The organism is Paraburkholderia domus (assembly GCF_905220705.1).
In the GTDB taxonomy this organism is placed as follows: domain Bacteria; phylum Pseudomonadota; class Gammaproteobacteria; order Burkholderiales; family Burkholderiaceae; genus Paraburkholderia; species Paraburkholderia domus.
The window spans coordinates 1-55,987 of record NZ_CAJNAT010000015.1 but is presented as its reverse complement, the minus strand read 5'-3'; the positions used below and the strand labels follow the sequence as shown (position 1 = coordinate 55,987).

At 59.8% G+C, this 55,987-nt stretch carries 62 protein-coding genes and 4 tRNA genes (1 of these 66 cut by a window edge); 6 read left to right on the top strand and 60 right to left on the bottom strand.

Annotated elements, in window-relative coordinates; genetic code table 11:
* The 5 genes from KHO31_RS23435 to pilM form a co-directional block, all read right to left on the bottom strand.
* On the bottom strand, positions 1-96 hold the 5' end (the start) of the coding sequence (locus tag KHO31_RS23435) for a shikimate kinase (RefSeq protein ID WP_201079622.1). Its footprint begins 456 nt before the window's first position; the window shows 96 of its 552 coding nt (coding positions 1-96); the start codon lies at positions 94-96; the stop codon falls past the left edge of the window.
* Positions 97-202: 106 nt separating this feature from the next.
* Complete coding sequence (locus KHO31_RS23430) at positions 203-1,789, bottom strand: type IV pilus secretin PilQ (protein WP_236071405.1); 1,587 nt, start codon at positions 1,787-1,789, stop codon at positions 203-205.
* A gap of 167 nt (positions 1,790-1,956) precedes the next feature.
* Complete coding sequence (locus KHO31_RS23425; RefSeq protein ID WP_201079626.1) at positions 1,957-2,880, bottom strand: hypothetical protein; 924 nt, start codon at positions 2,878-2,880, stop codon at positions 1,957-1,959.
* A complete protein-coding gene (locus KHO31_RS23420; RefSeq protein ID WP_211624258.1) occupies positions 2,877-3,602 on the bottom strand; it encodes a fimbrial assembly protein in 726 nt (241 codons plus the stop codon). The genes KHO31_RS23425 and KHO31_RS23420 overlap by 4 nt, the downstream gene beginning before the upstream one ends.
* Positions 3,602-4,594, bottom strand: coding sequence for a type IV pilus biogenesis protein PilM (gene pilM / locus KHO31_RS23415; RefSeq protein ID WP_211624219.1), 993 nt, complete (start codon positions 4,592-4,594; stop codon positions 3,602-3,604). Before pilM ends, KHO31_RS23420 begins: the two co-directional genes overlap by 1 nt.
* A 253-nt stretch (positions 4,595-4,847) precedes the next feature.
* On the opposite strand from pilM, the gene KHO31_RS23410 reads away from it, so the two are divergent.
* Positions 4,848-7,253 (top strand): penicillin-binding protein 1A, encoded by a 2,406-nt coding sequence (locus tag KHO31_RS23410; protein ID WP_211624217.1) that lies wholly within the window; start codon positions 4,848-4,850, stop codon positions 7,251-7,253.
* Positions 7,254-7,328: 75 nt separating this feature from the next.
* Here KHO31_RS23410 and cyaY read toward each other — a convergent pair whose 3' ends face one another.
* A complete protein-coding gene (cyaY, locus tag KHO31_RS23405; RefSeq protein ID WP_201079632.1) occupies positions 7,329-7,646 on the bottom strand; it encodes an iron donor protein CyaY in 318 nt (105 codons plus the stop codon).
* 35 nt (positions 7,647-7,681) lie between these two features.
* On the opposite strand from cyaY, the gene lptM reads away from it, so the two are divergent.
* The gene (lptM, locus tag KHO31_RS23400) at positions 7,682-8,026 is read left to right on the top strand and encodes an LPS translocon maturation chaperone LptM (RefSeq protein ID WP_201079634.1); all 345 of its coding nucleotides are present in this window, start codon (positions 7,682-7,684) and stop codon (positions 8,024-8,026) included.
* A 9-nt stretch (positions 8,027-8,035) separates the two neighbouring features.
* Positions 8,036-9,298, top strand: a complete 1,263-nt coding sequence (lysA, locus tag KHO31_RS23395) for a diaminopimelate decarboxylase (RefSeq protein ID WP_201079636.1) — start codon at positions 8,036-8,038, stop codon at positions 9,296-9,298.
* A gap of 83 nt (positions 9,299-9,381) precedes the next feature.
* Here the strand turns inward: lysA and msrQ are convergent, their stop codons facing one another.
* From msrQ to KHO31_RS23370, 5 genes are all read right to left on the bottom strand, one after another.
* Complete coding sequence (gene msrQ, locus KHO31_RS23390; protein WP_201079666.1) at positions 9,382-10,089, bottom strand: protein-methionine-sulfoxide reductase heme-binding subunit MsrQ; 708 nt, start codon at positions 10,087-10,089, stop codon at positions 9,382-9,384.
* A gap of 14 nt (positions 10,090-10,103) precedes the next feature.
* Positions 10,104-11,099 (bottom strand): protein-methionine-sulfoxide reductase catalytic subunit MsrP, encoded by a 996-nt coding sequence (gene msrP, locus KHO31_RS23385; protein ID WP_201086143.1) that lies wholly within the window; start codon positions 11,097-11,099, stop codon positions 10,104-10,106.
* Positions 11,100-11,297: 198 nt separating this feature from the next.
* Entirely contained in the window at positions 11,298-12,512 is a 1,215-nt protein-coding gene (ccsB, locus tag KHO31_RS23380; protein WP_201079640.1) for a c-type cytochrome biogenesis protein CcsB, read from the bottom strand.
* A gap of 4 nt (positions 12,513-12,516) precedes the next feature.
* Positions 12,517-14,739: a cytochrome c biogenesis protein ResB gene (locus tag KHO31_RS23375; RefSeq protein WP_211624216.1), complete on the bottom strand. Its 2,223-nt coding sequence runs from the start codon at positions 14,737-14,739 to the stop codon at positions 12,517-12,519.
* A gap of 116 nt (positions 14,740-14,855) precedes the next feature.
* Positions 14,856-15,509, bottom strand: a complete 654-nt coding sequence (locus tag KHO31_RS23370) for a c-type cytochrome (RefSeq protein ID WP_211624256.1) — start codon at positions 15,507-15,509, stop codon at positions 14,856-14,858.
* A gap of 216 nt (positions 15,510-15,725) precedes the next feature.
* Here KHO31_RS23370 and yihA point away from each other — a divergent pair, with 216 nt between their 5' ends.
* Complete coding sequence (gene yihA / locus KHO31_RS23365) at positions 15,726-16,382, top strand: ribosome biogenesis GTP-binding protein YihA/YsxC (protein ID WP_074281995.1); 657 nt, start codon at positions 15,726-15,728, stop codon at positions 16,380-16,382.
* Between the two features lie 251 nt (positions 16,383-16,633).
* A complete protein-coding gene (gene hemB / locus KHO31_RS23360) occupies positions 16,634-17,632 on the top strand; it encodes a porphobilinogen synthase (protein ID WP_063497533.1) in 999 nt (332 codons plus the stop codon).
* Between the two features lie 169 nt (positions 17,633-17,801).
* Here the strand turns inward: hemB and dsbD are convergent, their stop codons facing one another.
* The 38 genes from dsbD to rpoB form a co-directional block, all read right to left on the bottom strand.
* Positions 17,802-19,676: a protein-disulfide reductase DsbD gene (dsbD, locus tag KHO31_RS23355; protein WP_211624214.1), complete on the bottom strand. Its 1,875-nt coding sequence runs from the start codon at positions 19,674-19,676 to the stop codon at positions 17,802-17,804.
* Positions 19,669-20,001, bottom strand: coding sequence for a divalent-cation tolerance protein CutA (gene cutA, locus KHO31_RS23350; protein WP_407945959.1), 333 nt, complete (start codon positions 19,999-20,001; stop codon positions 19,669-19,671). Before cutA ends, dsbD begins: the two co-directional genes overlap by 8 nt.
* A 185-nt stretch (positions 20,002-20,186) precedes the next feature.
* Positions 20,187-20,579, bottom strand: coding sequence for a 50S ribosomal protein L17 (rplQ, locus tag KHO31_RS23345; protein WP_006052227.1), 393 nt, complete (start codon positions 20,577-20,579; stop codon positions 20,187-20,189).
* A gap of 181 nt (positions 20,580-20,760) precedes the next feature.
* A complete protein-coding gene (locus KHO31_RS23340; protein ID WP_006052226.1) occupies positions 20,761-21,738 on the bottom strand; it encodes a DNA-directed RNA polymerase subunit alpha in 978 nt (325 codons plus the stop codon).
* A 124-nt stretch (positions 21,739-21,862) separates the two neighbouring features.
* Entirely contained in the window at positions 21,863-22,486 is a 624-nt protein-coding gene (rpsD, locus tag KHO31_RS23335) for a 30S ribosomal protein S4 (protein WP_027800372.1), read from the bottom strand.
* Between the two features lie 156 nt (positions 22,487-22,642).
* Positions 22,643-23,047, bottom strand: a complete 405-nt coding sequence (gene rpsK / locus KHO31_RS23330) for a 30S ribosomal protein S11 (protein ID WP_006052224.1) — start codon at positions 23,045-23,047, stop codon at positions 22,643-22,645.
* 28 nt (positions 23,048-23,075) lie between these two features.
* Positions 23,076-23,441: a 30S ribosomal protein S13 gene (gene rpsM / locus KHO31_RS23325; RefSeq protein ID WP_012434566.1), complete on the bottom strand. Its 366-nt coding sequence runs from the start codon at positions 23,439-23,441 to the stop codon at positions 23,076-23,078.
* A gap of 41 nt (positions 23,442-23,482) precedes the next feature.
* Complete coding sequence (gene rpmJ, locus KHO31_RS23320; protein ID WP_004199844.1) at positions 23,483-23,599, bottom strand: 50S ribosomal protein L36; 117 nt, start codon at positions 23,597-23,599, stop codon at positions 23,483-23,485.
* 20 nt (positions 23,600-23,619) lie between these two features.
* A complete protein-coding gene (infA, locus tag KHO31_RS23315) occupies positions 23,620-23,838 on the bottom strand; it encodes a translation initiation factor IF-1 (RefSeq protein ID WP_004521905.1) in 219 nt (72 codons plus the stop codon).
* A gap of 8 nt (positions 23,839-23,846) precedes the next feature.
* The gene (secY, locus tag KHO31_RS23310; RefSeq protein WP_063497536.1) at positions 23,847-25,193 is read right to left on the bottom strand and encodes a preprotein translocase subunit SecY; all 1,347 of its coding nucleotides are present in this window, start codon (positions 25,191-25,193) and stop codon (positions 23,847-23,849) included.
* 46 nt (positions 25,194-25,239) lie between these two features.
* A complete protein-coding gene (rplO, locus tag KHO31_RS23305) occupies positions 25,240-25,674 on the bottom strand; it encodes a 50S ribosomal protein L15 (RefSeq protein ID WP_074281990.1) in 435 nt (144 codons plus the stop codon).
* A 29-nt stretch (positions 25,675-25,703) separates the two neighbouring features.
* Positions 25,704-25,886 (bottom strand): 50S ribosomal protein L30, encoded by a 183-nt coding sequence (gene rpmD / locus KHO31_RS23300; RefSeq protein ID WP_028199571.1) that lies wholly within the window; start codon positions 25,884-25,886, stop codon positions 25,704-25,706.
* A gap of 10 nt (positions 25,887-25,896) precedes the next feature.
* Positions 25,897-26,415, bottom strand: coding sequence for a 30S ribosomal protein S5 (rpsE, locus tag KHO31_RS23295; protein WP_006052219.1), 519 nt, complete (start codon positions 26,413-26,415; stop codon positions 25,897-25,899).
* A gap of 14 nt (positions 26,416-26,429) precedes the next feature.
* Positions 26,430-26,795 carry a 50S ribosomal protein L18 gene (rplR, locus tag KHO31_RS23290; RefSeq protein WP_012434568.1) on the bottom strand — a complete coding sequence of 122 codons (366 nt, stop codon included), beginning with the start codon at positions 26,793-26,795 and terminating at the stop codon, positions 26,430-26,432.
* A 12-nt stretch (positions 26,796-26,807) separates the two neighbouring features.
* Positions 26,808-27,338, bottom strand: coding sequence for a 50S ribosomal protein L6 (rplF, locus tag KHO31_RS23285; RefSeq protein WP_028199570.1), 531 nt, complete (start codon positions 27,336-27,338; stop codon positions 26,808-26,810).
* 18 nt (positions 27,339-27,356) lie between these two features.
* The gene (gene rpsH, locus KHO31_RS23280) at positions 27,357-27,752 is read right to left on the bottom strand and encodes a 30S ribosomal protein S8 (protein ID WP_006052216.1); all 396 of its coding nucleotides are present in this window, start codon (positions 27,750-27,752) and stop codon (positions 27,357-27,359) included.
* A 14-nt stretch (positions 27,753-27,766) separates the two neighbouring features.
* Positions 27,767-28,072: a 30S ribosomal protein S14 gene (gene rpsN, locus KHO31_RS23275; RefSeq protein WP_006052215.1), complete on the bottom strand. Its 306-nt coding sequence runs from the start codon at positions 28,070-28,072 to the stop codon at positions 27,767-27,769.
* A gap of 7 nt (positions 28,073-28,079) precedes the next feature.
* A complete protein-coding gene (rplE, locus tag KHO31_RS23270) occupies positions 28,080-28,619 on the bottom strand; it encodes a 50S ribosomal protein L5 (RefSeq protein ID WP_006052214.1) in 540 nt (179 codons plus the stop codon).
* 17 nt (positions 28,620-28,636) lie between these two features.
* A complete protein-coding gene (gene rplX / locus KHO31_RS23265; RefSeq protein ID WP_028199569.1) occupies positions 28,637-28,945 on the bottom strand; it encodes a 50S ribosomal protein L24 in 309 nt (102 codons plus the stop codon).
* Between the two features lie 9 nt (positions 28,946-28,954).
* Positions 28,955-29,323 (bottom strand): 50S ribosomal protein L14, encoded by a 369-nt coding sequence (gene rplN / locus KHO31_RS23260; protein WP_006052212.1) that lies wholly within the window; start codon positions 29,321-29,323, stop codon positions 28,955-28,957.
* A gap of 290 nt (positions 29,324-29,613) precedes the next feature.
* Positions 29,614-29,886: a 30S ribosomal protein S17 gene (gene rpsQ, locus KHO31_RS23255; RefSeq protein ID WP_007180129.1), complete on the bottom strand. Its 273-nt coding sequence runs from the start codon at positions 29,884-29,886 to the stop codon at positions 29,614-29,616.
* Positions 29,883-30,077: a 50S ribosomal protein L29 gene (gene rpmC / locus KHO31_RS23250; protein ID WP_007180130.1), complete on the bottom strand. Its 195-nt coding sequence runs from the start codon at positions 30,075-30,077 to the stop codon at positions 29,883-29,885. The genes rpsQ and rpmC overlap by 4 nt, the downstream gene beginning before the upstream one ends.
* Before the next feature lie 10 nt (positions 30,078-30,087).
* Positions 30,088-30,504, bottom strand: coding sequence for a 50S ribosomal protein L16 (gene rplP, locus KHO31_RS23245; RefSeq protein ID WP_007180131.1), 417 nt, complete (start codon positions 30,502-30,504; stop codon positions 30,088-30,090).
* A gap of 2 nt (positions 30,505-30,506) precedes the next feature.
* Positions 30,507-31,313 carry a 30S ribosomal protein S3 gene (rpsC, locus tag KHO31_RS23240; RefSeq protein WP_201079646.1) on the bottom strand — a complete coding sequence of 269 codons (807 nt, stop codon included), beginning with the start codon at positions 31,311-31,313 and terminating at the stop codon, positions 30,507-30,509.
* An 11-nt stretch (positions 31,314-31,324) separates the two neighbouring features.
* Entirely contained in the window at positions 31,325-31,657 is a 333-nt protein-coding gene (rplV, locus tag KHO31_RS23235; RefSeq protein ID WP_197070230.1) for a 50S ribosomal protein L22, read from the bottom strand.
* A gap of 7 nt (positions 31,658-31,664) precedes the next feature.
* Positions 31,665-31,940 (bottom strand): 30S ribosomal protein S19, encoded by a 276-nt coding sequence (rpsS, locus tag KHO31_RS23230; RefSeq protein ID WP_054036552.1) that lies wholly within the window; start codon positions 31,938-31,940, stop codon positions 31,665-31,667.
* Between the two features lie 10 nt (positions 31,941-31,950).
* Positions 31,951-32,778 (bottom strand): 50S ribosomal protein L2, encoded by an 828-nt coding sequence (gene rplB, locus KHO31_RS23225; protein WP_201079648.1) that lies wholly within the window; start codon positions 32,776-32,778, stop codon positions 31,951-31,953.
* Positions 32,779-32,780: 2 nt separating this feature from the next.
* Complete coding sequence (gene rplW / locus KHO31_RS23220) at positions 32,781-33,095, bottom strand: 50S ribosomal protein L23 (RefSeq protein ID WP_007180135.1); 315 nt, start codon at positions 33,093-33,095, stop codon at positions 32,781-32,783.
* Entirely contained in the window at positions 33,092-33,712 is a 621-nt protein-coding gene (rplD, locus tag KHO31_RS23215; RefSeq protein WP_007180136.1) for a 50S ribosomal protein L4, read from the bottom strand. Before rplD ends, rplW begins: the two co-directional genes overlap by 4 nt.
* On the bottom strand, positions 33,712-34,371 hold the full coding sequence (gene rplC / locus KHO31_RS23210) for a 50S ribosomal protein L3 (RefSeq protein WP_007180137.1): 660 nt from the start codon (positions 34,369-34,371) through the stop codon (positions 33,712-33,714). Before rplC ends, rplD begins: the two co-directional genes overlap by 1 nt.
* A gap of 201 nt (positions 34,372-34,572) precedes the next feature.
* Positions 34,573-34,884, bottom strand: a complete 312-nt coding sequence (gene rpsJ / locus KHO31_RS23205; protein ID WP_006998489.1) for a 30S ribosomal protein S10 — start codon at positions 34,882-34,884, stop codon at positions 34,573-34,575.
* A 126-nt stretch (positions 34,885-35,010) separates the two neighbouring features.
* Positions 35,011-36,201, bottom strand: a complete 1,191-nt coding sequence (gene tuf / locus KHO31_RS23200) for an elongation factor Tu (protein ID WP_063497539.1) — start codon at positions 36,199-36,201, stop codon at positions 35,011-35,013.
* A gap of 46 nt (positions 36,202-36,247) precedes the next feature.
* Entirely contained in the window at positions 36,248-38,350 is a 2,103-nt protein-coding gene (gene fusA, locus KHO31_RS23195) for an elongation factor G (protein ID WP_120289165.1), read from the bottom strand.
* 135 nt (positions 38,351-38,485) lie between these two features.
* Positions 38,486-38,956 (bottom strand): 30S ribosomal protein S7, encoded by a 471-nt coding sequence (gene rpsG, locus KHO31_RS23190; RefSeq protein WP_006053291.1) that lies wholly within the window; start codon positions 38,954-38,956, stop codon positions 38,486-38,488.
* 179 nt (positions 38,957-39,135) lie between these two features.
* On the bottom strand, positions 39,136-39,516 hold the full coding sequence (rpsL, locus tag KHO31_RS23185) for a 30S ribosomal protein S12 (protein ID WP_006998493.1): 381 nt from the start codon (positions 39,514-39,516) through the stop codon (positions 39,136-39,138).
* 221 nt (positions 39,517-39,737) lie between these two features.
* Positions 39,738-41,585, bottom strand: coding sequence for a DNA helicase RecQ (gene recQ / locus KHO31_RS23180; RefSeq protein ID WP_211624212.1), 1,848 nt, complete (start codon positions 41,583-41,585; stop codon positions 39,738-39,740).
* Positions 41,586-41,836: 251 nt separating this feature from the next.
* Complete coding sequence (gene rpoC, locus KHO31_RS23175) at positions 41,837-46,075, bottom strand: DNA-directed RNA polymerase subunit beta' (protein ID WP_201084398.1); 4,239 nt, start codon at positions 46,073-46,075, stop codon at positions 41,837-41,839.
* Between the two features lie 21 nt (positions 46,076-46,096).
* Positions 46,097-50,203: a DNA-directed RNA polymerase subunit beta gene (gene rpoB, locus KHO31_RS23170; protein ID WP_201084397.1), complete on the bottom strand. Its 4,107-nt coding sequence runs from the start codon at positions 50,201-50,203 to the stop codon at positions 46,097-46,099.
* A gap of 124 nt (positions 50,204-50,327) precedes the next feature.
* Here rpoB and KHO31_RS23165 point away from each other — a divergent pair, with 124 nt between their 5' ends.
* A complete protein-coding gene (locus KHO31_RS23165) occupies positions 50,328-50,570 on the top strand; it encodes a hypothetical protein (RefSeq protein ID WP_201084396.1) in 243 nt (80 codons plus the stop codon).
* A gap of 3 nt (positions 50,571-50,573) precedes the next feature.
* Here the strand turns inward: KHO31_RS23165 and rplL are convergent, their stop codons facing one another.
* The 11 genes from rplL to KHO31_RS23110 all read right to left on the bottom strand — a co-directional run bounded on the left by rplL (position 50,574) and on the right by KHO31_RS23110 (position 55,777).
* Positions 50,574-50,948, bottom strand: a complete 375-nt coding sequence (gene rplL / locus KHO31_RS23160; protein ID WP_054043372.1) for a 50S ribosomal protein L7/L12 — start codon at positions 50,946-50,948, stop codon at positions 50,574-50,576.
* Between the two features lie 63 nt (positions 50,949-51,011).
* Positions 51,012-51,515 (bottom strand): 50S ribosomal protein L10, encoded by a 504-nt coding sequence (gene rplJ, locus KHO31_RS23155; protein WP_120289157.1) that lies wholly within the window; start codon positions 51,513-51,515, stop codon positions 51,012-51,014.
* Between the two features lie 302 nt (positions 51,516-51,817).
* Positions 51,818-52,516: a 50S ribosomal protein L1 gene (gene rplA, locus KHO31_RS23150; protein ID WP_007180145.1), complete on the bottom strand. Its 699-nt coding sequence runs from the start codon at positions 52,514-52,516 to the stop codon at positions 51,818-51,820.
* Positions 52,517-52,948: a 50S ribosomal protein L11 gene (gene rplK / locus KHO31_RS23145; protein ID WP_115781229.1), complete on the bottom strand. Its 432-nt coding sequence runs from the start codon at positions 52,946-52,948 to the stop codon at positions 52,517-52,519.
* Positions 52,949-53,114: 166 nt separating this feature from the next.
* Complete coding sequence (gene nusG, locus KHO31_RS23140) at positions 53,115-53,672, bottom strand: transcription termination/antitermination protein NusG (protein ID WP_007180147.1); 558 nt, start codon at positions 53,670-53,672, stop codon at positions 53,115-53,117.
* A 1-nt stretch (position 53,673) separates the two neighbouring features.
* Entirely contained in the window at positions 53,674-54,054 is a 381-nt protein-coding gene (secE, locus tag KHO31_RS23135) for a preprotein translocase subunit SecE (RefSeq protein WP_046567533.1), read from the bottom strand.
* A 36-nt stretch (positions 54,055-54,090) separates the two neighbouring features.
* Positions 54,091-54,166, bottom strand: a tRNA-Trp gene (locus tag KHO31_RS23130).
* 65 nt (positions 54,167-54,231) lie between these two features.
* The gene (gene tuf, locus KHO31_RS23125) at positions 54,232-55,422 is read right to left on the bottom strand and encodes an elongation factor Tu (RefSeq protein ID WP_063497539.1); all 1,191 of its coding nucleotides are present in this window, start codon (positions 55,420-55,422) and stop codon (positions 54,232-54,234) included.
* A 63-nt stretch (positions 55,423-55,485) separates the two neighbouring features.
* A tRNA-Thr gene (locus KHO31_RS23120) sits at positions 55,486-55,560 on the bottom strand.
* A gap of 16 nt (positions 55,561-55,576) precedes the next feature.
* Positions 55,577-55,650: transfer RNA gene (locus KHO31_RS23115), tRNA-Gly, on the bottom strand.
* Positions 55,651-55,691: 41 nt separating this feature from the next.
* A tRNA-Tyr gene (locus KHO31_RS23110) sits at positions 55,692-55,777 on the bottom strand.
* Positions 55,778-55,987 lie beyond the last annotated feature (210 nt).

The window sequence follows — 55,987 nt, the reverse complement described above, 5'->3', positions numbered from 1 at the left end:
ATCGAGACGGCGCGCAATGGCCCGGCCCACGGTGGTTTTGCCCGCCCCCATGAGCCCTACAAAAAATACATTGGCGTGTGCGTCCCGCGCTTGCAACGGTGTCCTCTGGCTAATCCGGTATGGTTCGTGCCGCAGCTTACTGGCAAAGCGGCTGCCTTGTCGAGCCTGCGCCCCGCCGCTCGCGAGCGGCGAAAGCGTGCCCCTAATTTGTCTGAACGACGCGCGGTGTGATGAAAACTGCCAGTTCACTGCGCTGGTCCCGATGGGCCCGATGGCGAAAAAGCGCGCCCAAAACCGGTATTTTGCCCAGGAGCGGCACCCGCGTCACATCGTCCCGGTCGTCGGTCGCGTAAATTCCGCCGATCGACACCGTACCACCATCCTCGACTTCGACGCGCGTTTGCACGTGTTTGGTGTTGATCGCGGGTCCGGCATCGGTCTGCTCGCCGACGCTATCTTTGGCAACATCGAGGTCCAGCACCACTCTGCCGTCCGGCATGATTTGCGGCTCGACCTCCAGTTTGAGCGTGGCGCGGCGAAACTGCACGCCCGACACGCCCTGCCCCACTTTCGCCTGATAGGGCAGTTCGGTGCCCTGTTCGACGACCGCTTTCATCCGGTCCGCCGTCACGACCCGGGGGCTCGAGACGATTTCACCGCGCCCTTCGGCCTCCAGCGCGCTCAGCTCGATGTTCAGGAGCCGCGTCGCCCCGGCCGCGAACAAGGTCAGCCCGGCGGTCGCGGCATCGAAACCGGAAATCGGCCGCGCCGACAGATCGTACACGGTGCCGTCCTTGCCTCCCGTCAAACCTCGGGCGGTGCCGTCGGCGTTGGCGGCCGCCATGGAAAGCCGCACGCCGAGATTGCGCGAAAAACCATGCTCACCCTCGACGATGCGCGCCTCGATCAATACCTGACGGGTCGGCCGGTCGACGGAGGCAAGCAACGCCGTGATCTGCGCGAGGCGTCCCTCAAGATCGGTGACGAACAGCAGATTGGTGCGCGGATCGGCCGTCGCGGCGCCGCGCTTGGACAACACGCGCTGGTTTCCGGCGCCGGTCAGCAGGCGCCGCACATCCTCGGCTCGGGCGTAGTGCAGTTCGAACGTGCGGCTTGCGAGCGGCTCAAGATCGGCGGCTCTCGCGTGCGCTTCGAAACGCTGCCGCTCACGCGCGGCCAGATCCGCGATCGGTGCGACCCAGATCACGTTACCGTGGCGCTCCATCGCCAGCCCGTTGACGTCGAGCAAGGTATCGAATGCCGTGCGCCACGGCACCTTGTCGAGCCGCAGCGAAACGGCGCCGCGCACTCTCTCGCTCGCGACAATGTTCAGTCCGGTGAACTGGGCGAAGGCATTGAGCACTGCGCCGAGTTCGGCACGCTGGAAATTGAGCGAGATCGGCTTGTCGTCGGCGGCGAGTTCGGCGTCTGCAGGCGTTTTCGGTGCGTCGCTGAGGCGCGTGAGCGGAGGCAGCGGGACCGGTGGGCCTTCGAGCGTCGAGGTGCCGGTGGGGTCGTCTCGCGCAGAGGCTGCGGATTGTCTCCGTAACGGCACCGAACCGTCTGCGTCACCGTCTAGATCGTCGCCGCGTCCGATGCCCGCTGCTGCCGCCGCTTGCGGTACGCGGGGTTCGTCGGCGGAATCGTCGCGAAACGGGTTAGGCACGTCGGCAGTGCTGCCGCGCGGCAGCGGCGGAACGTCATATCGAGCATCGGGCGGCGTGATGGCGTCGTCGCGCGGCATGTACGCGGGCAGCGGCGGCAGCGGTGGGGTCGAAGCGTACGCCATGCCGACGCTCAGCGTTACGCTGACACATAGCCCGACAGACACGCGAGTACCAAGATACGCGCGAAGGGCCGCTCGCCATCGCATAGTCGAGCCCGAGTCAGGCCAGCCATGACACGCAAGAGCGCCTACATATGAGGGGGCCACGCAGACTGGCTTCATCAGCCTCATCAGGACACCTCCGTCAGTGCCAGTGTGCGTGTCGCACCGCCATTCACGAGCGTGATGCTGAGCGCGTCGAGTCGCGTGACGCGCTCAGTACCAAGTTGCTGCCCCGACACGACCGTGGTCGCGCCATCCGGCGTATCGAGCAAAGCCAGGCCGCGTGTGCGATCGTGCAGCAAGCCAACCAGGCGCAGCTGCGAAGCGTCAGGCTGCTGCTCGCCGGATGCGAGCATCTGCGGAAGCGAAAACGGGTCGAAGAACACGATGTCTTCTTCGTCGTCCAAATCGAGGCTCTCGTCCGCAAACGCGTCGGCAGTAAAAGTTGAAGGCACCGGCCGCAGCGCGCTGAATACGTGCAGCGTCGCCCTCACCGCCAACGAAGCAGCATCGCGCTTGACCGTTACGTCAACAGGAACGATCAGCACGGGCAGATCCGACAGGCCGCGCAGAAATGCCATCAGATGGACAAAATCAGTGTGCGCGCTGAGCTGTATAGGGCGCATGCTTTCGGCACCCGAGCCGCTGGCGGCGCCTGGTTCCACCGAGAGCAACGAGACGCTATTCTGCGCCGCGAGTTCGGATACGATGCGCACATCGTCTGCGGAAGTCCATGACACAGGCAACTGTGCGCCCGGTGTTGGGGCAGCTTCCCGGCGCAGCGCGGGCAATTGCGCCAGCGCGTAGCGCGCATCCGCAAGATGCCGCGTGGCCACCTCCAATGCCGTCCGGCTCGCCTCGACCCCACCGAGATCGGCCACAACCCAGCCGTGCGCGCCGAGTCCGAACACCACCGCAGCGATCAGCAAGGCAACGACCCACCGGCGCCGATGACTCCAGGCAGCGAGCGGCAAGCGCACATGCTTCAGCCACTGTGAAAGAAAGGGGCGCGCGCTTGCCGCGCCGCCGAACCCGGCAAAAGTCGTACTCATTCCGCACCTCCTGATTGTTCAGACTTCATGGGACGTTGCGGCGCAAAGCCGGACGTATGGGCCGTTTTCTGCGGCAGGTAGTCCCAGCGCAGATGCGCTCCGAATTCGATCGGGCCGGTGACGCTGGCCGCCGCAACCGCGCTGCTGCGAGGCGTCGAGCGGTGCAGGTCGCTCACCTCCGCACCCTTCACGCCGCGGATCGCGCTCAAGCGTTTGAGCCACTCGGCCGACGCGATGTGTCCGCGCGAGGTCGCGAGCAACTCTGTCTCGTGCTCGCGCTGGCGCAACTGCTGCAGCACCACGCCGTCACCGGGTTCGAAACTCAATGCATCCAGCAGATCGCGCAAATGCATAAGCGGCTCGGACAAGTTCAGCGCACGCGCCGCGCCTTTGCGTTGCTCGTCTTGCGCCCGCTGTAACCTGGCGTGCTCCGCGAGGGGCACGGCCAGTTGCGTGAGCGATTGTTCGGTCGACGCGCGGCGCGCATCGAGCCTCGCCCTTTCGAATGCTTGCCACCCGACTAACGCGAGCACGGCCGCCAAACCGGCGAGGGCTGCGGCAACCCATTCGAGCAGACGCCGCCGACGCGCAAGCCGCGCATTGCGTTGCCGATACGGCAGCAGATTGAAGCCACCGAGCCACAGCCGTGAGGAGCGCGCGCCGCGCGCAGACTGCTGCGTGTCCGGGCCTGCAGGATTCAAACCGGAGCGCGGACCGCGCATCATTCGAGCACCCCACGCAACGCAAGTCCGAAGGCGACCGCTGCGGCAGGCTCGTGCAACAACGGATCGCGCAGTTGACAGTCGAAACCGCCCAGCGCCGCGCATTCGAACGGCAGCACAGTGCAGCCCAGCACATCGGCTATATCCGCAATCGAGAAACCCACGCCGTCGAGCAATTCGACCTCACCGCTCAACAACGCGCAGTCGAGTACCGGGCCGTGGACGAGATCGCGCAAGGCGTCGGCGAGATCGGTGTGTTCGGGCGCCGGATAGCGCATTTCGCCGACCAGGCAGTCGTCGACGATGCGCCAGCCGTACACGCCGTCCATGCCGATCCAGAGCGCGACATAGGGCTCGTGCGGATCGAGTTCGTGGCTCGCCGCGTAGCGCATTGCGCGCAACGCCGCATGCGGCTCGCCATCGATCGCGGTGAGCGAGATGCCCGCGGTCGCCGCGCATTCGATACGCGCTTCGAGATGCTGGCGTGCGGTGGCGGCGATCGTCACCGCACGAATCGGCGAACGCGTTTCGTCGACGAACCAGTCGACCGCCAACGCATGCCGCTCGAGGCCTGCGATGCGCTCGACTTCACTCATCACCGCCGGCTCGAGTTCGGCGAGTTCATGCCCGCCGTCTTCCGCGCAGCCAGCGAGTGCGGCAAGCCGTGTGAGCGGCACAGTGGCTGTCAGCGTGGCCGAAGCGGGCAGCGCCATCGCGCATCGCAACGCATGCGTCGTACACGCGCGCGGCAGACCGGCGAATGCGTCGCGCAACGCACGCGCCACCGCATGCCGGTCGGCGATCTCTGCGCCGGCCATCGCGCCGGCGCCGAGCGGCACCGTGCTCACGTACTCGATATGCAACGCAGCACGTGTGCGCGAATGCTGACTCACTACAACCAGACGCACCGCCTGCGAACCGACATCGATTCCCGCAGCAAAACGCTGCGCACCGAGTTGCACACCTTGAAGCCACGAACTTTTGAACGTCATCACGCCCTCCCTCAGACTCACGCGGCGAACCATTCGAACGCGAGTAACGAGGAAGAATTGTGCGTAGTCGCGCCGCCGCGCGACATTCAGCCAAATGGCTAACGTTGCGAGACGCACGCCCTGCACGCCTTCAAAGCGTCTACAGTGAAGTCATTCCTGCGCGGCGCGCCGACTTGTCAAGAACTGTCAGTAAGCATGCCGAAAGCTGAAAAGCGAGGCGGCTATAATCGCGGGACTGTTTTTTGGTGCCCATATGCAATCCACGTCTCCTACGTCCCCGCCGCCCGCGCCGCAGAAGCGCAAACGCCCCCTGTGGCTCAAGCTCGTCATGGGCTTTGTGGGTCTGATCGTCGCAGGCTTCCTGTGCGGGCTGCTGGTGCTCGGCTATGCGCTGGTGGTAGCGACGCCGAACCTGCCGTCGCTCGATGCGCTGACCGACTACCGGCCGAAGGTGCCATTGCGCATCTATACGGCCGACCACGTGCTGATCGGCGAATTCGGTGAAGAGCGGCGCGACATCGTCCATATCCAGGACGTGCCCGACAGCCTGAAGAAAGCCGTGCTGGCCATCGAAGACGCACGCTTCTACGATCACGGCGGCGTCGACCTCACAGGCATCGCGCGAGCCGGCTTCGTCGCACTGACCAATGGTCACGCCACGCAAGGCGCCAGCACGATCACCATGCAGGTGGCGCGCAACTTCTTCCTTTCGAGTGAGAAGACCTACACGCGCAAGATCTACGAGATGCTGCTCGCGTACAAAATTGAATCGAAGCTGTCGAAAGACCAGATTCTCGAGGTGTACATGAATCAGATCTATCTCGGTCAGCGCGCGTATGGCTTCGCAAGCGCGGCGCGGGTGTACTTCGGGAAAGATCTGAAGGATCTGACGCTGGCGGAATCGGCCATGCTGGCTGGCCTGCCGAAGGCGCCGTCCGCGTACAACCCGGTTGTCAATCCGAAGCGGGCGAAGATCCGTCAGGAGTACATCCTGCAGCGCATGTACGAATTGCACTACATCAGCCAGGAACAATACGACGAGGCAAGCAAGCAGCCGCTGGTTGTCAAGGGTGCCGGCAAGGAGTTCAGCGTGCACGCAGAGTACGTCGCGGAAATGGTGCGGCAGATGATGTACGCGCAGTATCGCGAAGAGGCGTACACGCTCGGCCTGAACGTCGTGACCACCATCGACTCAGCCGATCAGGACGTCGCTTACCGGGCGCTGCGCAAAGGTCTGATGGACTACGAACGGCGCCACGGCTATCGCGGCCCGGAAGCGTTCATCGATTTGCCGTCCGATGCGGACGACCGCGAACAGGCTATCGACGACGCGTTGCTCGAGCATCCGGACAACGGCGAAATCATCGCCGCGGTGGTGACGGCGGCGAGCCCGAAGCAGGTGCAGGCCACCTTCATCGACGGCAACGTCGCGACCATTCAGGGCGACGGCCTGCGCTTCGCGCAGTTTGCGCTCGGCCCGCGTGCGCAGCCGAATCAACGCGTGCGGCCGGGCGCGATCATTCGCCTCGTGAAGGATGACGACGGCAACTGGTCGATCACGCAGTTGCCGCAAGTGGAGGGCGCGTTCGTTTCGGTGGTGCCGCAAGATGGTGCGATTCGCGCACTGGTCGGCGGTTTCGACTTCAACAAGAACAAGTTCAACCACGTGACCCAGGCGTGGCGTCAGCCGGGTTCGAGCTTCAAGCCGTTCATCTATTCGGCGTCGCTTGAAAAGGGGCTCGGACCGGCCACGGTGATCAATGACGCACCGCTCTTTTTCAGCGCTGCGGAGACAGGTGGTCAGGCTTGGGAACCGAAGAACTATGGCGGCGGTTTCGACGGTCCGATGACCATGCGCACTGCGCTGCAGAAGTCGAAGAATCTCGTGTCGATTCGTATCCTGAACCAGATCGGCACCAAGTACGCACAGCAATACATCACGCGTTTTGGTTTCGATGCGGAGCGTCACCCGGCTTACCTGCCGATGGCGCTCGGCGCGGGTCAGGTCACGCCCTTGCAGATGGCTGGCGCCTTCTCGGTGTTTGCTAACGGCGGCTATCGCGTCAACCCGTATCTGATCGCTGAAGTCACCGATCAGCGCGGTATCGTCGTCGCACATGCGCAACCGCTTGTCGCCGCGCAGAGTGCGCCGCACGCGATCGAGCCGCGCAATGCGTATGTGATGAACAGCCTGCTGCAAAGCGTCGCGCAACGTGGCACGGGCGCGAAGTCCAACGTGCTGAAGCGCACCGACCTCGGCGGCAAGACCGGCACGACCAACGATTCGCGCGATGCATGGTTCGCCGGCTATCAGCACACGCTCACCGCCATCGCGTGGATCGGCTATGACAACCCGCGCAGTCTCGGCGATAAAGAAACCGGCGGCGGCCTCGCATTGCCGGTGTGGATCGAGTACATGGCGCGCGCGCTCAAAGGCGTACCGGATTACAAGATGCCGATGCCCGACGGCCTGACCGAGCTTGGCTCAGAACTGTATTTCGACGACTTCACGCCAGGGCACGGTTTCGTCGCGACTGTCGGTATCAGTCAGGCTGCGCTGGATGCCGATGCGAGCGGCGCGTCCGCGACGGCCGCGGCGCCCGAGCAAGTCGGTGAACAGGAAAAGCAGGACATCATGAATCTGTTCAAGGGGCACTAAAGAAATACCAAGGTCCCTCGGAAAAAAGAAAACCGCCGCGCTCGATGCGCGGCGGTTTTCTTTCAGCTGGTCGCTTTATGCCTTGAAGTGAACCGGCTCGCCGGCCTGCTGCGTCGCGTACTCCGACAGCGCGGCGAAAAACTCCGTGCCGCTGCGCGTATCGCGCCACTCACCGTCGATGAAACGGAAGTGGAATCCGCCCGCTTTCGCGGCAATCCAGATCTCGCTCATCGGCGGCTGCAGGTTGACGATGATCTTCGTGCGGTTCTCGAATTCGAGGGTCAGGACATTGCCGCTGCGCTCGAGTTCGATGTCGGCTTCCGTGTCGTCGAGCGCGCGTTCGATGGCGGCTAGCGCGGCTTCCGCGCGGGTCAGGTATTCACTATCGGACATGCTAAACTCCATCGATTATTTATTCAGGGACAGTCATGCGAGTCGTATCTCGGATGCGCGCGGCGGCGCCCGGCCGCGCGATTGTAGCGGGTTTAGCCATTCTCGCAGGTTGTGCACTGGCCGGCTGCGGACAACGCGGTTCGCTTTATTTGCCAGTCGTGCCACCGCTACCGGCCAAGCCGGTCGATCGCACGCAGACGCCGTCGCCGGGTGAAGTGAAACCGGGCGCGCAAACCGCCGCCCCGATGGGTGAGGTACCGGATACTTCTGGCGCACCGCTCTCGTTGTCGCCGGAAAGCGAACTCGCCACACCGCCCGCTTCTGCCGCATCCGCCGCTATGCCCGCGCAACCTGCCTCGGCCGTCACTCCCGCTCAATAAGACTTTCGCATGACTCGATCCGCATTTGACTATGTCGACGGCGTGTTGCACGCCGAAGGCGTGTCCGCCGTCTCACTCGCCGAGCAGTTCGGCACGCCGCTGTACGTCTATTCACGCGCCGCGCTCACCGAAGCGTGGAATGCCTACGCAGGCGCTTGCGCCGGCCGCCGCGCGACCGTGCACGTCGCCGTCAAGGCCAATAGCAATCTCGCCGTGCTGAATGTGTTCGCACGGCTCGGCGCCGGCTTCGACATCGTGTCGGGCGGCGAACTGGCGCGCGTGCTGGCCGCGGGCGGCAAAGCGGAAAACACCGTGTTTTCCGGCGTCGGCAAGCATGCGGACGAGATGCGTCAGGCACTCGCGGCTGGCGTCAAATGCTTCAACGTCGAATCGATTCCCGAACTCGACCGTTTGAACGCGGTTGCGGCGGAAATGGGCAAAAAAGCGCCCGTCTCGCTGCGCGTGAATCCGGACGTCGACGCGAAAACGCATCCGTATATTTCCACCGGTCTGAAGTCGAACAAGTTCGGCGTCGCGTTCGAAGATGCGCGCGCAACGTATCAAGCCGCCGCGGCGATGACGCATCTCGACGTGGTCGGCATCGACTGCCATATCGGTTCGCAGATCACTGAAGTCGCACCGTATCTTGACGCCGTCGACAAGGTTCTCGAACTGGTCGAACAGATCGAACAGGACGGTGTGAAGATTCGCCACATCGACGTAGGTGGCGGCCTCGGCATCACGTACGACGACGAAACCCCGCCGGAAATCGGCGACTTCGTACGCACAGTGCTGGATCGCATCGAAGCGCGCGGTCACGGGCATCGCGAGGTCTATTTCGAGCCGGGCCGTTCGCTGGTCGGCAATGCCGGTGTGCTGCTGACGCGCGTCGAGTTTCTGAAGCCAGGCGCGGAAAAGAATTTCGCCATCGTCGATGCGGCGATGACGGATCTCGCGCGCCCTGCCATGTACGAGGCCTATCACGCGATCGACGCGGTCGTTAAGCGCAACGTGCCCGCTCACGTGTACGACGTGGTCGGCCCGGTTTGTGAAAGCGGCGACTGGCTGGGTCGCGAGCGCCTGCTGGCGGTCGAACCGGGCGACCTGCTGGCGATTCGCTCGGCTGGCGCGTATGGATTTGTGATGAGCTCGAACTACAACACCCGTCCGCGTGCGGCCGAGGTGATGGTTGATGGTACACAAGTGCATCTGGTTCGCGCTCGTGAAGAGGTCAAGCAGCTGTTTGCGGGCGAAACGATCTTGCCGGCGTAAACGTCTGAGCTTGGACTGCTCCATAAAAAAAGGCGATGCTACTGCGGCATCGCCTTTTTCTATTTGCGCGCGGTACCTCATGGTCAGCGCGCCCTTAACTTTCGCTCGCGCAGCCATACGAGCAAACGCCACCCCAACAACGCGACCATGATCGCGCCGTAGATCTTCGGCAAGACGAGGTCGTGCTTGCCCGCCTTCATCCACCAGAAGTGCAGGATCGCAAGCCCGCCGATCGCATAGATCGCGCGATGCAAGGTCTGCCAGCGGCGTCCAAGTTTGCGTACCATCGCGCGCGGCGACGTAACGGCCAACGCGATCAGCAGCACGAACGCAGCGAAGCCCACGGTAATGAAAGGCCGCTTGCCAATGTCCTTGAGGATCGCGGCAACATCGAACCACTTGTCGAACCACAGGTAAGTGGTGAAATGCAGCGTGGCGTAGAAAAATGCGTAAAGACCCAGCATCCGGCGAAACCGGGCCAATGCAGTGATGCCGGTCAGCCGGCGCAACGGCGTCACAGCCAGCGTGATGCAAAGAAAGACAAGCGTCCACAGACCCGTCGAGCGCGTGATGAACTCGATCGGATTCGCACCCAGCCGATCGGTCATGCCGAACAGCACGATGCGCGCGAGCGGATACCACGCCGCGATAAACACCGCGATTTTCGCCGGCACGATCCAGCGCGCGCTGGTGGCAGGCCGCTTTGCCCTAGCCCGGGCGACGACCGACGCCTGCGCTGCTAGTGGCGCTTTGCGTTCGGATTGAGTAACGGATTGCGTATCGGCAGCCATAGTTGCGTCGTCGCTCAAAAGTTCTTCTTCAGGTCCATGCCCTGATACAGCGACGCGACCTGATCGCCGTAGCCGTTGAACATCAACGTCTTGCGCTTGGGCGTGAAGAAACCGTCCTCGCCGATACGCCGTTCGGTTGCCTGGCTCCAGCGCGGGTGATCGACGTTCGGATTCACGTTCGAATAAAAACCGTATTCGTTTGACGCGTAGGTGTTCCAGCTGGTCGGCGGCTGCTTGTCGAGGAAGCGGATCTTCACCAGCGACTTCGCGCTCTTGAAGCCGTACTTCCACGGCACCACCACACGGATCGGCGCGCCATTCTGATTCGGCAACACCTGGCCGTAGAGACCCATCGTCAGCAGCGTCAGCGGATTCATTGCTTCGTCCATCCGCAGACCTTCGGTGTACGGCCAGTCTAGTACAGGCGTCGACAGGCCAGGCATTTGCGACGGATCGGCGAGCGTGATGAATTGCACGTATCTGGCGTTGCCGGTCGGCTGCACACGCTTGATCAACTCCGAGAGCGGCACACCGATCCACGGAATCACCATCGACCAGCCTTCGACACAACGCAACCGGTACACGCGCTCCTCGAGCGGCGCGAGCTTCAGCAATTCGTCGATGTCGTACACCTTCGGATTCTTGATTTCGCCCTCGACGCTCACCTTCCACGGATGCGGCCGCAACGTACCCGCGTTGTGCGCGGGATCCGCTTTGTCGGTGCCGAACTCGTAGTAGTTGTTGTACGTGGTGATGTCCTTGTACGGCGTGATCTTGTCGAGCGCGACGAACTTCGCGTTGGTCTTCGCGGCGAGCTTCTGCGCCTTCGGATCCGGCGATGAATACGCTGCCAGCGCTTCGCCATTCACGCCGATCAGACTACCGAGCGCTAGCGCGCCGGCCGCCTGTAACACGCGCCGCCGGTTTTCGAAGACGCGCTGCGGCGTGATTTCGCTACGTGCAATGTCATCGCCGATGAGTTGAACTCGGTCGCTTCGCTTGATCCACATCGTGCTGCTCCTTGCCGGCCCATCGGGTTGTCTATCTTACGGGGCCATATTAATGATCGGCTCGTCTGGCCACTCGCCCAGCCATCCTTAGGTACTGCGTTAACGAACACACTGAATGCAGCGAATATTCCACCAGGCGTAAAAAAACCGCCGGTGCGAAACACGCGGCGGTTCTTAGTCGGCTCAGAACGGCAGATCTTACAGCTTGCCGTAGCTATGCAGCCCCGACAGGAACATATTGACGCCGAGGAACGCAAAGGTCGTCACCAGCAGGCCCGTCAGGGCCCACCACGCCGCCATTGCACCGCGCAGCCCCTTCATCAAGCGCATGTGAAGCCAGGCCGCGTAGTTCAGCCAGACGATCAGCGCCCACGTTTCCTTCGGGTCCCAACTCCAGTAGCCGCCCCATGCTTCCGCAGCCCACAGCGCGCCGAGGATCGTAGCGATCGTGAAGAACGCGAAGCCGACGGCGATCGACTTGTACATCAAGTCGTCGAGCACATCGAGCGGCGGCAGACGGTCTGCGAGCACGCCGCGCTCTTTCGCCAGATACGCGACGCCGACCATCGCCGACAGCGCGAAGCTGCCATAGCCGATGAAGTTAGCCGGCACGTGGATCTTCATCCACCAGCTTTGCAGTGCCGGCACGAGCGGCTGGATCTGCTGTGCGTCGCGAGCGACCGAGTACCACATCAGGAAACCGACAGCCGCACCGATCACCAGCAGCACGAATGCGCCGAGCGCACGCGTGTTGTAGTGCTGCTCGTAGTACAGATAGAACAGCGCGGTAATCAGGCTGAACAGTACGAACACTTCGTACAGGTTCGAGATTGGAATATGCCCGACGTCCGCGCCGATCAGGTACGACTCGTACCAGCGCACCATCAAACCGACGAAGCCCATCAGCACAGCGGCCCACGTCATTTTCGAACCGATCGCAGCGCCGGTCGGCGAACGCGACAACAGCCCGATCCAGTAGAAGACCGTGGCGAACACGAAGAGCGCGCTCATCCACAGAATCGCGGACTGGCTCGACAGGAAATACTTGAGAAAGAACGCGGTATCAGCGCGGCTGAGATCGCCGTGATAGATCTGGATCGCCAGCAGCGACAGCGCCGCAATACCGGCCATTAGCGGACGCACGGGCTTCCAGCGCCAGCCGAGCACGACGAACACCGGTACCGCCAGGCACAGCACCAGTTTGTCGTAGTAATTCATGAACGGGTGATAGCGCGACAGCGCGAACCCCGCGCCCGCAACCATCACGACGGCGAACAGCCAGTCGACGATACCGAGCCGTTTCAGAAACGGCCGGTCGTCAAACTGCGCGACGTTGAGTGTCTCGCTCGCGAACGCCCTATTGGGCCGCGAGGGTGACGAAGAAGAGGATGAAGAAACCTGAGTCAAGTCCATGATCTTACCGGGTCGAATCTTGTGAGCGTGCGGACGGCGCGCCGGCATTGCCGGGTTTGTCGGAGGCGCCGGCAGCGTCGGATGCTTCAGTGAGCTTGGCGCCCAGCGCGGCGCCTACCGCGTCGCGCGTCTGGACGAACTCCTTCTCGAAATCAAGCGTTTTGCGTGCGCTCGACATCGCCATCACGACATTCGTGCCGTGATCGGTATCTTTAAGCCAGAACCAGAGGCGCCGTTCGCGGACGTAGAACATCGAGAAGATGCCCAACACGAGGAGCAGGCTGCCAAGATACACGACTTTTTTGCCCGGCGCGCGCGTCAACTGAAATACCGAAGCTTGCACCTGCTTGAATGAGTCAAGCTGCAAGTAGACCGGCGATCCATACAAAAAGCTGTCGGATATCGCGTTGATCGAGCTTTGGATGAAGCGGCTGGCGTCCGCATTGGCCTGCGCATCCGGCTCGCCCAACTGCTCACGCGACAGCTGCCACAGGTCCCAAGTCGCGCCTTCCAGCATACGCAGCAGCAGGCCCGCGGCCTTTTCCTGTTCGCCCTTCGGCACCGAATGGTCGATGAAACCGGCAATCGCCTGGAAACCGCCGACCGTCTGCCCGTTCGGCATCTTGATACTGTCGTCTGCGCCGGCAAACAGGGTCAGGACACGCAATGCGCTTTCTTCAAGGTGCTTTTGCAGTTCGGTATTCGAACCAGGCACAGAGCGCAACGCGAAACGATGGGCCGCTGCTACGCGCATGGCGGGGTTTTCGAGCGTAGCGCGCAGGTTCATCCATTCCTTGACGGTACCGCCGGTGTCGGCGGGAATACGCAGGTAGCGGAATGGGTCGTCCGGATTCAGGCGCATGCCGGCGAGGAACATCTTTTCGCCGCCTACGTCCACCGGCAGCATGTAGTTGTTGTACTCGCGCGCCTGACCGTCGTTGTCGCGCACCTTGTACTGCACCGACGGGCCGACGTTATGCAGATCGAGCGGCTTTGAGGTCTTGGCACCGGAGCCGAGGCGCTCGTCGAATGCTTCTCTCAGCGTCCGATGCGCGGCGACGCCGCGAGCATCGTTCTGGCCGCTGCCGTTGGAGATGTTTTCGACGTTGATCGCGCGGAAATCCGTGAATTCGACGGTCTGGCCGTCGGCCAGGGGCGTGGCCGTGCTCAGTGGCGCATTACTGCCAATCGTGCCGCCGAACGGCGCGGTCTTCGCGCTCGCGCCGGACATCGGGTACGCGGTCATCTGCATCTGCGAGCCGCCGTCCTGGAAGCTCGATTGGAAGATCGACACGCCGTCGTAGGTGAACGGCTTGTTCACTTCGACGCGCGCCGGCACGCGTGCGCCCGTCTTATGGTCGACGACGACGATGTCGCTCGCGAACAGCTTCGGCATGCCCGTGGAGTAATAGTCGACGATGAACTTGTTCAGCTCGATCGAGAACGGCAGGTCCTGGATCAGCGAACCGTCCGGCTGGTTAAGGATCGCCGTCGAGACGTGCTGCCCTTCCGGCACCCATGCATAACCGCGGAAAGTCGGATTCGATTGCGACAGGCGATGTTCCGGCGGAATGTCGTTGATCACCGTGTTGGCGCGGATCGGCGACTTGTCGAACAGCCACATTTGCAGTTTGATCGGCAGATTGCTGTCGAGCAAACCGCCCAGACAGATCACCACAATCGCAATGTGCGCGGAGATATAGCCGAACTTGGTCAGCGCGCCGCGCTTGGCGGCGATCAGCGTTGCACCTTCGGACTCACGTGTGACGAACTTGTAGCCAAGCTTGGCCGAGAGTTTGGCGAGCACCGCCGAGGTCTGCGCGCGCGTGCCGTGCACCGCGAACTCGCCCTTGTGATGGAACGCGCGCAAACTGCCTTCGCGAACCTTGACCTTCCAGCTCTTGGCGTCCGCGATCATCTTCGGGGCATTGCGGATCACGCACAGCGACACCGACGCCATCAGGAAGCCGAGGATCAGCATGAACCACCACGAGCTGTACACCGTGTACAGGCTCAACGAGCGGAAGATGTCCGCCCAGAACGGACCGAACTGATTGACATAGTTGGGATAGGGGTCGTCCTGCGTGAGGACGGTGCCGATGATGCTGGCGATCGACAGAATCACGAGCAGCGCAATGGCGAAACGCATCGAACTCAATACTTCGATGACGCTGCGCGTAATGCGATTGCCCGACTTCGACTGCAAACCCGACGTGGTGACGCTCATTCATACTCCGACTGAACAGCAAAAAAGGGTGAAGGGCTGTCGTAGGCACGACGCCCTCACCCTTTTCTTGTTTTGTACCGGCCTCGGCGGGCCGGTTGCACTTGCGTGCGGGCTTCTTAGTGCAAGCCCGCGATGTAATCGGCTACAGCCCTGATCTCGCTGTCCGACAGGCGCGATGCAATGGCGTGCATCGCCTCATTGTTGTTACGTGCGCCCGGACCTTGCGTGAACGCGGTCAACTCCGCCACCGTGTATTCGGCCCACTGCCCCGACAGACGCGGGTACTGCGACGGAATCCCCTGCCCGGTCGGCCCGTGGCAGCTTGCGCACGCCGGTACGCCCTTGTCCGCAATGCCACCGCGATAAATCTTCTGACCGAGCGGGACGGTGTCTTTGTTATGCGCATAGCCTGGCTTCGGGGTCTGCGCCGCAAAATAGGCCGCGACGTTGACCATGTCCTGATCGGACAGCGCGGCAGCCATGCCCGCCATGATCGCATTGTTGCGCGCAGGCTGCTTGGCGCCCGGCTGCGTCTTGAAATCCATGAGCTGCTTGACAAGATACTCAGGATGCTGACCCGCCAGCTTCGGATACGCGCCGCCAGCACTGTTGCCGTCTGCACCGTGACATGCCGCGCAAACCTGCACCGCGATTGCCTGCCCCCGATTGACGTCCGGCTTTGCCGGATCTGCTGCTCGTGCCTGAATTGCCAAACCTGAAAGACCTGCCGCTACTTGAAGCACCATCAGAGTCTTGCACAGTCGATTCATTCGCACACCCTGTCTCGTCTTGTGGGATTTTAGAGGTTTTGCAAGATACGACAGCGACTGAGTGACCGCGAAGAGCCGCCAAGGCACGCGGGCTGGCCCCCTCAGGTTTTCAGTAAACCATCGTATTGTACAATAACTCGCTAATCGCTAAGACGCCAGTCGGGCTTGACCCGTCCCCACTCCGGGTTCCCCGGCGTCTCGAATCCTGGCCTGATCATGTCTTCCTTCCTGCTCCACCAATCCCGCTTTTTCACGACCGTCAATCACCTGCGTGATCTGCCGGCCACCGCGCAACCCGAGATCTGCTTTGCGGGACGCTCGAATGCGGGCAAGTCCACGGCCATCAATATTCTGTGCAATCAGAAGCGTCTGGCATTCGCCAGCAAGACCCCTGGCCGCACGCAGCACATCAATTATTTCTCGGTGGGAAAGGCGGATGAGCCGACTGCGCACCTGGTCGACCTGCCGGGCTACGGTTATGCGGAAGTGCCGGGCGCAGCCAAGGCTCACTGGGAAGCCCTGCTCTCCACCTACCTGCAGTCGCGCTCGCAACTTCGCGGCATGATCCTGATGATGGACTCGCGCCGTCCGTTGACGGATCTGGACCGGCGGATGATCGAGTGGTTCGCGCCGACCGGCAAGCCGATCCACACGCTGCTGACGAAGTGCGACAAATTGACGCGCCAGGAAAGTGTGAATGCGCTGCGCGCGACGCAGAAGGGTCTGGCCGAATATCGCGCCAACGGCTATCAAGGCGAATTGACCGCGCAGCTGTTTTCGGCGCTCAAGCGTGTCGGCATCGACGAGGCGCACGAGCTGATCGAAAGCTGGCTGATCCCCGAGGCGAAGGGCGAAACAGACGCGCCGCAGTAACCGCGCGGCGTGTACGCGTCGAGGTAAAAAACGCCATTCCGGCCGCCCATAAAAAAACCCGCCGCTTTAACGGCGGGTCAAACAGCCTAATCGAAAAAACGACAGGCACCCGCTCAGGGAGGAGAAGCGGGGAGGTCAGCGCAGGGCGCCTTGCTCGATCGGTATGATATACCATTGTCTCGAAAAGTTTCCGGGAGCGGAGGCAGGCGTTACTTGTCCACTCCACACATCCACGTTTCTTCGATTCGTTTATGAGCTTCTTTCCGCACTACCGTCCGCGCCGCATGCGCCGTGACGACTTCTCGCGCCGTCTGATGCGGGAAAACATCCTCACCACCAACGATCTGATCTATCCCGTGTTTATCGTCGAAGGCACCAACGTGCGGCAAGCCGTACCGTCGATGCCAGGCGTCGAGCGCGTATCGGTGGATCTGCTGATGGGCGTGGCCGAGCAATGCGTCGAACTGGGTGTGCCGGTGTTGTCGCTCTTTCCGGCGATCGAGCCTTCGCTGAAGACGCCCGATGGCCGCGAAGCGACCAACCCGGCTGGCCTGATCCCGCGCGCGGTTCGCGAACTGAAAAAGAACTTCCCCGATTTGGGTGTGCTCACCGACGTCGCGCTGGATCCGTACACGAGCCACGGCCAGGACGGCGTACTCGACGAGGCCGGCTACGTGATCAACGACGAGACCGTCGAGATCCTGGTTGAACAGGCGCGCGCACAGGCTGAAGCGGGTGTCGATATCGTCGCGCCTTCGGACATGATGGACGGCCGCATTGGCGCGATCCGCGAAATGCTCGAGAGCGAGGGACATATCCATACGCGGATCATGGCCTACTCCGCGAAGTTCGCGTCGGCGTTTTACGGTCCGTTCCGCGATGCCGTCGGTTCCGCGACGAACCTCGGCAAGGGCAACAAGATGACCTACCAGATGGACCCGGCCAATTCGGATGAAGCGCTGCGCGAAGTGCAAGCGGACATCGAGGAAGGCGCGGATATGGTGATGGTCAAGCCGGGCATGCCGTATCTGGACATCGTGCGTCGTGTGAAGGACGAGTTCAAGTTCCCGACCTACGTGTACCAGGTGAGCGGCGAATACGCGATGCTGAAAGCAGCCGCGCAGAACGGCTGGCTGGATCACGACAAGGCGATGATGGAATCGCTGCTGGCGTTCAAGCGGGCAGGCGCGGACGGCGTGCTAACCTACTTCGCGCTGGATGCCGCGCGGATCTTGCGCTCGCAGAAGTGATTTAACGTGTCGCGTTGCGGGCGACGCCAGTCTTCTGGAAGCTGAAGAACAAACGGAGGCCGACTTTTAGTCGCGCCTCCGTTTTTTTATGCGTGTTCTGACGTGTGCCTTTTTGCGGATGCATCGGCGCGCGTTTCTTTGCGTGCTCAGGCAGGCGAGTCGCTTTGCGTTACGCCCCCGGCGCATTCGCGCGATCGAGGGTGCGCAAAAACTTGTCGGCAGACTCGTATCCGACGACGCGCAACACTTCCTTGCCGCCTTGATCGAAGAAGATGATGCCAGGCGGCCCGAACAGGCTGAAACGCTTGAGCAGCATTTGATCGTCGGCATTATTCGCTGTGACGTCGGCGCGCAGCAGGTTCATCTGCTTTAATTTCGCCCGGACACGCGGATCGCTGAACGTGAACTTCTCCATCTCTTTGCAACTCACGCACCAATCTGCGTAAAAATCGAGCATAGCGGGCTGTGCAGCCGTTTTGACGGCCTCGTCGAGTTCGGCCGAAGAACGAACCGAAGCGAACGTCAGATCGCTCTGCGACGCCGTATTCGCCTTATTGGGGGCGTTTGCCACGCTAGCCTCCCCAGTGCCGCGCGCGGCCAGGACAGCTAGCGGACGCAACGGATCGGAGGAGCCCGCGGCCAGGCCGACCAGCAGTACCGCCGCCCAGATTGCCAGCGCCGCACCGATACCACGGCCGAGCCGGCGCCACACTGACGTGCTCGCGGCCGGCGCAGAGAAAAGACCGAGTCCTGCTGCGGCGATCAGGAGCCACAATGCGCTCAACAGCATTGTCGCTGTCGCACCGAGCACCGGCCACACGATCCACAGGGCCGCCGCAAGCAGCACCACGCCGAAAAACACTTTGACGCCGTCCATCCACGCGCCGGCGCGCGGCAGCAAAGTACCGGCGCCAAGACCGATGATCAGGAGCGGCACGCCGAGACCAAGTCCCATCGAAAACAGCGCCGCGCCGCCGAGTAAGGCGTCACCTGTGTGCGCGATGAACGCCAGCACGGCAAAGAGCGGCGCGGTCATGCAAGCGCCAACCACCAACGCGGACAGCGCGCCCATGACGGCCACCGCGGCAAACTTGCCGCCGGAACGCCCGGACGACGCCCTCGACACGCCGTCCTGCCAGCGCTGCGGCAACGCGATGTCGAAACCCGCGATCAAGGTCAGCGCGAAAACGGTCAGCAGTACGCCGAACGTACCGAGCACCCATGGGTTCTGCAGCCACGCGCCGAGGCTCTGCCCAACGAGCGCCGCAGCGATGCCAAGCGCTGTGTACACGAGCGCCATACCGATCACGTACGCCAGCGACAACGCGAAGCCGCGGGCACGCGTCACCCGCGCGCCCTCGCCGATGATGATCGCCGACAGGACCGGAATCATCGGATACGAGCACGGCAGCAGACTGAGCACGGCGCCGGCCACGAAATAAAGCCCAATAATTGCGAAGAAGCCGCCGCCTTGCAGTAGCGACTGGGCGTAATCGGCGCTGGTCGCCCGCTCATACCACGTGGCGCCGGCCGCTGCGGATTGCTGCGTCGAGGCGGTAGTCGCCGCACTGCCGGCCGGCTGCAAAGCCTCGCCGCTCACGTGATACACGCGCTCCATCGGCGGATAGCAGATGCCGGCGTCGGCGCAGCCTTGAGACGTGACAGCCAGATCGAACGGCCCCTGGGCCTGTTTCACCGGAATGCGGATAGTCAGCTCATTGCGATACGTTTCGACGTTCTTGTTGAAGGTCTGATCGAACTTGACGTGGCCGGCCGGCAATTGTGGCTCGCCGATCGTCGTTGTGCCGTTGCGGGTCGCGAACGCGAAGCGTTCCCGGTACATGTAGTAGCCGTCTGCAATCTTGTACGTGACGTCGACTTCGCCCGGCTTCTCGGTGGCACTGAATTTGAAGGCGACGGCGGGATCAAGGAAGTCGTCCGCGGCGTGCGCAAGCGTGCCGATCTGAGCGAAGATCAGGCAACCGAGCAGGAAGAAGACTGCGCGCAACGCATGGCGTGCGCGCCGATTGAGACCGTTAAACATGGAGAGGACGTTGGGTTTCAGCAGTGATCCACTGGCCGTACGCGGCCGATGCCATAGCTTGCCACGAGAGGATTTCTGGCGTGTCATAGGGATGGTGCGCCTGGATGTACTGCTCGAGCTCGAGCGCACGTGCCGCACTCGTCTTGAACAGCAACTGGATCTCCTGCGCCGTTTCGATCGCGCCCTGCCAGTGATAGCTGGACTGTACGGCACCTAACTGTGTGACGCAGGCGCACAGCCGCGCGGCTAGTGCGGCCGCTGCAAGCTTCTGAGCAACGGCCGCATCAGGTACCGTGGTCAAAATCAAAGTCACATTCACGCTCACAACGGCTCCAGACAGGCACGATTCAAGTGCCGATATCGTATCACCTGGCCTTGCGGCGTCGCTGAGGCGCCCGCGTCGAGCATGCGGCATTTGGCCGCCATGATTTGACCAGCAGAGATGAACCCCGCCGTCAGAAACAAAAAAGCCAGGCTTGGTGCCTGGCTTTTTCTTCGGTGCTGAAAAGCTTACTCAGCTTCTTGCACTTCAACTTCTTCGACTTCCGGACGGTCCAGCAATTCGACCAGTGCCATCGGTGCGTTGTCGCCGACGCGGAAGCCGAACTTCAGGACGCGCAGGTAGCCCCCCGGACGGGTAGCGTAACGCGGGCCGAGGACTTCGAACAGCTTCGTGACCGAGTCACGATCGCGCAGGCGGTTGAACGCCAGACGACGATTTGCCAGCGACGGCTTCTTGCCGAGCGTGATCAGCGGCTCGACAACTTTACGGAGTTCTTTCGCCTTCGGCAGCGTCGTCTTGATGACTTCGTGCTCGATCAACGAGTTGGACATGTTACGGAGCATTGCCAGACGGTGGCTGCTCGTGCGGTTCAGTTTCCGCAAACCATGGCGGTGACGCATGTTAATTCCTTCGATTCAAAGTTTTGGTCCAGCTCTTCTATCGCGCTCGCTCTACCTTCGGTTTCCCAATGGTGACGAGTGCACGGGCCGGTAGTGAAAAAAGACAAGACGCGGATTTTAAAGGAAAATCCGCGTCTTTGCCAGTGCAGCGACGGGTTCTATCCCGGGACTACTTCTCGACTTACTTGTCCAAACCTGCCGGCGGCCAGTTTTCGAGTTTCATGCCGAGCGTCAAACCACGCGACGCCAGTACTTCCTTGATTTCGTTCAACGACTTGCGACCCAGATTCGGGGTCTTGAGCAACTCGTTTTCCGTACGCTGGATCAGGTCGCCGATGTAGTAAATGTTCTCGGCCTTCAGGCAGTTCGCGGAACGAACCGTCAGTTCGAGATCATCAACCGGACGCAACAGGATCGGATCGATCTGCGGCGCACGCGACGGCGCTTCCGCCGTTGCTTCGGTGCCTTCCAGTGCAGCGAACACCGACAGTTGATCAACCAGAATACGCGCCGATTGACGGATCGCTTCTTCCGGCGAAATCACACCGTTGGTCTCGATGTTCATAACGAGCTTGTCGAGGTCGGTACGCTGTTCGACGCGCGCGCTTTCAACGGCGTAGCTCACGCGGCGAACCGGCGAGAACGACGCGTCCAGCACGATACGGCCGATGATTTTGGCCGACTCTTCGCCGTAACGGCGCACATTGCCCGGCACATAACCACGGCCTTTTTCGACCTTGATCTGCACGTCGAGCTTACCGCCCTTCGACAGATGCGCAATCACGTGATCCGGGTTGATGACTTCGCAATCGTGCGCGAGTTCGATGTCGCCGGCGGTGACAACGCCTTCGCCTTCCTTGCGCAGCGTAACCGTCACTTCGTCACGGTTATGCAGCTTGAACACCACGCCCTTCAGGTTCAACAACAGGTTGACCACATCCTCTTGCACACCGTCGAGCGTCGAATACTCATGTACGACGCCTGCGATCGTCACTTCGGTCGGCGCGTAGCCGATCATCGACGACAGCAGCACGCGCCGGAGCGCGTTACCCAAGGTGTGGCCGTAACCGCGTTCAAACGGTTCCATGACCACTTTCGCGTGGCTCTCACCAAGCGATTCAACTGCGATGATCTTGGGCTTCAACAAACTGGTTTGCATAGGTTTTCCTTTTCAATACCCTCGGCTCGTTACACCGATAAGGCTGACCGGTAACAACCTGAAAATAAACAGCCGAGACGCCCCCTTGCGCAACGCAATCGGGGTGCCCCGGCCGTTAATCCGATTACCGCGAATACAATTCGACGATCAGGCTTTCGTTGATATCGCCAGCGATGTCGCTGCGTTCCGGCTTGCTCTTGAACGTGCCTTCGAACTTCTTCGAATCGACAGCGACCCAGCTCGGCAGACCGCCTTGCTCAGCCAGCGACAGCGCTTCGAGAATACGCGCCTGCTTCTTCTTTTGTTCGCGCACTGCGACGACGTCGCCTGCCTTCACTTGCATCGACGGGATGTTCGACACGACGCCGTTCACCGTGATCGCCTTGTGGCTAACGAGTTGACGCGCTTCAGCGCGCGTCGAGCCGAAGCCCATGCGATACACGACGTTGTCGAGACGCGATTCGAGCAATTGCAGCAGGTTTTCACCCGTGTTGCCCTTCAAGCGATCGGCTTCAGCGAAGTAACGGCGGAATTGACGCTCGAGGACGCCGTAGATGCGCTTAACTTTTTGCTTTTCGCGCAGCTGCGTGCCGTAGTCGGACGTACGTGCACCCGACGTGCGGCCGTGTTGGCCAGGCTTGCTGTCAAGCTTGCACTTGTCAGCGAGCGAACGACGGGCGCTCTTCAGGAAGAGGTCAGTGCCTTCACGGCGGGACAGCTTGGCCTTAGGGCCGATATAACGTGCCACGTTGATTCCTTCTATGATTGATCACACGAATGCATGCACTCGCGCTAGTCCGAGCCCTTTGGGTCGAACGGTGGGCTTAGTCAATTCAATAGCGCAAGCAGCCTGTGGTCGCCGGCTTGAACACCGACGGCAACAGGCGCTAGCGAAAACAGCGTCTTAGATACGACGACGCTTCGGCGGACGGCAGCCGTTGTGCGGAACCGGCGTCACGTCGGAGATCGCGGTGATCTTGATACCAAGACCATGCAACGCGCGCACCGCCGATTCGCGGCCAGGACCGGGGCCCTTGATACGCACTTCGAGGTTCTTCACGCCGTATTCCATCGCCACGCGGCCAGCCGATTCGGCTGCCACCTGGGCTGCAAACGGGGTCGATTTACGCGAACCCTTGAAACCCTGACCACCCGACGTTGCCCACGCAAGTGCATTGCCTTGACGATCGGTGATCGTGATGATGGTGTTGTTGAACGACGCGTGAACGTGAACCACGCCCTCGGCGACGTTCTTCTTGACCTTCTTGCGAACGCGTTGCGCCGCGGAGTTGTTCGAAGCCTTAGCCATTACGTTTTCCTGTAACTGTCAGTTCCGCTTACTTCTTCAGCGATTGCGCTGCACGACGCGGACCCTTGCGCGTACGGGCATTCGTACGCGTGCGTTGGCCACGCAGGGGCAAGCCCTTGCGATGACGCACGCCACGGTAGCAGCCGAGATCCATCAGGCGCTTGATGTTCATCGTCGTTTCACGGCGAAGATCGCCTTCAACGATGAACTTGCCGACTTCTTCACGCAGCTTTTCGAGGTCTGCGTCGTTCAGGTCCTTGACCTTCTTCGAAAATGCCACACCAGCAGCGACGCAAATGTCGCGCGAGCGCGTGCGGCCGACACCGTAAATAGCCGTCAGGCCGATTTCGGTATGCTGGTGATTCGGGATGTTAACCCCTGCGATACGAGCCATTGTTTTTCCTCAAACAAAAAGCGCAGCAAAAAGCGCGGCGTTCAGCCTTGACGCTGTTTGTGGCGCGGATCAGAGCTGCAAATCACGCGCACAACGCCTTTGCGCTTGATGATCTTGCAATTGCGGCAAATGCGCTTAACCGATGCCATCACTTTCATGATATTACCCTTTTTTCAAATCACTTCGCCCGGAACACGATCCGCGCACGCGACAGATCGTAAGGCGTCAATTCAACCGTTACCTTGTCGCCCGGCAAGATTCGGATGTAGTGCATCCGCATCTTGCCGGATATGTGTCCCAATACGACATGGCCGTTTTCCAGCTTCACCCTAAAGGTAGCGTTAGGCAGGTTTTCGATGACTTCACCCTGCATCTGGATAACATCGTCTTTGGCCATAAGTCCTTTCAACGCATCGGGACGCCGCCGCCTTTGAAATTAGCTTTCTTCAGCAGCGATTCATACTGTTGCGACATAACGTACGACTGCACCTGCGCCATGAAATCCATTGTGACGACGACAATGATCAGCAGCGACGTTCCACCAAAATAAAACGGCACGTTCCAGCGCAGTACCAAAAATTCAGGCAGCAAACAAACAAACACGATGTAGATCGCACCAGCCAGCGTCAGACGCGTCAGGATACGGTCGATATATCGCGCAGTTTGATCGCCCGGGCGGATGCCTGGGACGAAAGCGCCACTCTTTTTCAGGTTGTCGGCCGTTTCCCTGCTGTTGAACACCAGTGCGGTGTAGAAGAAGCAGAAGAAGACGATCGCCAACGCGTACAGCAACACGTACACGGGTTGACCGGGCTTAAGGGCTTCGGCCACGTTGTGCAACGTGTCTGCGAACCAGCTGGTACGCGACCCCGAACTAAACCAGTTCAGGATGGTTGCCGGGAAGAGAATGATCGACGATGCAAAGATCGGCGGAATCACGCCCGACATATTCAACTTCAGCGGCAGATGTGAAGACTGTCCGCCGTAAATCTTGTTACCGACTTGCCGCTTGGCGTAATTCACAAGAATCTTGCGCTGGCCGCGTTCAATGAACACCACCAGATACGTCACACCAGCAATCAGCGCAACCACGATAATCGCCGAGATGATGCTCATCGAGCCGGTTCGCACCAATTCGAAAAGACCACCGATTGCGTTCGGGAAACCCGCCGCAATACCGCCGAAAATGATAATCGAGATACCGTTACCAAGCCCACGTTCCGTGATCTGCTCACCCAGCCACATCAGGAACATCGTGCCGGTCACCAGCGTCACGACCGTCGTCAACCGAAACACCATCCCCGGATCGATCACCAGGCCAGGCTGATTTTCCAGTGCGACGGCGATGCCGAACGCCTGGAATGTCGCCAGCAGGACCGTAAAGATACGCGTGTACTGCGTAATCTTCCGTTGACCCGCCTGCCCTTCCTTTTTCAGCGCTTCCAGCTGCGGCGAGACAATCGCCAGCAACTGCATGATGATCGACGCCGAAATGTACGGCATGATCCCCAGCGCAAAAATCGTGAACCGCGAAAGTGCACCACCCGAGAACATGTTGAACATGCCAAGGATGCCGCCCGACTGGCTTTGGAACAACTTTGCCAGTTGGTCCGGGTCAATACCCGGCACCGGAATGTGCGCGCCGATACGGTAGACGATCAACGCCAGCAGCAGGAATACTGCACGCCGACGCAGATCGCCAAACTTCGCCGCGCTGCGACCGGGTTTTGCGAGACTCGGACTGTTAGCCAAGTACCTTCTCCGATGCAAATGCTAGTGACGGCAAATAAATTGCGCGTTACTCGGCAAAAGAGCCGCCGGCTGCTTCAATAGCAGCGCGCGCACCCTTCGTCGCACCCAGACCCTTCACAACGACCTTGCGCTTCAGCTCGCCCGTCGCGATGATCTTGGCGCTCTTGATCAGCTCGCCGAGCAGGCCGGCTTGCTTAAGAGCCAACAGATCGATTTCGTCGACCGGCAGCTTTTCCAGATCAGAGAGACGCACTTCACCGACGAATTCCTTCGTCAGCGAGGTGAAGCCACGCTTCGGCAGGCGACGTTGCAGCGGCATTTGACCGCCTTCGAAGCCAACCTTGTGAAAGCCGCCCGAACGCGACTTCTGACCCTTGTGACCACGGCCAGCAGTCTTGCCCAGACCGGAGCCGATACCGCGACCGACGCGACGCTTAGCGTGCTTCGAGCCTTCGGCCGGCTTCAGGTTATTCAATTCCATTATCAACTCCTTGAGTCCTGGTCAGCCGCTTAGCCGATGACCTTAACGAGGTACGAAACCTTGTTGATCATGCCGCGCACAGCCGGCGTGTCCTGCAACTCGCTAACCGAATTGAGTCGGCGCAGACCCAGGCCACGCACCGTTGCACGGTGCGTTTCACGGGTGCCGATCAGGCTCTTGACGAGCTGGACCTTGACAGTTTTATCAGACATGGTGTCCACCTTAGCCCAGAATATCTTCGACGGACTTGCCGCGCTTCGCCGCGATATCACCCGGCGTCGACTGCTTGCGCAGACCGTCGAGCGTTGCACGAACGAGGTTGTACGGGTTCGTCGAACCGTGGCTCTTGGCCACAACGTTCTGCACGCCCATCACGTCGAACACTGCGCGCATCGGGCCGCCAGCGATCACACCGGTACCGTCCTTGGCCGGAGCCAGGAGGACCATCGATGCGCCGTGCTTACCGTGCACTTCGTGTTGCAGGGTACCGTTCTTAAGCGGCACCTTGAACATGTTGCGGCGAGCCTGTTCCATCGCCTTCTGAACAGCGACCGGCACTTCCTTCGCCTTGCCCTTGCCCATACCGACGCGGCCATCACCGTCGCCAACCACGGTCAGTGCGGCAAAACCGAGAATCCGGCCGCCCTTCACAACCTTGGTCACGCGGTTGACCGAAATCATCTTTTCGCGCAGGCCGTCGTCGCGTTCGTCAGCCTGAACTTTCGCTTGCATCTTTGCCATGACGAATTCTTCCCTTAGAACTTGAGTCCGGCTTCGCGCGCCGCATCAGCCAGCGCTTTCACGCGGCCGTGGTAACGGAAACCCGAACGGTCGAAGGCGACGGATTCGATGCCGGCAGCCTTAGCCTTTTCTGCAATGCGCTTACCGATCAGGGTCGCAGCATTGACGTTGCCGCCCTTGCCCGTCTGATCAGCCAGTTGCGCACGCACTTCGGCTTCGAGCGTCGACGCGCTGGCGAGCACCTTGGTGCCGCACGGCGAGAACACTTGCGCATAGATGTGCGTGTTCGTGCGATGCACGGCGAGACGCGCGACCTGCAGCTCAGCGATCTTGATACGCGTCTGACGAGCGCGGCGCAGGCGAGATTGAGTCTTATCCATGATTGCGCACCCTTACTTCTTCTTCGTTTCTTTGAGGATCACAACCTCATTGGCGTAACGCACACCCTTGCCCTTATAAGGCTCCGGCGGGCGATAGCCGCGCACTTCTGCAGCGACTTGGCCAACTTGTTGCTTGTTGATCCCCTTGATCACGATTTCGGTTTGCGTCGGGGTTTCAGCCTTGACGCCTTCCGGCATCTGGTGCACCACGGGGTGCGAGAAACCCAGCGACAGGTTCAGCTTGTCGCCTTGCGCCTGTGCGCGGTAACCGACGCCAACCAGCGTCAGCTTGCGCTCGAAACCCTTCGTCACGCCGTTCACCATGTTCGCAACCAGTGCGCGCATCGTGCCCGACATCGCATTCGCTTCGCGGCTTTCGTCCACCGGCTCGAACTTCAGCGTGCCGTTGTCGTTCACCACCTTCACGAGGCTGTTTGCCGCCTGCGAAATCGTACCCAGCGGGCCCTTGACGGTAATGCGTTCGTCGCTAAGGGCCACTTCTGCGCCTTGCAGCGCGATCGGGCTTTTACCTACTCGAGACATGTTTCTCTCCTTTCGGCCTTAAGCGACGTAGCAGATGACTTCGCCGCCAACGCCCGTTGCACGTGCTTTACGGTCCGTCATCACGCCCTTCGGCGTCGACACGATTGCCACGCCGAGGCCATTCATGACCACGGGGATGTCGTTACGGCCGCGGTACACACGCAGACCAGGCTTCGAAACGCGTTCAATGCGCTCGATCACCGGACGGCCAGCGTAGTACTTCAACACGATGTTCAATTCAGACTTCGCACCTTCGGACTTCACTGCGAAATCATCGATATAGCCTTCGTCCTTCAGGACCTGCGCAATCGCAACCTTGACTTTCGACGAGGGCATTGTCACCGAAACTTTCTCAACCATCTGCGCGTTGCGGATGCGAGTCAGCATATCGGCGATAGGATCACTCATGCTCATTTACGTTTCTCCTATTACCAGCTCGCCTTGGTCAGGCCAGGGATCTCGCCGCGGAACGCGATTTCGCGAATCTTGTTACGCGCCAGCCCGAATTTACGGAACGTGCCACGCGGGCGACCGGTAATTGCGCAACGATTGCGCTTACGGGTCGGGTTAGAGTTGCGCGGCAGTTGTTGCAGTTCCAGACGTGCTGCGTAATGCTCTTCGTCCGACTTGCTCATATCGCCGATGATCGCTTTCAGCTCAGCACGCTTGGGAGCGTACTTAGCGGCCAGGCGAGCACGCTTCTTTTCACGTTCGATCAGTGCCAGTTTAGCCACGGTAACCTCAGTTTCTGAACGGGAACTTGAAGCTGGCGAGCAGAGCCTTTGCTTCGTCGTCGGTCTTCGCAGTTGTCGTGATGCTGATATTCAGCCCACGCAGTGCGTCGATCTTGTCGTAGTCGATTTCGGGGAAAATGATCTGCTCTTTCACACCGATGTTGTAGTTGCCGCGACCATCGAACGCACGACCCGACACGCCACGGAAGTCACGCACACGGGGGAGCGCAACCGTCACGAAACGGTCCAGAAATTCGTACATTGCTTGACCACGCAACGTGACCATTGCACCGATCGGATAGCCCTGACGGATCTTGAAGCCAGCGATTGCCTTGCGTGCCTTCGTGATCACCGGCTTCTGGCCTGCGATCTTCGTCAGGTCGCCAACGGCGTTTTCGATGATCTTCTTGTCAGCAACCGCTTCGCCAAGGCCCATATTCAGGGTGATCTTGGTGATGCGCGGCACTTCCATCACGGACTTGTAACCGAACTTCTCGATGAGGCCGGGTACAACCTTCTCTTTGTAAAACTCTTGCAAACGAGCCATTTTTTTACTCCGCAGCGTCAGGCGCTCAGCACAGCACCGGTCGTCTTAAGGAAACGGACCTTCTTGTCTCCTTCGACCTTGATGCCTACACGCGACGCCTTGCCATTCGCGTCGACCAATGCGACGTTCGAAATTTGCAGCGGCATCGTCTTGGCTTCCACGCCACCCGTCGTACCCTTCATCGGGTTCGGCTTGACGTGCTTCTTGACGAGGTTGATACCCTCGACAATGACTTTGTCTTCGCCAACGGACAGCACGACGCCGCGCTTGCCTTTATCTTTGCCGGTGATGACGATAACTTCGTCACCTTTGCGAATCTTGTTCATCGCGACTCCTTACAGCACTTCAGGTGCCAACGAAACGATCTTCATGAATCGTTCGCTGCGCAACTCGCGCGTAACAGGCCCGAAAATACGGGTGCCAATAGGTTCGAGCTTGGCATTCAACAGCACTGCAGCATTGCCATCGAACTTGATCAGCGAGCCGTCCTGACGGCGCACGCCCTTGGCGGTGCGAACCACCACGGCGTTGTAAATTTCGCCTTTCTTCACGCGCCCGCGCGGCGTTGCTTCTTTGACGGTCACCTTGATGATGTCGCCAATGCTGGCATAACGACGCTTCGAGCCGCCGAGAACCTTGATGCACATGACTTCACGCGCACCGGTGTTGTCGGCCACTTCAAGCCGAGTTTCGGTCTGGATCATGGTTTATCTATCCCAACTTAATCCGGTCACACCACCATGGCGTACCCGGTCAGTCTTGGTCCCGTCAGCCAATCGGCTGCTTGGGTATGAACAGCAGCGACGGCAAACGAAACCCGCCATCGCAATCCGGTGAATCCTTCGGAACAGACTGGCGCCTGAACCGCTTCCCCCACCAACTTCGCCCGCGACGGGGCTCCCATAAAAGAGGGAAGACCGAGATCATATCACATAATCCCGGTCTTGCAAGCGAAACTCACTGCGATTTCAATTACTTCTACAACTTTGCGGCGTCAGATGACGCGAGCAGCCTCGACCAAGCGAGCCACAACCCAAGCTTTCGTCTTCGAAATCGGACGCGTTTCCTGGATTTCAACGAGGTCACCCTCGTTGTACGTGTTCGCATCGTCGTGCGCGTGGTACTTCTTCGAACGCACAACGTACTTGCCGTAGATCGGGTGCTTCACGCGGTGCTCAACCAGCACGGTGACCGTCTTGTCCATCTTGTTGCTGACGACCTTGCCGACCAGCGTCCGCTTGAGCGAGGTTTTTACGCTATCGTTCATTTCTGGTTCGCCTTCTCAGTCAGGACGGTCCGCACACGTGCGATGTCGCGACGAACCTTCTTCAGCTGGCTCGTGTTCGTGAGCTGCTGGGTCGCGAGTTGCATGCGCAGGCCGAATTGCGCCTTCAACAGGTCCGACAGCTCCTTGTTGAGCGCGGCCTGATCTTTCTGGTGAAGTTCGGAAGCCTTCATCATTTACTCCTTAGGCGCCGAGCTGACGCACGATAAACGTCGTCTTGAGCGGCAGCTTAGCTGCAGCCAGACGGAACGCTTCGCGTGCCAGCTCTTCGGTTACGCCGTCCATTTCGTACAGCATCTTGCCCGGTTGAATCTCCGCGACGTAGTACTCAGGGTTACCTTTACCGTTACCCATACGTACTTCAGCCGGCTTGTGCGAGATCGGCTTGTCCGGGAAGATGCGGATCCAGATGCGGCCACCACGCTTGATGTGACGCGTCATTGCACGACGTGCCGCTTCAATCTGGCGCGCGGTCAAGCGACCACGACCGATAGCCTTCAGGCCGAATTCACCGAACGACACCGCGTTGCCGCGGGTAGCGATACCGGTGTTACGACCCTTCTGCTCTTTGCGATACTTTCTGCGTTTCGGTTGCAGCATCGTTATTCTCCAGTCTTCCCGCCGTCGCCGGCACCGCCAGCACGACGGGGAGCGCCACGGCGTGCACCTGCCGGGCCACCACCTTCACCATCGCGACGCGGACGGCGATCGCCACCCGGACGTGCGTTGCGGCGCGGACGCTTTTCTTCGGCGACTTCTTCAATCACCGGTGCGTCGTTGCGGCCAAGCGTGTCGCCCTTGTAGACCCACACCTTCACGCCGATGATGCCGTACGTCGTCTTCGCTTCCGAAGTTGCGTAGTCGATATCAGCACGCAGCGTATGAAGGGGCACGCGACCTTCGCGATACCATTCCGTACGAGCGATTTCGATACCGTTCAGGCGGCCAGCGCTCATGATCTTGATGCCTTGAGCACCCAGACGCATTGCGTTTTGCATCGCACGCTTCATCGCGCGGCGGAACATAATCCGGCGCTCGAGCTGCTGCGTGATCGAATCCGCGATCAGTTGCGCATCGGTTTCCGGCTTACGGATTTCTTCGATGTTGACGTGGACCGGAACGCCCATGCGGCGTTGCAGTTCCGACTTCAGCAGCTCGATATCCTCGCCCTTCTTACCGATGACGACACCCGGACGCGAGCTATAAATCGTGATGCGCGCGTTTTTCGCCGGACGCTCGATAACGACGCGACCAACCGAAGCGTTTTTCAGCTTCTTCTTCAGGTATTCACGAACACCGATGTCTTCCTGCAACATCGCCGCGAAATTGTTGTTGTTCGCGTACCAACGCGACGCCCAATTGCGGCTGACGGCCAAACGGAAGCCAGTCGGATGAATTTTCTGTCCCATCGTATGACCCCTTAATTCCCGACCGTCACAGTGATGTGACAGGATTGCTTCTCGATGCGGTTACCGCGGCCTTTAGCGCGCGCGGTAAAACGCTTCAGCGATGCAGCCTTGTCGACCATGATGCTCGTTACTTTGAGCTCGTCGATATCGGCGCCTTCGTTATGCTCCGCATTCGCGATCGCCGACAGCACAACCTTTTTCACGATTCCCGCAGCCTTCTTCGGCGAGAACGTCAGAACGTTCAGCGCCTTGTCGACCGGCAAACCGCGGATCTGGTCAGCCACAAGGCGCGTTTTCTGCGCCGAGATGCGGGCACCGCGATGAATTGCTTTCACTTCCATCATGATCCCCTTATTTCTTAGCCTTCTTGTCGGCTGCATGACCCTTGAACGTCCGGGTCAATGCAAACTCGCCAAGCTTGTGGCCGACCATGTTTTCCGAGATGTACACCGGAACGTGTTGACGGCCGTTATGCACAGCAATCGTCAAACCGATGAAATCCGGCAGAATCGTCGAACGACGCGACCAGGTTTTGATCGGCTTCTTGTCACGCGCAGCGGCTGCCGACTCAACTTTCTTCAGCAAATGGGCGTCGCAGAACGGACCTTTTTTTACAGAACGTGCCATTGCCTACTCCTTAACGCTTGTGACGGCGCTGGACGATCATGCTCGTCGTGCGCTTGTTGCTGCGGGTGCGATAACCCTTAGCAGGCGTGCCCCACGGGCTCACCGGATCGCGACCTGCAGCCGTCTTGCCTTCACCACCGCCGTGCGGGTGATCGACCGGGTTCATTGCAACGCCACGTACCGTCGGGCGGATACCGCGCCAGCGATTCGCGCCAGCCTTACCGATTTGACGGAGGCTATGCTCTTCGTTGCCAACTTCACCAATCGTCGCGCGGCACTCAACGTGAACGCGGCGGATTTCACCCGAGCGCAGGCGGACCTGTGCGTAGATGCCTTCACGAGCCAGCAACATCGCCGACGTGCCAGCCGAACGCGCCATTTGCGCGCCCTTGCCCGGCAGCATTTCGATGCAGTGAATCGTCGTACCGACCGGGATATTGCGGATCGGCAGCGTGTTACCTGAGCGGATCGGAGCTTCCGAACCCGACATCAGTTGCTGGCCCACCGTCAAACCCTTCGGAGCGATGATGTACTTGCGCTCGCCGTCTGCGTACAGAACCAGCGCGATGTTCGCGCTACGGTTCGGATCGTACTCAAGACGTTCGACCTTTGCCGGAATGCCGTCCTTGTTGCGACGGAAATCGACGACACGGTAGTGATGCTTATGACCACCACCCTTATGGCGCGTGGTGATGTGGCCGTTGTTGTTACGGCCGGCGGTCGTGGATTGCGCATCGAGCAGCGGTGCGAACGGCTTGCCCTTATGCAGATCCTTGTTGACCACCTTGACCATCGCACGGCGACCCGGCGAAGTCGGCTTAACTTTAACGATTGCCATGATTACTTGGCCTCCGCTTCAAAGTTGATTTCCTGGCCGGGCTTCAGGCAGACGTACGCCTTCTTCACGTCCTTGCGCTTGCCCATGAAGCGGCCAAAGCGCTTGGCTTTGCCCTTCGAGACCAGCACGTTGACGGAATTGACTTCCACCTTGAACAGCAGCTCGACTGCAGCTTTCACTTCCTGCTTCGTGGCATCGGGCGCGACTTCGAACACAACTTGCTCGTTCTTGTCGGCCACCAGCGTCGCCTTTTCGGAGATCACCGGCGCGAGCAGGACCTGCATCAAACGATGATCGTTCTTGCGAATCTCGCTCATGACAGCAACTCCTCGATCTGGGCGACCGCAGCCTTCGTGATCAGGATCTTCTTGAAGTAGATCAGCGACAGCGGGTCGGCGTAACGCGGCTCGACAACTGCCACATGGGCGAGGTTGCGCGACGCGAGGTACAGGTTTTCGTCAACCGTGTCGGTAATAACCAACACGGAGTCGAGCCCCATCGCCTTGAATTTTTCGGCCAGCAGCTTCGTCTTCGGCGCTTCGAGCGTCAGCTCGTCAACCACCGAGATGCGGCCTTCGCGGGCCAGCTGCGAGAAGATCGAGCAGAGACCTGCGCGATGCATCTTCTTGTTGACCTTGTGCGAAAAGTTTTCTTCCGGCGAATTCGGGAAGATCCGGCCACCGCCGCGCCACAACGGGCTCGACGACATACCGGCACGGGCGCGGCCCGTACCCTTTTGGCGCCACGGCTTCTTGGTCGTGTGCTTGACTTGCTCACGGTCCTTCTGCGCGCGGTTACCGCTACGGGCATTCGCTTGATACGCCACCACTACTTGGTGAATCAGGGCTTCGTTGTAGTCGCGGCCGAACACTACGTCCGACGCGCTAACGCCTGCACCTTCCTGACCATTGGCATTCAGGAGCTTAAGTTCCATTATTTCGCTCCTTTCACGGCACGCGTCTTCACGGCCGGCGTAACGAATACCTTGCCACCCTTCGCACCCGGAACGGCGCCCTTGACCAGCAACAGCTTGCGGTCAGCGTCGATACGAGCGATTTCGAGGTTTTGCACGGTTACCGTATCGTCACCCATGTGACCGGTCATGCGCTTACCCGGGAAAACACGACCCGGATCCTGCGCCATACCGATCGAACCCGGCACGTTGTGCGAGCGCGAGTTACCGTGCGATGCACGGCCGGATGCGAAGTTGTAACGCTTGATGGTACCGGCGTAGCCCTTACCGATCGACACGCCTTGCACGTCGACCTTCTGGCCTACTTCGAACAGGTCGGGACCAACCACGGTGCCGTTCGACAACTCGGCAGCCTTGGCAGCGTCGATCTGGAATTCTTTGAGGATTTCACCGGCTTGAACACCGGCTTTGGCGAGATGACCGGCCAACGGCTTCGTCACACGCGATGCACGGCGCGTACCGAATGCAACCTGCACGGCGGTGTAGCCGTCGGTTTCAACAGTCTTGATCTGCGTCACGCGGTTGTCGGACACGTCCAGCACGGTAACGGGAATCGAATCCCCTTCTGCCGTGAAGATACGGGTCATGCCAACCTTGCGACCTACGAGTCCAAGGCTCATCGTTTTCTCCATTCCCGACTGCGATTGGTCGGGGCTAATTTACAAAATGCCGGTGCCGTTTCGGGCATGAATTCATGCTGCAGCACACCGACTTTTTTGCGCAAATGCGCGAAAAGCCCACTATTATAGCGAGGCTTTTCGTTTTTCGCAAGCAATCAATGACTTAGCGATGTCCAGCATACTGGGCACCGCTCTGAAGCCTTATTGGAGCTTGATTTCCACGTCCACACCAGCCGGCAGGTCCAGCTTCATCAGTGCGTCAACGGTCTTGTCCGTCGGGTCGACGATGTCCATCAGGCGTTGGTGCGTACGGATTTCGAGCTGATCGCGCGACGTCTTGTTGACGTGCGGCGAACGCAGGATGTCGAAACGTTGAATGCGGGTCGGCAGGGGCACCGGACCACGAACGATTGCGCCAGTCCGCTTCGCCGTGTCGACGATTTCAGCTGCCGATTGATCGATCAGGCGATAGTCGAAAGCCTTCAGGCGAATGCGGATTTTCTGGTTCTGCATGACAATTCCTTGGAAAGAGCGAGGCGGTATTGCGCCGCCAAATAGTAAAAGAACGTAGAGCCGGGCACCCGCTGTGGGCTGGCGCCCGGCTCCGGGCACCACCTACTGCAACTTCAACCCTCGATTTTACTCGAGAATCTTGGCAACCACACCTGCGCCGACCGTACGGCCGCCTTCGCGAATTGCGAAGCGCAGACCTTCTTCCATCGCGATCGGGTTGATCAGCTTCACCGTGATCGACACGTTGTCGCCCGGCATGACCATTTCCTTGTCCTTCGGCAACTCGATCGAGCCCGTCACGTCCGTCGTACGGAAGTAGAACTGCGGACGATAGTTGTTGAAGAACGGTGTGTGGCGGCCGCCTTCGTCCTTGCTCAGCACGTACACTTCAGCCGTGAAGTGCGTGTGCGGGTTGATCGAACCCGGCTTCGCCAGAACCTGGCCACGCTCCACGTCTTCACGCTTCGTGCCGCGCAGCAGGATACCAACGTTGTCGCCTGCCTGACCCTGGTCGAGCAGCTTGCGGAACATTTCCACGCCCGTGCACGTCGTCTTCACCGTCGGCTTGATACCGACGATTTCGATTTCTTCGCCGACCTTCACCACGCCGCGCTCAACGCGACCCGTCACCACCGTGCCACGACCCGAGATCGAGAACACGTCTTCCACCGGCATCAGGAACGCACCGTCAACTGCGCGCTCCGGCGTCGGGATGTACGTATCCAGCGCATCGGCCAGATTCATGATCGCCACTTCGCCCAGCTCGCCCGTGTCGCCTTCCAGCGCCAGCTTGGCCGAACCCTTGATGATCGGCGTGTCGTCGCCCGGGAAGTCGTACTTCGACAGAAGTTCGCGAACTTCCATCTCGACCAGTTCCAGCAGCTCAGCGTCGTCCACCATGTCGCACTTGTTCAGGAACACGATGATGTACGGAACGCCAACCTGACGCGCCAGCAGGATGTGCTCACGCGTTTGCGGCATCGGGCCGTCTGCGGCCGAGCACACCAGGATCGCGCCGTCCATCTGCGCTGCGCCCGTGATCATGTTCTTCACATAGTCAGCGTGGCCCGGGCAGTCGACGTGTGCGTAGTGGCGGTTAGCCGTTTCGTACTCGACGTGTGCCGTGTTAATCGTGATACCACGCGCCTTTTCTTCCGGCGCCGCGTCGATCTGGTCGTATGCCTTTGCTTCGCCGCCAAACTTCTTGGTCAGCACCGTCGTGATCGCTGCCGTCAGCGTGGTCTTGCCGTGGTCAACGTGACCGATCGTGCCGACGTTCACGTGCGGCTTGGTCCGTTCGAATTTACCTTTAGCCATGTTTCTCTTCTTTCAAAAAGTTATCGTTGAATGACTTGCCGCGCGATTACTTCGACTTGGCGTTGATGATCGCTTCCGACACGTTACGCGGTGCTTCGGAGTAGTGCTTGAACTCCATCGTGTACGTTGCACGACCTTGGGTCAGCGAACGCAGCGACGTCGAGTAGCCGAACATTTCCGACAGCGGCACTTCGGCGCGAACGATCTTGCCGCCGCCAACCATGTCGTCCATGCCCTGAACGATACCGCGACGACCCGACAGATCGCCCATCACGTTGCCCATGTAATCTTCAGGCGTTTCGACTTCCACAGCCATCATCGGTTCGAGGATGACCGGTTGAGCCTTGCGCATAGCTTCCTTGAACGCCATCGAACCGGCCATGCGGAACGCATTTTCGTTCGAGTCAACGTCGTGGTACGAACCGAACGTCAGGTGAACCTTCACGTCAACGACCGGGAAGCCCGCCAGCACGCCAGCCTTCAGCGTTTCCTGGATACCCTTGTCGACTGCCGGGATGTATTCACGCGGAATCACACCGCCCTTGATCTCGTCCAGGAACTCGTAGCCCTTGCCCTGCTCGTTCGGCTCAAGCGTGATGACCGCGTGACCGTATTGGCCGCGACCACCCGACTGCTTGACGAACTTGCCGTCAACGTCTTCCGCCTTGCCACGAATCGTTTCACGATACGCCACTTGCGGCTTGCCGACGGTAGCTTCGACGCCGAACTCACGCTTCATCCGGTCAACCAGAATTTCCAGGTGGAGCTCGCCCATGCCCGAAATAATGGTTTGACCCGATTCTTCGTCCGTTTGAACGCGGAACGACGGATCTTCCTGAGCCAGACGGTTCAGGGCCAGACCCATCTTTTCCTGGTCCGGCTTCGTCTTCGGCTCAACAGCCTGCGAAATCACCGGTTCTGGGAAAATCATGCGCTCGAGCACGATCGGGTGCAGCGGGTCGCACAGCGTGTCGCCCGTGGTCGCGTCTTTCAGGCCAACAGCAGCAGCGATGTCGCCCGCGTGCACTTCCTTGATTTCTTCACGCTGGTTTGCATGCATCAGCAGAATACGGCCGAGACGTTCCTTCTTGTCCTTGGTCGCGTTCAGCAGCGTGTCGCCCGACTTCGTCGTGCCGGAGTACACACGGAAGAAGATCAGCTGGCCGACAAACGGGTCGGTCATGATCTTGAATGCGAGGGACGAGAACTTCTCGTCGTCAGCTGCGCGACGCTCAGCCTTTTCACCGTTTTCGAGTTCACCCGTAACCGGCGGAATGTCGATCGGCGACGGCAGGAAGTCGAGCACGGCGTCCAGCATCCGTTGCACGCCCTTGTTCTTGAACGCGGTACCGCACAGCATCGGCTGGATTTCGCACGCGATCGTACGGTCGCGCAGACCCTTGATGATTTCCGCCTCGGTCAGTTCGCCCGACTCGAGGTACTTGTTCATCATGTCTTCGCTCGACTCAGCCGCGGCTTCGACCATCTTCTCGCGCCATTCGTTGCACGTGTCGACGAGTTCTGCCGGGATCTCTTCGTACGAGAACTTCGTGCCTTGGGACGCTTCGTCCCAAATGATCGCTTTCATCTTCAGCAGATCGACCACGCCCGTGAACGTTTCTTCAGCACCGATAGGCACCACGACCGGAACCGGGTTCGCCTTCAGACGTAGCTTGAGCTGGTCGTAGACCTTGAAGAAGTTCGCGCCGGTACGGTCCATCTTGTTGATGAACGCGAGACGGGGAACCTTGTACTTGTTAGCCTGACGCCACACGGTTTCCGACTGGGGCTGCACACCGCCCACTGCGCAATACACCATGCACGCGCCGTCGAGCACGCGCATCGAGCGCTCAACTTCAATCGTGAAGTCGACGTGGCCCGGGGTGTCGATGATGTTGATGCGGTGCTCAGCGCGGTCGCCGGCCATGCCTTTCCAGAACGCCGTGGTAGCAGCCGACGTGATCGTGATGCCGCGTTCCTGCTCCTGCTCCATCCAGTCCATGGTGGCAGCGCCGTCGTGAACTTCACCAATCTTGTGGTTCACGCCGGTATAGAACAGAATGCGCTCGGTCGTCGTCGTTTTGCCGGCGTCGATGTGAGCGCTAATACCGATGTTACGGTAGCGCTCGATAGGTGTCTTGCGAGCCACTTTGATCCTCTATTGGGATGACGCGATGCGAGAAAATACCCATCGCGCTGTAACACAAACGGGCGAGGCGCTTTGTAAGCGCACCCGCCCGGAATTTCTTTCCGCTTTTTCTGCTAAACCCGGGGGTCGGGAAGCTTAGAAACGGAAGTGCGAGAACGCCTTGTTGGCTTCTGCCATCCGGTGAACTTCGTCGCGCTTCTTCATCGCGCCGCCACGGCCTTCGGCCGCTTCGGAGAGTTCACCTGCCAGACGCAGGGCCATCGACTTCTCGCTGCGCTTCTTCGCGGCTTCACGCAACCAACGCATCGCCAATGCCATACGACGCGACGGACGCACTTCGACCGGAACCTGATAGTTCGCACCACCAACGCGGCGGCTCTTAACTTCGACCACCGGCTTGACGTTGTTGAGCGCTACCGTGAACACTTCCAGCGGGTCCTTGCCACCCTTGGTCTGGATCTGTTCGAAAGCGCCGTACACGATACGCTCAGCAACCGACTTCTTGCCGGAGAGCATCAGCACGTTCATGAACTTTGCAACATCTACGTTACCGAACTTCGGATCCGGCAACACTTCCCGCTTGGGGACTTCGCGACGACGCGGCATGTTTCTTCCTTTACTTTTCAGTTGGAGCTGCTTCAGCTCCGCGGCCACCAACTAACCCGATTCATCTCTAACGACTTACCAGCCTGGTCGGGTGACCACTTACTCGACAGCACCGGCGATTCCGGTACCACCGCCATTACCGCCTTTACAGGCGACCTGGAACTACACTGACCGGCTAATTACTTGCCAGCCTTGGCACGCTTCGCACCGTACTTCGAGCGAGCCTGCTTACGATCCTTGACGCCCTGTGTATCCAGCGAGCCGCGAACCATGTGGTAACGCACACCCGGCAAGTCCTTAACACGGCCGCCGCGAATCAGCACGACCGAGTGTTCCTGCAGGTTGTGGCCTTCACCACCGATGTACGAAATAACTTCGAAGCCGTTCGTCAGACGAACCTTGGCAACCTTACGCAGTGCCGAGTTAGGCTTCTTAGGCGTCGTGGTGTACACACGGGTGCACACGCCGCGACGCTGGGGGCAGTCCTGCAAAGCCGGGCTCTTGCTCTTCGTCGTTTCCGACGCGCGGCCTTTGCGAACCAGTTGATTGATGGTTGGCATTGTTTATTCCTGAAATTGAACAAAATCGACGCATCTGTTTCCGGGCAAAGCAGAAACGATTGCGCATCGAACTTCCGAACCAGGGTGTCAGCGCACGAATTGACTTCGCGCACAGGCATTCCAAGAACCGGAACCTAGCATAATATTCCGAAAATGCTAAGCGAGTCAACAGGTTGCATTGCTTCGCACGCCTGCCGACCTCAAACTGGGCCCACCGGCACTCAGTCGGCGGCAACGACTTCCAGCAGCTCGTCGCCAAAGCGGTCGAGTTTGCGGGCGCCCATGCCCGGAATGCCGCGCAAATCCTCGATGGAATCTGGGCCGTTGCGGGCAATTTCGGCCAGCGTAGCGTCGTGGAAAATAACGTAGGCCGGCACGCCGTCGCTTTTCGCTGTCTCCGTGCGCCAGGCGCGCAGGCGCTCCCAGCGGGCGCGCTCGCGCGGGCCCATCCCGATCGTCGGATCGGCGCGCTCGCTAGTACGGCCGGATGACTGGCGAGTACGCGTCGGTTTCACGTAGCGGCGCATCGTCACGTTCTGCTCGCTCTTCAACACCGCTTTGGCTGCTTCTGTCAGTACTAGCGAACCGAAACCTTCGTGGTCGACGGTGAGGTAGCCGAACGCGACGAGCTGACGAAAAATGGCGCGCCACTCCGGTTCGCCGAGCGCCGCGCCGATCCCGAAGGTGGTCAGCTTCTCGTGACCGCGTTGCAGAATCTTCTCGCTGCGGTTGCCCCGCAGGATATCGATCAGATGGCCGGCGCCGAAGTGAAAGCCACTCGCCCGCTGGGCGCGGAACACGCAGGACAGCGCCATCTGCGCTTCGCGCGTCGCATCCCAGGTGTCCGGCGGTTCAAGGCAGTTGTCGCAGTTGCCGCACGGCTTGCTCGACTCACCGAAATACGCAAGGAGCCGCACCCGCCGGCAGGTCGCCGCTTCACACAAACCGAGCAGCGCATCGAGCTTGCCGGTCTGCACGCGCTTGTGCGCGTCGTCGGCATCGGATTCGTCGATCATCTTGCGCTGCTGCACGACGTCGCCCAGACCGTACGTCATCCATGCATTGGCCGGCATGCCGTCACGGCCCGCGCGCCCGGTTTCCTGGTAGTAACCTTCGACGCTCTTCGGCAAATCAAGGTGAGCCACAAAACGTACGTCCGGCTTGTCGATCCCCATACCAAAGGCGATCGTTGCACACATCACGATGCCTTCCTCACGCTGGAACATCTCCTGATGCTTCTGGCGGATTTCGAACTCCATGCCGGCGTGATACGGCAAAGCGCGCATACCCTTCTCTTTGAGCCACTCTGCCGTTTCTTCGACCTTGCGACGCGACAGGCAGTAGACAACGCCGGCGTCCGTTGTGCCGTCCGGTTTCGAGTGTTCGGCGCGAATGAAGTCGAGCAATTGCGTACGCGCATTGTCCTTTTCAACGATGCGATAGCGAATGTTCGGGCGATCGAAGCTGGAGACAAAGATGCGCGCGTCATCGAGCGCGAGACGGTGGATGATTTCGTCGCGCGTGATCGCATCGGCGGTCGCGGTGAGCGCAATGCGCGGCACATTCGGAAAGCGCTCGTGCAGTACCGACAGCTGAATATATTCAGGACGGAAATCGTGGCCCCATTGCGACACGCAGTGCGCTTCGTCGATGGCGAACAGACCGATGCGCGTACGCTCGAGCAATTCCTGGAAGCGGGGCGTCATCAGGCGTTCCGGCGCCACATACAGCAGATCGATTTCGCCTTCGCGCAGCGCGCGTTCGGTAGCCATTGCTTCCGCACTCGACAGCGTCGAGTTCAGGTAGGCGGCACGCACACCGACTTCCCTGAGCGCAGCGACCTGATCCTGCATCAACGCGATCAACGGAGACACGACGATCCCAGCTCCGCACCCTGCCTCGCGCCGCACCAACGAAGGAATCTGATAACACAACGACTTGCCGCCGCCCGTCGGCATCAGCACCAGGCAATCGCCTCCACCAGCGACGTGTTCGACGATTTCGCCCTGCTGTCCTCTGAACGCGGGGTAACCAAAGACTTCGTTGAGGATTTCGAGCGGACGGGACATGAATTTGAGAGAAGCAGCTTAAAGCCGGTGACACGAATTTTACCAACGCATTCGTGCTGCGCCCGCGCTTTGCGACAACGTTAGCCGTTCAGCCGACGAATCCACAAAAACGCACAAAAACGAAGCGCCCGCGGTGCGTGGGACAGGAGTAAGTGCTACAGCACTAACTCCTGTCGACAAAAAAAAACCGCTCAGTCGAAACTGAGCGGCTTCGCTGGCTGGTGAGCCCAAGCGGCTTACGCCGCCGGGACTTACTCGCCTGAGTGCTGCTGTTCGGCGGCCGGGGTTTCCGGCGTACCGAATTCGAACGACTCTTCCGCTGCGATCTGGTCGAAACGCTCGCGGTCGGACAGTTCCTTGCTCTTGCGTGCCTTGTGGAACGCGAGACCCGTACCAGCCGGAATCAGACGACCAACGATCACGTTTTCCTTCAGGCCGCGCAGATCATCGCGCTTGCCCATGATCGCCGCTTCGGTCAGCACGCGGGTCGTTTCCTGGAACGATGCCGCAGAGATGAACGAATCGGTCGACAGCGATGCCTTCGTGATACCGAGCAGCACGTTGTCGTAGGTTGCCGGGATCTTGCCTTCCGCCGCCATCCGGTCGTTCTCGTCGAGCATATCCGAGCGCTCGACCTGTTCGCCCATGATGAAGCGCGTGTCACCGTTATCGACGATCTGCACGCGGCGCAGCATCTGACGGACGATCACTTCAATGTGCTTGTCATTGATCTTCACGCCCTGCAGACGATACACGTCCTGCACTTCGTCAACGATGTAGCGCGCCAGCGCTTCGACGCCCTGCAAACGCAGAATGTCGTGCGGATCAGCCGGCCCGTCGACAATCATTTCGCCCTTGTTGACGACCTGACCATCGTGCACCAGAACCTGCTTTTCCTTCGCGATCAGGAACTCGTGCTGATTGCCTTCGAGGTCCGTGATAACGAGACGCTGCTTGCCCTTCGTGTCCTTACCGAACGACGTCGTGCCCGTGACTTCCGCCAGAATACCGGCGTCCTTCGGCGAGCGCGCTTCGAACAGTTCGGCCACACGCGGCAGACCACCGGTAATGTCGCGAGTCTTTTGCGATTCGACCGGGATACGTGCCAGCACTTCACCGACCTGCACTTGCTGACCGTCCTTCACGGTGATCAGAGCGCCGACCTGGAAGCCGATCTGCACCGAGTGCTCGGTGTTCGGGATCTTGACTTCTTCGCCGTTCGCGTCGAGCAGCTTGACCTGCGGACGCACCGTCTTCGACGCTTGCGAACCGCGGCGCTTCACGTCGATCACGACCAGCGTCGAGAGACCCGTCACATCGTCGATCTGCTTGGCAACCGTCACGCCTTCTTCGACGTTTTCGAACTTCACCGTACCACCGTACTCGGTGATGATCGGACGCGTCATCGGGTCCCACGTCGCCAGTTGCGTGCCGGCCTTGATCTGCGCGCCGTCCAGTTGCAACAGCGTCGCGCCGTACGGCACCTTGTGACGTTCGCGCTCGCGACCGTGGTCGTCGGTGATCATGGCTTCGCCCGAACGCGAAATGACGATCTGTTCGCCCTTCGCGTTGGTGACGTAACGCATGGTCGCCGTGAAACGCACCGTACCGTTCGACTTGGCTTCAACCGACGAAGCCACTGCTGCACGCGATGCCGCACCACCGATGTGGAACGTCCGCATCGTGAGCTGCGTGCCCGGTTCACCGATCGACTGAGCAGCGATCACGCCGACTGCTTCGCCAACGTTGACCGACGAGCCACGACCCAGGTCGCGGCCGTAGCAGGCTGCGCACAGACCGTAACGCGTTTCGCAAGTCAGCGGCGTACGCACGCGCACTTCGTCGATGCCGAGGCGTTCGATTTCTTCGACCGCGTCTTCGTCGAGCAACGTGCCCGTTTCGTACAGCGTTTCCTGCGTTTCCGGATTGACGACGTCAGCCACCGTCACGCGACCGAGAATACGGTCACGCAGCGCTTCGACCACTTCACCGCCTTCGACCAACGCCTTCATCGCGACGCCGTTGGACGTACCGCAATCGTCCTCGACCACCACGAGATCCTGCGTCACGTCGACCAGACGACGGGTCAGGTAACCCGAGTTAGCCGTCTTCAGTGCCGTATCAGCCAGACCCTTACGTGCACCGTGGGTCGAGATGAAGTACTGCAACACGTTCAGGCCTTCACGGAAGTTCGCCGTAATCGGCGTTTCGATGATCGAGCCGTCCGGCTTCGCCATCAGGCCACGCATACCGGCCAGCTGACGAATCTGAACTGCGGAACCACGAGCACCCGAGTCCGCCATCATGTAGATGGAGTTGAACGATTCCTGACGCGTTTCGTTGCCGTCGCGATCCGTGACCGGTTCCGTCGACAGCTGTTCCATCATCGCCTTGCCGACCGCTTCCGATGTTGCCGACCAGATGTCGACCACGTTGTTGTAGCGCTCTTGCGACGTGACCAGACCCGACATGTACTGACGGTCGTATTCCTTCACCTTCTTGGCTGCATCGCCGACGATCTGTTCTTTCTGCGGCGGCACGAGCATGTCGTCGACGCAGATCGAAATACCAGCGCGCGTTGCCAGACGGAAACCCGACTGCATCAACTGATCGGCGAAAATCACCGTTTCGCGCAGACCGCACTTGCGGAATGCGGTGTTGATCAAGCGCGAGATTTCCTTCTTCTTCAGCGGCTTGTTCAGCACCGAGAACGGCAGGCCCGGCGGCAGAATTTCCGACAGGATCGAACGGCCAACGGTCGTTGCGTACAGCGTGATCTTCGGCACGAATGCCGGCGCACCTTCCGATTTGTCTTCGTTGTGGACCATTTCCGTGATCCGCACGTTGACGCGCGAGGCCAGCTCGACTTCCTTGTTCTCGTAAGCACGCAGTGCTTCCGACACGCCGGTGAACGTCAGGCCTTCGCCCTTGGCGTTCACTGCTTCACGCGTCGCGTAGTACAGGCCGAGCACGATATCCTGCGACGGCACGATCGACGGATCGCCGTTAGCCGGGAACAGGATGTTGTTCGACGCCAGCATCAGCGTACGCGCTTCCATCTGCGCTTCGAGCGACAGCGGCACGTGCACAGCCATCTGGTCACCGTCGAAGTCGGCGTTGAACGCCGCGCAAACGAGCGGGTGCAGCTGGATAGCCTTACCTTCGATCAGCACCGGCTCGAAAGCCTGAATGCCAAGACGGTGCAGCGTCGGCGCACGGTTCAGCATGACCGGATGCTCGCGGATCACCTCTTCGAGGATGTCCCACACCACTGGCGTCTGGTTCTCGACTTCCTTCTTCGCAGCCTTGATGGTGGTAGCAACACCCATCACTTCGAGCTTGTTGAAGATGAACGGTTTGAACAGTTCGAGCGCCATCAACTTCGGCAGACCGCACTGATGCAGCTTGAGCGTCGGGCCGACCACGATCACCGAACGGCCCGAATAGTCCACGCGCTTACCGAGCAAGTTCTGACGGAAACGACCGCCCTTACCCTTGATCATGTCAGCGAGCGACTTCAGCGGACGCTTGTTCGCGCCGGTCATTGCCTTACCGCGACGACCGTTGTCGAGCAGCGAATCGACGGCTTCCTGCAGCATCCGCTTTTCGTTGCGGACGATGATTTCAGGCGCCTTCAGTTCGAGCAGACGCTTCAACCGGTTGTTACGGTTGATCACGCGGCGATACAGGTCGTTCAGGTCCGACGTCGCGAAGCGGCCGCCATCCAGCGGCACCAGCGGACGCAGTTCCGGCGGCAGCACCGGCAGCACTTCGAGCACCATCCAGTCAGGCTTGATGCCCGAACGTTGGAACGCCTCGAGCACCTTCAGGCGCTTCGCGTACTTCTTGATCTTCGCTTCCGAACCCGTGTTCTTGAGTTCAGTGCGCAGCATCTCGACCTGTTCGTCGATGTTGATCGCGCGCAGCAGTTCGCGAACGCCTTCCGCGCCCATCTCGGCACGGAATTCGTCACCGTACTCTTCGACCTTGTTGTAGTAATCCTCTTCCGTCATGATCTGCCGCGCTTTCAGCGGCGTCATGCCCGGATCGATCACCACGTATGCTTCGAAGTACAGCACGCGTTCGATGTCGCGCAGCGTCATGTCGAGCACCATGCCCAGACGCGACGGCAGCGACTTCAGGAACCAGATGTGAGCGACCGGCGAGGCCAACTCAATGTGGCCCATCCGTTCGCGACGCACCTTGGCGAGCGTCACTTCGACGCCGCACTTTTCACAGATCACGCCACGATGCTTCAGGCGCTTGTACTTGCCGCAAAGGCATTCGTAGTCTTTGATCGGCCCGAAGATCTTCGCGCAGAACAAACCATCGCGTTCCGGCTTGAACGTCCGGTAGTTGATGGTTTCCGGCTTCTTCACTTCACCGAACGACCACGAACGGATCTTGTCTGGCGAGGCCAGACCGATCTTGATCGCGTCAAAAACTTCAGGCTGTTGGACTTGCTTGAATAGATCGAGCAGAGCTTTCATTGCTTTCTCTCCGTAGTCCGATTAGTTGCGGTCGAGGTCGATGTCGATACCGAGCGAGCGGATTTCCTTCACCAACACGTTGAAGGATTCCGGCATGCCGGCGTCGATCACGTGATCACCCTTGACCAGGTTCTCATACACCTTGGTCCGGCCCGCCACGTCATCCGACTTCACCGTCAGCATTTCTTGCAACACGTACGATGCGCCGTACGCTTCGAGCGCCCACACTTCCATTTCACCGAAACGCTGGCCACCGAACTGCGCCTTACCGCCCAACGGCTGCTGCGTCACGAGCGAGTACGGGCCCGTGGAACGCGCGTGCATCTTGTCGTCGACCAAGTGGTGCAGCTTCAGGTAGTGCATGTAACCGACAGTCACCGTACGTTCGAACATCTCACCCGTGCGACCGTCATACAGACGCACCTGGTTCTTCGACGGCGTCATGCCGAGGTTCTTCGCGATGTCGTCCGGGAATGCCAGATCCAGCGCGCGCGACATTTCTTCTTCCGTCGCACCGTCGAACACCGGCGTGGCAAACGGAACGCCTTCACGCAGGTTCTTCGCCAGTTCGACGATTTCGTCGTCCGTGAAGCTGTCCAGCTCTTCAGCGCGGCCCGACTCGTTGTAAATCTTGGTTAGGAATTCGCGCAGTTCAGCGATCTTCGCCTGACGCTGCAGCATTTCGCCGATACGCCAGCCGAGACCCTTCGCGGCCCAACCCAGATGCACTTCGAGAACCTGACCCACGTTCATCCGCGACGGCACGCCGAGCGGATTGAGCACGACGTCAGCCGGACGGCCATCGGCCATGTACGGCATGTCTTCGATCGGAACGATCTTCGACACCACACCCTTGTTACCGTGACGGCCGGCCATCTTGTCGCCAGGCTGCAGACGACGCTTGACTGCCAGATACACCTTGACCATCTTCAGCACGCCCGGCGGCAGTTCGTCGCCTTGCGTGAGCTTCTTGCGCTTTTCTTCGAACGCCAGATCGAACTGGTGACGCTTCTGTTCGATCGAGTCCTTGATAGCTTCGAGCTGTGCCGCTGCTTCTTCGTCCGCGAGGCGGATGTCGAACCAGTGGTAGTGGTCGAGATCTTCCAGGTAAGCCTGTTCGATCTTCGTACCCTTCGCGAGCTTCTTCGGACCGCCGTTCGCGACCTTGCCGGCCAGCATACGTGCGAGACGCTGGAATGCATCGCCTTCCACGATACGCAGTTGGTCGTTCAGGTCGAGGCGATAACGCTTCAGTTCATCGTCGATGATCTGTTGCGCACGCTTGTCGCGCTGAATGCCTTCACGCGTGAACACTTGCACGTCGATGACCGTACCGCTCATGCCCGACGGCACGCGCAGCGACGTGTCCTTCACGTCCGAAGCCTTTTCACCGAAGATCGCGCGCAGCAGCTTTTCTTCCGGCGTCAGCTGGGTTTCGCCCTTCGGCGTGACCTTACCGACCAGCACGTCGCCTGCTTCGACTTCAGCGCCGATGTAGACGATGCCCGACTCATCGAGACGGCCGAGTTGCACTTCAGCCAGGTTCGAAATGTCGCGCGTGATTTCTTCCGGTCCGAGCTTCGTATCGCGAGCAACGACGTTCAGTTCTTCGATGTGGATCGACGTGTAACGATCGTCAGCAACCACCTTCTCCGAGATCAAGATCGAATCTTCGAAGTTGTAGCCGTTCCACGGCATGAACGCGACGAGCATGTTCTGGCCGAGAGCCAGTTCGCCGAGGTCGGTCGATGCACCGTCAGCCAGCACGTCGCCACGCGACACGATATCGCCGACCTTCACGATCGGGCGCTGGTTGATGTTCGTGTTCTGGTTCGAACGCGTGTACTTGATCAGGTTGTAGATGTCCACGCCGACGTCGCCAGCAACGGCTTCATCGTCGTTCACGCGGATCACCATACGGCCTGCGTCGACGTAATCGACCACACCACCGCGGAATGCCTGAACCGTCGTACCCGAGTCGACTGCCACGGTGCGTTCGATACCCGTACCGACCACGGCCTTTTCAGGACGCAGACACGGCACAGCCTGACGCTGCATGTTCGAACCCATCAATGCGCGGTTCGCGTCATCGTGCTCGAGGAACGGAATCAGCGATGCTGCCACCGACACGATCTGCGACGGCGCCACGTCCATGTACTGGATGCGGTCCGGCGTAACCATCAGCGTTTCGCCTGCTTCACGCGACGACACGAGTTCGTCGGTCAGCGAGCCGTCAGCAGCAACCGCCGCGTTCGCCTGAGCGATCACGTAACGGCCTTCTTCAATCGCCGACAGATAGTCGATCTGATCGGTCACCTTGCTGTCCACAACCTTACGATACGGCGTTTCGAGGAAGCCGTATTCGTTCAGGTGCGCGTACAGTGCGAGCGAGTTGATCAGGCCGATGTTCGGACCTTCCGGCGTTTCAATCGGGCACACACGGCCGTAGTGGGTCGGGTGCACGTCGCGGACTTCAAAGCCAGCGCGCTCACGCGTCAACCCGCCCGGGCCAAGTGCCGAAACACGGCGCTTGTGGGTGATTTCCGACAGCGGGTTGGTCTGGTCCATAAACTGCGACAGCTGCGACGAACCGAAGAACTCGCGAATCGCCGACGAAATCGGCTTCGAGTTGATCAGGTCGTGCGGCATCAGGTTTTCGCTTTCGGCCTGGCCGAGGCGTTCCTTCACAGCACGTTCGACACGCACGAGACCTGCGCGGAACTGGTTTTCCGCCAGTTCGCCGACGCAACGCACACGACGATTGCCCAAGTGGTCGATGTCGTCCACTTCGCCCTTGCCGTTACGCAGTTCGACCAGGATCTTGATCGTTGCGAGGATGTCGTCGTCTTGCAGCGTCATCGGGCCGACGATTTCGTCGCGACCGACACGGCGGTTGAACTTCATACGACCCACCTTGGACAGGTCGTATGCGTCTTCGCTGTAGAACAGACGGTTGAACAGCGCCTCGACCGCTTCTTCGGTCGGCGGTTCGCCCGGACGCATCATGCGGTAGATCGCGATGCGAGCGGCCATCTTGTCCGCGGTTTCGTCGATACGCAGCGTCGACGAGATGTACGGACCTTGATCCAGATCGTTCGTGTAGAGCGTCTGGATATCTTTGATCTTCGATTCGCGGAGCTTTTCGAGGACGGTTTCGGTGATTTCGTCGTTCGCGTTGGCGATGACTTCACCGGTGTCGCCGTCGACGACGTTCTTCGCGAGCACGCGGCCGAGCAGATAGTCTTCCGGCACCGAGATGAACTTCGTCTTCGCGTTGTCGAGATCGCGAATGTGCTTAGCGTTGATCCGCTTGTCCTTCTGGACGATCACGTTGCCGTCACGATCCGTGATGTCGAAACGCGCGACTTCACCACGCAGACGCTCCGGCACGAATTCCATCTGCGCGCCTTCCGGCATCAGCGTGAAATTGTCGAACACGAAGAAGTTTGCGAGGATCTGTTCCGGCGTCAGGCCAATTGCCTTGAGCAGGATCGTGACCGGCATCTTGCGACGGCGGTCGACGCGGAAGTACAGCACGTCCTTCGGATCGAATTCGAAGTCGAGCCACGAGCCGCGGTAAGGAATGATACGAGCCGAGAACAGGAGCTTGCCCGAGCTGTGCGTCTTGCCCTTGTCGTGTTCGAAGAACACGCCCGGCGAACGATGCAGCTGCGAAACGATCACGCGCTCCGTGCCGTTGATGACGAACGAACCGGTCGGTGTCATGAGCGGAATTTCGCCCATATACACTTCCTGTTCCTTCACTTCCTTGACGACCGGCTTGCTCGGCGATTCCTTGTCGAGCAGCACCAGGCGCACTTTCGCGCGCAGTGCTGAGCAGTACGTCAAACCGCGCTGCTGACATTCCTTGATGTTGAATGCCGGCGGCGACAGCATGTAGCTGACGAACTCTAGACGTGCGAACCCGTTATGCGAAACAATTGGGAAAACGGACGTGAACGCAGCTTGCAGGCCTTCCGGCTTGCGTTGCGTGGACGACGTGTCTGCTTGCAGAAACGTGCTGAATGATTCAAGCTGGGTAGCCAGCAGGAAAGGTACTTGGTGAACGATGGGGCGCTTCGCAAAACTCTTGCGAATGCGCTTCTTCTCGGTGAAGGAATATTGCATACGATCTCCGAATCACGGCGGGCATTGTTGTCGAGGCAGGATACCTTGATGAGACAACCCGAGTGTTCACCGACTGAGACCCGATGGCCGTCCGATGGCTTGAACGAGCCTAGAAGCTTGGTGGTTGGCCGCTACCAACCGCTGGCTGACGGCAGCGGATGCCTATGTTGCCCGCTACCCGACCAAACTTGCCTTCTGCAGTCGCTTCAGAAGACAAAGAAAAACGCCGGTCAATATTGCCGATAGGCGATTTTCTTTGGCTTCTGGGACCCCCGCTCTTGCCGAAATCTGCTGGCAAAAACGTGGTTCCCACAAAGCACAAAAAGGCCGGCGGTGGAAAACCGCCAGCCTTCGCACAACGCGCTGAAACTTACTTGATTTCAGCCTTCGCGCCGGCTTCTTCCAACTTCTTCTTGGCTTCTTCAGCAGCAGCCTTCGGTACCGATTCCTTAACAGGCTTCGGTGCACCGTCGACCAGGTCCTTCGCTTCCTTCAGGCCGAGACCCGTCAGTTCACGAACAGCCTTAATGACCGAAACCTTGTTCGCGCCGACTTCCGTCAGGTTGACCGTGAATTCGGTTTGCTCTTCAGCAGCAGCAGCAGCGCCGCCGCCTGCCGGGCCTGCCACTGCAACAGCAGCTGCCGACACGCCAAACTTTTCTTCGAACGCCTTGACCAGCTCGTTCAGTTCCAGAACCGACATCGAGCTTACTGCCTCGAGGATGTCATCTTTTGCGATTGCCATTTGAAATACTCCTAAATTGAATTCGGATACAGCCAGCGATCAATCACGCTCGACTGAAGTGCGTTACGCAGCAGCTTCTTCGCCTTGTTTCTTTTCTGCCAGCGCGGCCAGAGCGCGCGCGAAGCCGGAAACAGGTGCTTGCATAACGTACAACAGCTTGGAGAGCAGTTCTTCGCGGCTCGGGATGCTTGCCAGCGCTTGCACGCCAGCCTTGTCCATCACCTTGCCTTCGTAGGAACCAGCCTTGATGACCAACTTGTCATTGCTCTTGCTGAAGTCATTGACGACCTTAGCAGCAGCAATTGCATCTTCCGAGATGCCGTAGATCAGGGGGCCAGTCATCTGCTCTGCCAGCGAAGCAAACGGGGTACCTTCGACAGCGCGACGCGCCAGCGTGTTTTTCAACACGCGCAGGTACACCTGTTGCTCACGCGCTTTCGCGCGCAGCTTGGTCAGATCGCCAACCGCGATTCCACGATACTCAGCCAGAACCACGGTCTGGGCTTTCGCGACTTGCGCGGCAACCTCAGCGACGACGGCCTGCTTGCTTTCTTTGTTAAGTGGCACGGTTAACCTCCAGATTCGATACACGCAGCGTGCGCCTTGTGTACCGCGTTCAATAACGGCGTCCGACCAGTCAGGAGTATTTCGACCGCCTGAATCCCGCATTGCTGCAGACTTCAACCGGCTTCATCACTACAAAACCTTTTCGGGTTCGCCATCTGCGTTGGCTTTACATTAAGGGACCGCCTACCTGCTGCGTTCCCGCCAACGGTCTTTGACAACCGGTCGCTTGATGCAAACTGCCATTTCGCGACCGCCCAAAGCCCATAAAACCGCCTCGACTCACATCGAGGCGATGAAATTTATTACTGTGCTGCGATCGATGCCTGGTCGACGCGAACGCCAACGCCCATCGTGCTCGACAGCGCAACCTTACGCAGGTACACACCCTTGCTCGTTGCCGGCTTCGCCTTTTGCAGCGCGTCGACCAGAGCGTTCAGGTTGCTACGCAGAGCCGTCGGCTCGAACGAAGCACGGCCAATCGTGGCGTGGATGATACCGGCCTTGTCGACACGGAATTGCACCTGACCAGCCTTGGCATTCTTGACTGCAGTCGCGACGTCCGGCGTAACCGTGCCGACCTTCGGGTTCGGCATCAGGCCGCGCGGGCCGAGGATCTGACCGAGCGTACCTACAACGCGCATCGTGTCCGGCGAAGCGATCACGATGTCGAAGTCCAGCTTGCCGGCCTTGACTTGTTCAGCCAGGTCTTCCATACCGACGACTTCTGCGCCGGCTGCACGAGCTTGCTCAGCCTTTTCGCCTTGTGCGAACACAGCCACACGAACCGACTTACCGGTACCAGCCGGCAGGACGACCGAACCGCGAACCACTTGGTCCGACTTCTTCGCGTCGATGCCGAGTTGCACTGCAACGTCGATCGACTCGTCGAACTTCGCGCTTGCGCATTCCTTCACGAGCGACAGAGCTTCGTCGATCGCGTACAGCTTTTGACGATCAACCTTGGCTGCAAATGCTTGCAGACGCTTTGAAAGCTTAGCCATTTACACGCCCTCCACGGTGATGCCCATCGAGCGGGCGCTACCAGCGATCGTACGAACCGCTGCGTCCAGATCAGCTGCCGTCAGATCGGGCATCTTGGTCTTGGCGATGTCTTCCGCTTGAGCGCGAGTGATCTTGCCGACCTTGTCGGTATGCGGCTTTGCCGAACCCTTGTCGATCTTCGCTGCCTTCTTGATCAGAACCGTAGCCGGCGGCGTCTTCAGAACAAACGTGAAGCTCTTGTCCGCGAACGCGGTGATCACGACCGGAATCGGCAGACCCGGTTCCAGAGCTTGAGTCTGCGCGTTGAACGCCTTGCAGAACTCCATGATGTTCAGGCCGCGTTGGCCCAGTGCCGGACCGACCGGCGGCGACGGGTTGGCTTTACCTGCAGGAATCTGCAGCTTGATAAAGCCGATGATTTTCTTTGCCATTTTGAAAACCTCTTAGGAACGCCGCCGTGGTACAAGCGGACATTCAGTGAGTAGTAGCGCGCGTTCGCCAAAAAAACAGACTACTTACGCTCCTCAACGGCCATTACGCGGACCGTAAGCGCGAAATACGGGACGCACCGATTGGTGCGCCCCGTAGAATTCTGGATTACAACTTTTCGACCTGGCCGAATTCCAGCTCGACCGGCGTTGCGCGGCCGAAGATCGTAACGGAAACACGGACGCGCGACTTTTCGTAGTTCACTTCTTCGACGCTGCCGTTGAAATCCGTGAACGGACCATCCTTCACCCGCACCATCTCGCCCACTTCGAACAGGGTCTTCGGGCGCGGCTTTTCCACGCCTTCCTGCATTTGCGACATGATCTTCTCGACTTCCCGCGGGGAAATCGGGCTCGGACGATTACGCGCACCGCCAACGAAACCCGTCACCTTTGCCGTGTTCTTCACGAGGTGCCACGTTTCGTCTGTCATTTCCATCTCCACAAGGACGTAGCCCGGGAAGAAACGACGTTCAGTCACCGATTTGTGACCGCCCTTCACCTCGACCACTTCTTCAGTCGGAACGAGGATTTGACCAAATTGGTCTTGCATGCCAGCACGTTCGATGCGCTCCTGAAGCGCACGTTGCACGCTCTTCTCCATGCCGGAGTAGGCGTGCACCACGTACCAACGCTTGCCGCTCGGGGATGCCGGAGTATCGCTCATATCATTTCCAACCCAGAATCACCGAGAAAATCGCCCATTCGATGGATTTGTCGCTAATCCAAAGAAAGATCGCCATGACGAACACGAAGCCGAACACTACGAGCGTTGTCTGAGTAGCCTCTTTACGAGTCGGCCAGACAACCTTACGAACTTCTTTGTACGAGTCTTTGGCGAAAGCGATGAAACCCTTGCCAGGCGCGGAGAGAAGACCGACTGCAACACCAGCGATAGCGCCAACAGCCAAGGCGGCTCCGCGGACGTACCATTCCTGGCCGCTGAGCCAGAAGAACCCCACGAACCCGGCCAAGACCAACAATACGCCCGCGACGAGCATCAGCTTGTCGCCGGATGTATTTACAGTTTCGACGGAAGGATTCGCCATAACACCTTAACGAAGCGCCATATACGACGCGAGAGTTGGCAGGGGCAGAGGGAATCGAACCCCCAACCTTCGGTTTTGGAGACCGACGCTCTGCCAGTTGAGCTATACCCCTAAACCATTTTGGGGTTGACGACACCGCCAACCCCGAAACCACCGATCAACGAGAACTTTCTGGCGTTACTCGAGAATCTTGGCAACCACACCTGCGCCGACCGTACGGCCGCCTTCGCGAATTGCGAAGCGCAGACCTTCTTCCATCGCGATCGGGTTGATCAGCTTCACCGTGATCGACACGTTGTCGCCCGGCATGACCATTTCCTTGTCCTTCGGCAACTCGATCGAGCCCGTCACGTCCGTCGTACGGAAGTAGAACTGCGGACGATAGTTGTTGAAGAACGGTGTGTGGCGGCCGCCTTCGTCCTTGCTCAGCACGTACACTTCAGCCGTGAAGTGCGTGTGCGGGTTGATCGAACCCGGCTTCGCCAGAACCTGGCCACGCTCCACGTCTTCACGCTTCGTGCCGCGCAGCAGGATACCAACGTTGTCGCCTGCCTGACCCTGGTCGAGCAGCTTGCGGAACATTTCCACGCCCGTGCACGTCGTCTTCACCGTCGGCTTGATACCGACGATTTCGATTTCTTCGCCGACCTTCACCACGCCGCGCTCAACGCGACCCGTCACCACCGTGCCACGACCCGAGATCGAGAACACGTCTTCCACCGGCATCAGGAACGCACCGTCAACTGCGCGCTCCGGCGTCGGGATGTACGTATCCAGCGCATCGGCCAGATTCATGATCGCCACTTCGCCCAGCTCGCCCGTGTCGCCTTCCAGCGCCAGCTTGGCCGAACCCTTGATGATCGGCGTGTCGTCGCCCGGGAAGTCGTACTTCGACAGAAGTTCGCGAACTTCCATCTCGACCAGTTCCAGCAGCTCAGCGTCGTCCACCATGTCGCACTTGTTCAGGAACACGATGATGTACGGAACGCCAACCTGACGCGCCAGCAGGATGTGCTCACGCGTTTGCGGCATCGGGCCGTCTGCGGCCGAGCACACCAGGATCGCGCCGTCCATCTGCGCTGCGCCCGTGATCATGTTCTTCACATAGTCAGCGTGGCCCGGGCAGTCGACGTGTGCGTAGTGGCGGTTAGCCGTTTCGTACTCGACGTGTGCCGTGTTAATCGTGATACCACGCGCCTTTTCTTCCGGCGCCGCGTCGATCTGGTCGTATGCCTTTGCTTCGCCGCCAAACTTCTTGGTCAGCACCGTCGTGATCGCTGCCGTCAGCGTGGTCTTGCCGTGGTCAACGTGACCGATCGTGCCGACGTTCACGTGCGGCTTGGTCCGCTCAAACTTACCCTTGGCCATTTTCGACTCCTAAGAGGATTTATCCGTACGTTGCGCCGCGCGCAAACAATCACCGAGTACTTCTGGTGCCCATGGGCAGGATCGAACTGCCGACCTCTCCCTTACCAAGGGAGTGCTCTACCACTGAGCCACATGGGCGCTACTTCTTTGTTACTGGAGCGGGTGAAGGGAATCGAACCCTCGTCGTAAGCTTGGAAGGCTTCTGCTCTACCATTGAGCTACACCCGCAAGGATTCATGGATTCCCAACTACTGCTACAGCTTGCATTCTGGTGGAGGAGGTTGGATTCGAACCAACGTAGGCGTAAGCCAACAGATTTACAGTCTGCCCCCTTTAGCCACTCGGGCACCCCTCCGCAGAGAACTGATGATTATGAGGGCACAACCGCTTGCTGTCAAGACCTGCTTGACTGCCCCAAACTCATAGCTCTCACTTATATAGTGATTCCAGCGCTGCCGTAAACGCAGAAACCCCGCCTTTGAGGGCGGGGTTTCTGGACATGCGTGGGAGCCTGACGATTACCTACTTTCACACGGGAATCCGCACTATCATCGGCGTGGAGTCG

Coding starts and splice junctions, on each gene's coding strand:
- msrP (WP_201086143.1), bottom strand. CDS start 11,099: ATGTGGATCAAGCGAAGCGACCGAGTTCAACTCATCGGCGATGACATT.
- cyaY (WP_201079632.1), bottom strand. CDS start 7,646: ATGTCCGATAGTGAATACCTGACCCGCGCGGAAGCCGCGCTAGCCGCC.
- rpsH (WP_006052216.1), bottom strand. CDS start 27,752: ATGAGCATGAGTGATCCTATCGCCGATATGCTGACTCGCATCCGCAAC.
- rpoB (WP_201084397.1), bottom strand. CDS start 50,203: ATGCAATATTCCTTCACCGAGAAGAAGCGCATTCGCAAGAGTTTTGCG.
- rpmJ (WP_004199844.1), bottom strand. CDS start 23,599: ATGAAAGTGATGGCATCGGTTAAGCGCATTTGCCGCAATTGCAAGATC.
- rpsE (WP_006052219.1), bottom strand. CDS start 26,415: ATGGCAAAGATGCAAGCGAAAGTTCAGGCTGACGAACGCGACGACGGC.
- KHO31_RS23425 (WP_201079626.1), bottom strand. CDS start 2,880: ATGAGTACGACTTTTGCCGGGTTCGGCGGCGCGGCAAGCGCGCGCCCC.
- rplC (WP_007180137.1), bottom strand. CDS start 34,371: ATGAGCCTTGGACTCGTAGGTCGCAAGGTTGGCATGACCCGTATCTTC.
- lptM (WP_201079634.1), top strand. CDS start 7,682: ATGCGAGTCGTATCTCGGATGCGCGCGGCGGCGCCCGGCCGCGCGATT.
- tuf (WP_063497539.1), bottom strand. CDS start 55,422: ATGGCCAAGGGTAAGTTTGAGCGGACCAAGCCGCACGTGAACGTCGGC.
- rpsJ (WP_006998489.1), bottom strand. CDS start 34,884: ATGCAGAACCAGAAAATCCGCATTCGCCTGAAGGCTTTCGACTATCGC.
- rpsM (WP_012434566.1), bottom strand. CDS start 23,441: ATGGCTCGTATCGCAGGGGTTAACATCCCGAATCACCAGCATACCGAA.
- rpsG (WP_006053291.1), bottom strand. CDS start 38,956: ATGCCGCGTCGTCGCGAAGTCCCCAAGCGGGAAGTGTTGCCGGATCCG.
- pilM (WP_211624219.1), bottom strand. CDS start 4,594: ATGACGTTCAAAAGTTCGTGGCTTCAAGGTGTGCAACTCGGTGCGCAG.
- rplP (WP_007180131.1), bottom strand. CDS start 30,504: ATGCTGCAACCGAAACGCAGAAAGTATCGCAAAGAGCAGAAGGGTCGT.
- rplD (WP_007180136.1), bottom strand. CDS start 33,712: ATGGAACTTAAGCTCCTGAATGCCAATGGTCAGGAAGGTGCAGGCGTT.
- rpsL (WP_006998493.1), bottom strand. CDS start 39,516: ATGCCAACCATCAATCAACTGGTTCGCAAAGGCCGCGCGTCGGAAACG.
- rplR (WP_012434568.1), bottom strand. CDS start 26,795: ATGGATAAGACTCAATCTCGCCTGCGCCGCGCTCGTCAGACGCGTATC.
- KHO31_RS23430 (WP_236071405.1), bottom strand. CDS start 1,789: ATGGCGTACGCTTCGACCCCACCGCTGCCGCCGCTGCCCGCGTACATG.
- rplN (WP_006052212.1), bottom strand. CDS start 29,323: ATGATCCAGACCGAAACTCGGCTTGAAGTGGCCGACAACACCGGTGCG.
- rplB (WP_201079648.1), bottom strand. CDS start 32,778: ATGGCAATCGTTAAAGTTAAGCCGACTTCGCCGGGTCGCCGTGCGATG.
- KHO31_RS23410 (WP_211624217.1), top strand. CDS start 4,848: ATGCAATCCACGTCTCCTACGTCCCCGCCGCCCGCGCCGCAGAAGCGC.
- rpsK (WP_006052224.1), bottom strand. CDS start 23,047: ATGGCTAAGGCTTCGAACAACTCCGCGGCGCAACGCGTTCGCAAGAAG.
- KHO31_RS23370 (WP_211624256.1), bottom strand. CDS start 15,509: ATGAATCGACTGTGCAAGACTCTGATGGTGCTTCAAGTAGCGGCAGGT.
- rplQ (WP_006052227.1), bottom strand. CDS start 20,579: ATGCGTCACCGCCATGGTTTGCGGAAACTGAACCGCACGAGCAGCCAC.
- rplW (WP_007180135.1), bottom strand. CDS start 33,095: ATGAGCGAGATTCGCAAGAACGATCATCGTTTGATGCAGGTCCTGCTC.
- tuf (WP_063497539.1), bottom strand. CDS start 36,201: ATGGCTAAAGGTAAATTCGAACGGACCAAGCCGCACGTGAACGTCGGC.
- dsbD (WP_211624214.1), bottom strand. CDS start 19,676: ATGTTTAACGGTCTCAATCGGCGCGCACGCCATGCGTTGCGCGCAGTC.
- rplA (WP_007180145.1), bottom strand. CDS start 52,516: ATGGCTAAGCTTTCAAAGCGTCTGCAAGCATTTGCAGCCAAGGTTGAT.
- rplF (WP_028199570.1), bottom strand. CDS start 27,338: ATGTCTCGAGTAGGTAAAAGCCCGATCGCGCTGCAAGGCGCAGAAGTG.
- rplL (WP_054043372.1), bottom strand. CDS start 50,948: ATGGCAATCGCAAAAGATGACATCCTCGAGGCAGTAAGCTCGATGTCG.
- rpoC (WP_201084398.1), bottom strand. CDS start 46,075: ATGAAAGCTCTGCTCGATCTATTCAAGCAAGTCCAACAGCCTGAAGTT.
- KHO31_RS23375 (WP_211624216.1), bottom strand. CDS start 14,739: ATGAGCGTCACCACGTCGGGTTTGCAGTCGAAGTCGGGCAATCGCATT.
- rpsC (WP_201079646.1), bottom strand. CDS start 31,313: ATGGGACAGAAAATTCATCCGACTGGCTTCCGTTTGGCCGTCAGCCGC.
- KHO31_RS23420 (WP_211624258.1), bottom strand. CDS start 3,602: ATGCGCGGTCCGCGCTCCGGTTTGAATCCTGCAGGCCCGGACACGCAG.
- msrQ (WP_201079666.1), bottom strand. CDS start 10,089: ATGGCTGCCGATACGCAATCCGTTACTCAATCCGAACGCAAAGCGCCA.
- rpsS (WP_054036552.1), bottom strand. CDS start 31,940: ATGGCACGTTCTGTAAAAAAAGGTCCGTTCTGCGACGCCCATTTGCTG.
- rpsQ (WP_007180129.1), bottom strand. CDS start 29,886: ATGAACGATAGCGTAAAAACCTCGCTCAAGCGGACGCTGGTCGGCAAG.
- ccsB (WP_201079640.1), bottom strand. CDS start 12,512: ATGGACTTGACTCAGGTTTCTTCATCCTCTTCTTCGTCACCCTCGCGG.
- rpmC (WP_007180130.1), bottom strand. CDS start 30,077: ATGAAGGCTTCCGAACTTCACCAGAAAGATCAGGCCGCGCTCAACAAG.
- rplK (WP_115781229.1), bottom strand. CDS start 52,948: ATGGCAAAGAAAATCATCGGCTTTATCAAGCTGCAGATTCCTGCAGGT.
- recQ (WP_211624212.1), bottom strand. CDS start 41,585: ATGTCCCGTCCGCTCGAAATCCTCAACGAAGTCTTTGGTTACCCCGCG.
- rplX (WP_028199569.1), bottom strand. CDS start 28,945: ATGAACAAGATTCGCAAAGGTGACGAAGTTATCGTCATCACCGGCAAA.
- yihA (WP_074281995.1), top strand. CDS start 15,726: ATGTCTTCCTTCCTGCTCCACCAATCCCGCTTTTTCACGACCGTCAAT.
- rplV (WP_197070230.1), bottom strand. CDS start 31,657: ATGATGGAAGTGAAAGCAATTCATCGCGGTGCCCGCATCTCGGCGCAG.
- nusG (WP_007180147.1), bottom strand. CDS start 53,672: ATGAGCGATACTCCGGCATCCCCGAGCGGCAAGCGTTGGTACGTGGTG.
- infA (WP_004521905.1), bottom strand. CDS start 23,838: ATGGCCAAAGACGATGTTATCCAGATGCAGGGTGAAGTCATCGAAAAC.
- hemB (WP_063497533.1), top strand. CDS start 16,634: ATGAGCTTCTTTCCGCACTACCGTCCGCGCCGCATGCGCCGTGACGAC.
- secE (WP_046567533.1), bottom strand. CDS start 54,054: ATGGCGAATCCTTCCGTCGAAACTGTAAATACATCCGGCGACAAGCTG.
- KHO31_RS23340 (WP_006052226.1), bottom strand. CDS start 21,738: ATGCAAACCAGTTTGTTGAAGCCCAAGATCATCGCAGTTGAATCGCTT.
- lysA (WP_201079636.1), top strand. CDS start 8,036: ATGACTCGATCCGCATTTGACTATGTCGACGGCGTGTTGCACGCCGAA.
- rpmD (WP_028199571.1), bottom strand. CDS start 25,886: ATGTCTGATAAAACTGTCAAGGTCCAGCTCGTCAAGAGCCTGATCGGC.
- rplO (WP_074281990.1), bottom strand. CDS start 25,674: ATGGAATTGAATAACCTGAAGCCGGCCGAAGGCTCGAAGCACGCTAAG.
- rplE (WP_006052214.1), bottom strand. CDS start 28,619: ATGGCTCGTTTGCAAGAGTTTTACAAAGAGAAGGTTGTACCCGGCCTC.